Origin of the sequence: Streptomyces sp. NPDC007856, from assembly GCF_042868225.1 — a bacterium.
Taxonomy (GTDB): domain Bacteria; phylum Actinomycetota; class Actinomycetes; order Streptomycetales; family Streptomycetaceae; genus Streptomyces.
The window spans coordinates 1-56,979 of record NZ_JBIAEC010000016.1 but is presented as its reverse complement, the minus strand read 5'-3'; the positions used below and the strand labels follow the sequence as shown (position 1 = coordinate 56,979).

Annotated in this window: 45 protein-coding genes and 7 pseudogenes; 24 read left to right on the top strand and 28 right to left on the bottom strand. The window is 69.8% G+C overall.

The features are described from left to right. Positions 1–62 precede the first annotated feature (62 nt). From ACFYOH_RS32625 to dnaK, 12 genes are all read right to left on the bottom strand, one after another. The gene (locus tag ACFYOH_RS32625; protein ID WP_388633106.1) at positions 63–1,478 is read right to left on the bottom strand and encodes a DEAD/DEAH box helicase; all 1,416 of its coding nucleotides are present in this window, start codon (positions 1,476–1,478) and stop codon (positions 63–65) included. A gap of 218 nt (positions 1,479–1,696) precedes the next feature. Continuing rightward, on the bottom strand, positions 1,697–2,023 hold the full coding sequence (locus tag ACFYOH_RS32620; RefSeq protein ID WP_388633104.1) for a hypothetical protein: 327 nt from the start codon (positions 2,021–2,023) through the stop codon (positions 1,697–1,699). Positions 2,024–2,470: 447 nt separating this feature from the next. Next, positions 2,471–2,863 carry a DUF2267 domain-containing protein gene (locus ACFYOH_RS32615; protein WP_067043084.1) on the bottom strand — a complete coding sequence of 131 codons (393 nt, stop codon included), beginning with the start codon at positions 2,861–2,863 and terminating at the stop codon, positions 2,471–2,473. 587 nt (positions 2,864–3,450) lie between these two features. Beyond that, a complete protein-coding gene (locus ACFYOH_RS32610; RefSeq protein WP_388633101.1) occupies positions 3,451–3,951 on the bottom strand; it encodes an Hsp20/alpha crystallin family protein in 501 nt (166 codons plus the stop codon). Positions 3,952–3,999: 48 nt separating this feature from the next. Next, positions 4,000–5,814: an FAD-dependent oxidoreductase gene (locus ACFYOH_RS32605; protein WP_388633099.1), complete on the bottom strand. Its 1,815-nt coding sequence runs from the start codon at positions 5,812–5,814 to the stop codon at positions 4,000–4,002. Next, on the bottom strand, positions 5,814–6,077 hold the full coding sequence (locus tag ACFYOH_RS32600; RefSeq protein ID WP_112467949.1) for a UBP-type zinc finger domain-containing protein: 264 nt from the start codon (positions 6,075–6,077) through the stop codon (positions 5,814–5,816). The genes ACFYOH_RS32605 and ACFYOH_RS32600 overlap by 1 nt, the downstream gene beginning before the upstream one ends. 5 nt (positions 6,078–6,082) lie before the next feature. Beyond that, on the bottom strand, positions 6,083–6,529 hold the full coding sequence (gene trxA, locus ACFYOH_RS32595) for a thioredoxin (protein ID WP_388633096.1): 447 nt from the start codon (positions 6,527–6,529) through the stop codon (positions 6,083–6,085). Next, the gene (gene clpB / locus ACFYOH_RS32590) at positions 6,526–9,165 is read right to left on the bottom strand and encodes an ATP-dependent chaperone ClpB (RefSeq protein ID WP_388633093.1); all 2,640 of its coding nucleotides are present in this window, start codon (positions 9,163–9,165) and stop codon (positions 6,526–6,528) included. Before clpB ends, trxA begins: the two co-directional genes overlap by 4 nt. Continuing rightward, positions 9,156–9,563 (bottom strand): chaperone modulator CbpM, encoded by a 408-nt coding sequence (locus ACFYOH_RS32585; protein WP_388633091.1) that lies wholly within the window; start codon positions 9,561–9,563, stop codon positions 9,156–9,158. The genes clpB and ACFYOH_RS32585 overlap by 10 nt, the downstream gene beginning before the upstream one ends. Beyond that, positions 9,560–10,513 (bottom strand): DnaJ C-terminal domain-containing protein, encoded by a 954-nt coding sequence (locus ACFYOH_RS32580; protein ID WP_388633088.1) that lies wholly within the window; start codon positions 10,511–10,513, stop codon positions 9,560–9,562. Before ACFYOH_RS32580 ends, ACFYOH_RS32585 begins: the two co-directional genes overlap by 4 nt. 6 nt (positions 10,514–10,519) lie before the next feature. Then, positions 10,520–11,128, bottom strand: coding sequence for a nucleotide exchange factor GrpE (locus tag ACFYOH_RS32575; protein WP_388633085.1), 609 nt, complete (start codon positions 11,126–11,128; stop codon positions 10,520–10,522). A gap of 8 nt (positions 11,129–11,136) precedes the next feature. Further along, positions 11,137–13,038, bottom strand: a complete 1,902-nt coding sequence (dnaK, locus tag ACFYOH_RS32570) for a molecular chaperone DnaK (RefSeq protein WP_388633083.1) — start codon at positions 13,036–13,038, stop codon at positions 11,137–11,139. 276 nt (positions 13,039–13,314) lie between these two features. Between dnaK and ACFYOH_RS32565 the strand changes: the two genes are divergently transcribed. Continuing rightward, complete coding sequence (locus ACFYOH_RS32565; protein ID WP_388633082.1) at positions 13,315–15,093, top strand: PucR family transcriptional regulator; 1,779 nt, start codon at positions 13,315–13,317, stop codon at positions 15,091–15,093. A 335-nt stretch (positions 15,094–15,428) separates the two neighbouring features. Here the strand turns inward: ACFYOH_RS32565 and ACFYOH_RS32560 are convergent, their stop codons facing one another. Beyond that, a complete protein-coding gene (locus ACFYOH_RS32560) occupies positions 15,429–16,319 on the bottom strand; it encodes a LysR family transcriptional regulator (protein WP_388633079.1) in 891 nt (296 codons plus the stop codon). A 266-nt stretch (positions 16,320–16,585) separates the two neighbouring features. On the opposite strand from ACFYOH_RS32560, the gene ACFYOH_RS32555 reads away from it, so the two are divergent. Together ACFYOH_RS32555 and ACFYOH_RS32550 are read left to right on the top strand one after the other, a co-directional pair. Further along, entirely contained in the window at positions 16,586–17,773 is a 1,188-nt protein-coding gene (locus ACFYOH_RS32555) for an MFS transporter (protein ID WP_388633077.1), read from the top strand. A 101-nt stretch (positions 17,774–17,874) separates the two neighbouring features. Next, positions 17,875–18,720, top strand: a complete 846-nt coding sequence (locus ACFYOH_RS32550; RefSeq protein ID WP_388633074.1) for an aldo/keto reductase — start codon at positions 17,875–17,877, stop codon at positions 18,718–18,720. A 28-nt stretch (positions 18,721–18,748) separates the two neighbouring features. On the opposite strand, the pseudogene ACFYOH_RS32545 reads toward ACFYOH_RS32550, so the two are convergent. Then, positions 18,749–18,928, bottom strand: a pseudogene (locus ACFYOH_RS32545) (transposase); the annotation flags it as partial. 561 nt (positions 18,929–19,489) lie between these two features. On the opposite strand from ACFYOH_RS32545, the gene ACFYOH_RS32540 reads away from it, so the two are divergent. Continuing rightward, positions 19,490–19,939 (top strand): DUF1931 family protein, encoded by a 450-nt coding sequence (locus ACFYOH_RS32540; RefSeq protein ID WP_388633072.1) that lies wholly within the window; start codon positions 19,490–19,492, stop codon positions 19,937–19,939. 275 nt (positions 19,940–20,214) lie between these two features. Here ACFYOH_RS32540 and ACFYOH_RS32535 read toward each other — a convergent pair. Continuing rightward, positions 20,215–21,035, bottom strand: a pseudogene (locus ACFYOH_RS32535) (hypothetical protein); the annotation flags it as partial. A gap of 575 nt (positions 21,036–21,610) precedes the next feature. On the opposite strand from ACFYOH_RS32535, the gene ACFYOH_RS32530 reads away from it, so the two are divergent. From ACFYOH_RS32530 to ACFYOH_RS32500, 7 genes and pseudogenes are all read left to right on the top strand, one after another. Continuing rightward, positions 21,611–22,744 (top strand): hypothetical protein, encoded by a 1,134-nt coding sequence (locus ACFYOH_RS32530; protein WP_388633069.1) that lies wholly within the window; start codon positions 21,611–21,613, stop codon positions 22,742–22,744. A 291-nt stretch (positions 22,745–23,035) separates the two neighbouring features. Beyond that, positions 23,036–24,211, top strand: a complete 1,176-nt coding sequence (locus ACFYOH_RS32525) for a glutathione-independent formaldehyde dehydrogenase (RefSeq protein ID WP_388633066.1) — start codon at positions 23,036–23,038, stop codon at positions 24,209–24,211. Positions 24,212–24,525: 314 nt separating this feature from the next. Continuing rightward, positions 24,526–26,700: an FUSC family protein gene (locus ACFYOH_RS32520; RefSeq protein ID WP_388633064.1), complete on the top strand. Its 2,175-nt coding sequence runs from the start codon at positions 24,526–24,528 to the stop codon at positions 26,698–26,700. Positions 26,701–26,758: 58 nt separating this feature from the next. Continuing rightward, a pseudogene (locus ACFYOH_RS32515) lies at positions 26,759–26,921 on the top strand (short-chain dehydrogenase); the annotation flags it as partial. Positions 26,922–27,094: 173 nt separating this feature from the next. Continuing rightward, positions 27,095–27,481: a hypothetical protein gene (locus tag ACFYOH_RS32510; protein ID WP_388633061.1), complete on the top strand. Its 387-nt coding sequence runs from the start codon at positions 27,095–27,097 to the stop codon at positions 27,479–27,481. Between the two features lie 51 nt (positions 27,482–27,532). Next, entirely contained in the window at positions 27,533–27,886 is a 354-nt protein-coding gene (locus tag ACFYOH_RS32505) for a hypothetical protein (RefSeq protein ID WP_388633058.1), read from the top strand. A 99-nt stretch (positions 27,887–27,985) separates the two neighbouring features. Continuing rightward, the gene (locus tag ACFYOH_RS32500; RefSeq protein WP_388633056.1) at positions 27,986–28,693 is read left to right on the top strand and encodes a DUF4231 domain-containing protein; all 708 of its coding nucleotides are present in this window, start codon (positions 27,986–27,988) and stop codon (positions 28,691–28,693) included. A gap of 280 nt (positions 28,694–28,973) precedes the next feature. Here ACFYOH_RS32500 and putP read toward each other — a convergent pair whose 3' ends face one another. Both putP and ACFYOH_RS32490 read right to left on the bottom strand, forming a co-directional pair. Then, a complete protein-coding gene (putP, locus tag ACFYOH_RS32495) occupies positions 28,974–32,558 on the bottom strand; it encodes a sodium/proline symporter PutP (protein WP_388633053.1) in 3,585 nt (1,194 codons plus the stop codon). A 518-nt stretch (positions 32,559–33,076) separates the two neighbouring features. Then, a complete protein-coding gene (locus ACFYOH_RS32490; protein ID WP_388633050.1) occupies positions 33,077–33,814 on the bottom strand; it encodes a flavodoxin family protein in 738 nt (245 codons plus the stop codon). A 176-nt stretch (positions 33,815–33,990) separates the two neighbouring features. On the opposite strand from ACFYOH_RS32490, the gene ACFYOH_RS32485 reads away from it, so the two are divergent. The 3 genes and pseudogenes from ACFYOH_RS32485 to ACFYOH_RS32475 form a co-directional block, all read left to right on the top strand. Then, a complete protein-coding gene (locus ACFYOH_RS32485) occupies positions 33,991–35,682 on the top strand; it encodes an acetolactate synthase large subunit (RefSeq protein WP_388633048.1) in 1,692 nt (563 codons plus the stop codon). A gap of 115 nt (positions 35,683–35,797) precedes the next feature. After that, positions 35,798–35,908: pseudogene (locus ACFYOH_RS32480) on the top strand (IS5/IS1182 family transposase); the annotation flags it as partial. A 159-nt stretch (positions 35,909–36,067) separates the two neighbouring features. After that, positions 36,068–36,762, top strand: a pseudogene (locus ACFYOH_RS32475) (alanine dehydrogenase); the annotation flags it as partial. 384 nt (positions 36,763–37,146) lie between these two features. Here ACFYOH_RS32475 and ACFYOH_RS32470 read toward each other — a convergent pair. Both ACFYOH_RS32470 and ACFYOH_RS32465 read right to left on the bottom strand, forming a co-directional pair. Further along, positions 37,147–37,362: a hypothetical protein gene (locus ACFYOH_RS32470; protein ID WP_388633045.1), complete on the bottom strand. Its 216-nt coding sequence runs from the start codon at positions 37,360–37,362 to the stop codon at positions 37,147–37,149. 205 nt (positions 37,363–37,567) lie between these two features. Further along, entirely contained in the window at positions 37,568–37,822 is a 255-nt protein-coding gene (locus ACFYOH_RS32465; RefSeq protein ID WP_388633043.1) for a hypothetical protein, read from the bottom strand. 329 nt (positions 37,823–38,151) lie between these two features. Here ACFYOH_RS32465 and ACFYOH_RS32460 point away from each other — a divergent pair, with 329 nt between their 5' ends. Next, positions 38,152–39,837, top strand: coding sequence for a ribonuclease J (locus tag ACFYOH_RS32460; protein ID WP_388633040.1), 1,686 nt, complete (start codon positions 38,152–38,154; stop codon positions 39,835–39,837). 324 nt (positions 39,838–40,161) lie between these two features. On the opposite strand, the gene ACFYOH_RS32455 is transcribed toward ACFYOH_RS32460, so the two are convergent. Next, the gene (locus ACFYOH_RS32455) at positions 40,162–40,506 is read right to left on the bottom strand and encodes a MerR family transcriptional regulator (protein WP_200418089.1); all 345 of its coding nucleotides are present in this window, start codon (positions 40,504–40,506) and stop codon (positions 40,162–40,164) included. Positions 40,507–41,699: 1,193 nt separating this feature from the next. Here ACFYOH_RS32455 and ACFYOH_RS32450 point away from each other — a divergent pair. After that, complete coding sequence (locus ACFYOH_RS32450; RefSeq protein ID WP_388633542.1) at positions 41,700–41,963, top strand: STAS domain-containing protein; 264 nt, start codon at positions 41,700–41,702, stop codon at positions 41,961–41,963. 101 nt (positions 41,964–42,064) lie between these two features. Here the strand turns inward: ACFYOH_RS32450 and ACFYOH_RS32445 are convergent, their stop codons facing one another. Beyond that, the gene (locus ACFYOH_RS32445) at positions 42,065–42,553 is read right to left on the bottom strand and encodes a GNAT family N-acetyltransferase (RefSeq protein ID WP_388633038.1); all 489 of its coding nucleotides are present in this window, start codon (positions 42,551–42,553) and stop codon (positions 42,065–42,067) included. Here ACFYOH_RS32445 and ACFYOH_RS32440 point away from each other — a divergent pair. After that, positions 42,540–42,944, top strand: a pseudogene (locus ACFYOH_RS32440) (PP2C family protein-serine/threonine phosphatase); the annotation flags it as partial. The gene ACFYOH_RS32445 and the pseudogene ACFYOH_RS32440 sit on opposite strands and share 14 nt — an antisense overlap. Continuing rightward, a complete protein-coding gene (locus tag ACFYOH_RS32435) occupies positions 42,913–43,374 on the top strand; it encodes a SpoIIE family protein phosphatase (RefSeq protein ID WP_388633539.1) in 462 nt (153 codons plus the stop codon). The pseudogene ACFYOH_RS32440 and the gene ACFYOH_RS32435, both read left to right, overlap by 32 nt. Before the next feature lie 16 nt (positions 43,375–43,390). Here ACFYOH_RS32435 and ACFYOH_RS32430 read toward each other — a convergent pair whose 3' ends face one another. Next, positions 43,391–44,071, bottom strand: coding sequence for a hypothetical protein (locus ACFYOH_RS32430; protein WP_388633035.1), 681 nt, complete (start codon positions 44,069–44,071; stop codon positions 43,391–43,393). 340 nt (positions 44,072–44,411) lie between these two features. Here ACFYOH_RS32430 and ACFYOH_RS32425 point away from each other — a divergent pair, with 340 nt between their 5' ends. From ACFYOH_RS32425 to ACFYOH_RS32415, 3 genes and pseudogenes are all read left to right on the top strand, one after another. Then, the gene (locus ACFYOH_RS32425; protein WP_388633032.1) at positions 44,412–44,672 is read left to right on the top strand and encodes a hypothetical protein; all 261 of its coding nucleotides are present in this window, start codon (positions 44,412–44,414) and stop codon (positions 44,670–44,672) included. 73 nt (positions 44,673–44,745) lie between these two features. Continuing rightward, a complete protein-coding gene (locus ACFYOH_RS32420) occupies positions 44,746–45,069 on the top strand; it encodes a hypothetical protein (protein ID WP_388633030.1) in 324 nt (107 codons plus the stop codon). Positions 45,070–45,301: 232 nt separating this feature from the next. Then, a pseudogene (locus ACFYOH_RS32415) lies at positions 45,302–45,466 on the top strand (metallophosphoesterase); the annotation flags it as partial. Between the two features lie 18 nt (positions 45,467–45,484). Here the strand turns inward: ACFYOH_RS32415 and ACFYOH_RS32410 are convergent. Next, positions 45,485–46,576 carry an AI-2E family transporter gene (locus tag ACFYOH_RS32410; RefSeq protein ID WP_388633027.1) on the bottom strand — a complete coding sequence of 364 codons (1,092 nt, stop codon included), beginning with the start codon at positions 46,574–46,576 and terminating at the stop codon, positions 45,485–45,487. A 478-nt stretch (positions 46,577–47,054) separates the two neighbouring features. On the opposite strand from ACFYOH_RS32410, the gene ACFYOH_RS32405 reads away from it, so the two are divergent. Together ACFYOH_RS32405 and mgtA are read left to right on the top strand one after the other, a co-directional pair. After that, a complete protein-coding gene (locus tag ACFYOH_RS32405; protein ID WP_388633024.1) occupies positions 47,055–48,146 on the top strand; it encodes a diacylglycerol/lipid kinase family protein in 1,092 nt (363 codons plus the stop codon). 215 nt (positions 48,147–48,361) lie between these two features. After that, positions 48,362–51,088, top strand: coding sequence for a magnesium-translocating P-type ATPase (gene mgtA / locus ACFYOH_RS32400; protein WP_388633022.1), 2,727 nt, complete (start codon positions 48,362–48,364; stop codon positions 51,086–51,088). A 412-nt stretch (positions 51,089–51,500) separates the two neighbouring features. Here the strand turns inward: mgtA and ACFYOH_RS32395 are convergent, their stop codons facing one another. Further along, entirely contained in the window at positions 51,501–52,178 is a 678-nt protein-coding gene (locus ACFYOH_RS32395) for an HdeD family acid-resistance protein (RefSeq protein ID WP_388633019.1), read from the bottom strand. A 219-nt stretch (positions 52,179–52,397) separates the two neighbouring features. Beyond that, a complete protein-coding gene (locus ACFYOH_RS32390) occupies positions 52,398–52,652 on the bottom strand; it encodes an alcohol dehydrogenase catalytic domain-containing protein (RefSeq protein ID WP_388633017.1) in 255 nt (84 codons plus the stop codon). Here ACFYOH_RS32390 and ACFYOH_RS32385 point away from each other — a divergent pair. Then, complete coding sequence (locus ACFYOH_RS32385; RefSeq protein WP_388633014.1) at positions 52,624–53,190, top strand: universal stress protein; 567 nt, start codon at positions 52,624–52,626, stop codon at positions 53,188–53,190. The genes ACFYOH_RS32390 and ACFYOH_RS32385 overlap by 29 nt on opposite strands. A gap of 5 nt (positions 53,191–53,195) precedes the next feature. Here the strand turns inward: ACFYOH_RS32385 and ACFYOH_RS32380 are convergent, their stop codons facing one another. The 3 genes from ACFYOH_RS32380 to ACFYOH_RS32370 all read right to left on the bottom strand — a co-directional run. Then, positions 53,196–55,745, bottom strand: coding sequence for a DUF4118 domain-containing protein (locus tag ACFYOH_RS32380; protein ID WP_388633011.1), 2,550 nt, complete (start codon positions 55,743–55,745; stop codon positions 53,196–53,198). 1 nt (position 55,746) lies between these two features. Then, complete coding sequence (locus ACFYOH_RS32375) at positions 55,747–56,430, bottom strand: response regulator (RefSeq protein WP_388633009.1); 684 nt, start codon at positions 56,428–56,430, stop codon at positions 55,747–55,749. A gap of 133 nt (positions 56,431–56,563) precedes the next feature. Then, positions 56,564–56,979: potassium-transporting ATPase subunit C (locus ACFYOH_RS32370; protein WP_388633007.1), on the bottom strand; the 416-nt coding region annotated here is incomplete at its 5' end.

Below are 56,979 nucleotides of genomic sequence, written 5' to 3'. Positions count from 1 at the left end.
TCGGGCCGGGCCGAGGGGTGTCGATCCCGTGGCCAGGAGATTTGCCGGCAGGGCAACGGCTCTCAGCCGTTGCGACGCACGAGGGCGGCCTTGCGGGCCTCGGCGAGCTTGCGGGCCTCGCCGGCCTTTCGGGACTTGCCGCCGGCGCCGCGGGAAGGGTCCTTGCTGGTGCCGAGGCCGCGGAAGGGAGCGTTGGTGTTCTTGGGCCGGGGGACGGCGGGCCCGCCATCGAGCGGGGTGCCGGAGGGAGCCTTGGCGCCGGTGATCCGGCTCAGCTCCGCCTCGCCCGAGCGCACCTTGGTGACGGTCGGCTCGATGCCGGCCCCGGCTAGCATTTGGCTCGTCTCGCGCCGCTGGCCCGCCAGCACGAGCGTGACCACTCTGCCGGACTCACCGGCGCGGGCGGTGCGACCGGCCCGGTGCACATAGTCCTTGGGGTCGGTGGGCGGGTCGACGTTGACCACGAGATCGAGGTCGTCGACGTGCAGGCCGCGGGCCGCGACATTGGTCGCCACCAGAACGGTGATCTGGCCGTTCTTGAACTGCGCCAGGGTCCGTGTGCGCTGTGGCTGCGACTTGCCGCTGTGCAGGGCCCCGGCGTGCACCCCGCTGGCCCGCAGATGCCGGGTGAGCTGGTCGACGGCGTGCTTGGTGTCGAGGAACAGCAGTACGCGGCCGTCGCGGGCGGCGATCTCCGTGGTGACGGCGTAGCGGTCAGGGCCGTGGACGACCAGAACGTGGTGCTCCATCGTCGTGACCGTGCCCGCCGACGGGTCGACCGAGTGGACGACGGGGTCGTGGAGGCAGCGGCGGACCAGCTGATCGACGTCGCGGTCCAGAGTGGCCGAGAACAGCATCCGCTGACCGTCGGGGTGCACCTGGTCGAGGACGTCGACAACCTGCGGCAGGAATCCCAAGTCGCACATCTGGTCGGCCTCGTCCAGCACGGTGATCCTTACCCGTCCCAGGCGGCAGGCGTTGCGCTCGATCAGGTCGTGCAGGCGTCCGGGGGTGGCGACGACCACCTCGGCTCCCTGGCGCAGCACGGCGACCTGTCGGCCGATCGACATGCCACCGACGACCGTGGCCATCCGCAGCCGCAGTGCCTCGGCGTACGGCGCCAGCGCCTCTGTGACCTGTTGGGCCAGCTCCCGGGTGGGCACAAGGATCAGAGCGAGGGGTTGCTTCGGTTCGGCGCGCCGCCCAGCCGTACGTGTCAGCAGCGGCAGGCCGAATGCGAGTGTCTTGCCCGATCCGGTGCGCCCACGCCCCAGGACGTCGCGCCCCTTCAGGGCATCGGGCAGTGTGGCGGCCTGTATCGGAAAGGGTTCGCGCACCCCGAGTCCGCACAGTGTCCGCAGCACCTCCACCGGCAGTTCCAGACCGGCGAAGGAGACGGCCAGGGGCAGCGCCGGGGCCGTGGCCCCGGGCTGGGCGGGACCGCCGTGAGCGATGCCGGAGTCATCAGGATGCTTCATGAACAGCCTTCCGCAGGGGGACGTACCGAGGAAGGCCCGGCAGGATTGAACAGTCCACGCACAAGCGGAACCGAACAGACTGAATCGCCCACCGCGACGACCACGCAAACGCATGACATTAACACAAGGCATAACATCGCGCCGTGATACCGATCGCCCGCGGCCCGACAGGCCTTCCGACGTACCTGGTCCAGGCCCCAACTCACCGAGATCCGCGCTCAGTCTCCGGGAAGCGGCGCGGGTAGGGTGCCCCACATCTGCAGCGCCACACCCGCGCTTGCAGGGGCCGCCGGCGACGGCTGCAGCTCCTTGGCCGCAACGGCGCCCTGTTTATCGGTGGATGCTGCCGCAGGCTTGGGTTCTGTGGTGGCCGGCCGCAGATGCACCGTCTCGCAGCCGGACGCCACGGCGTCCGGCGGGAACTGATCCACGACGATCTTGCGGCGTTGCGCCGGGTTGAGATCCCCCACGGCCTCCAGTGCCTCCGGCAGTTCGTCGGGCGCCTGGCGGATCAGGCCGGTCACTCCTTCGTTCAGCCGGGGCATGGCGGTGTCCGAAGATGGCGGACATGACCTGGTCCAGGTTGGCGCCGCATTGGAGGAGCCAGCCATCGGGCCGGACTGCTGGGCCGGCTGTCCGCTGGACAACGACAGCGCCTGCGCTGCCCGCCGTCGCAGGCGTGCTCGGCGGACCGGCCGATGCCGACACTGCTCAGCGACCGGCGGTCCGGTGCCGGCAGCCGGCCCTTCGAACGCACAAGTTGGACATGGTTGCCACCTGTCCGTCGTACATTCCCAGGCGCTGCTGCCACAGAAAGGGGATCCGACGGAATGCGAGCGGTCCCCTCCATGCCACGTCATCCACGGCCGTCCTTCCGGAAGTTCCGGACAGAGCGTTCCGAACCCCTCACACTTCGGCAGCAGAACACGAAAATCCATCCCATAGAACTGTCAGACGATCATCACGCTCAGCAACCACCGCGCCTCACGGACTCAGTCCGCGAGGTCGGCCTTGCCGAACAGGACCGCGTAACTGGAGGGGAGCTGGCTGATGATCTGATTCAGCTCTCCGCCGGTGACAGCGTCGGCGACGGTGGTCAGGACTGCGCTGGCGTCCCACTGAGCCGTACGCGGCCGGGCATGGGTGCGCTCGGCGACCCGGCGGTAGAACTCTTCGATCCCGAAGCTTCGCGCCTGCTGCGGCGCGGCATGGTCCAGGACTTGTCCCAGCGGGCCGGGCAGCTGGGAGGCGAGGTCCTTGACCTCTCCCGGGCTGATCCGTTGGGCCAGCACTTCCAGCACGGCGTTGGTGACGTCCGCGGCTTCATCCTGGTCGTTGTATTCGCCTCGCTCGCGCACACGGGCGAGGAACCCGTCGTATTTCATAGCTGACTTCCTTCTGCCTTGGTCACCGCCGGTCATGAGGGTCGCCCGGTGCGCCGTCGGGCCGACCGGGTCCGTCCGCCGGCGCGCAGCTGCCGTTCGCAAGGCCCTTGGCCCGAGACTCACGCAGGGCACGGCGGAAGCGCCGGGGGCTCCAGGAACGGCCGCCCACCGCCTGTTCGAGTCGGTCGCCGCTCGTCGGGCCGGCTTCTTGGAGCGCGTGGGTTATCTGTTCGACCTCGTCGTCGAGGCGTTGTCCGGCCATGGCGGACGTACGACCTGCCGTGCCCGCGGTGTCGGCCATCCTCGGCGAGTACAGGGTGCTGCCCGGTCCGGTGCCCGGGCGGTAACGGCGGGCTCCTACTCCCGGCGGCGGGCGGTGCGGTCGGCGCTTTTCAGGACCTAGCTCACCGTCAGACAGGCCGAGTTCGCTCCCGCGTAGGCCATGAAGAAGGTCAGCGAGACCAGCAGGAAGAACCGCCAACGGTGGGGAGCCACGTAGCGCGTTTCTCCGACGCCGTGAGGGGTGTCGAGCCTCGCCGGCCCGGCCGCAGTGCCGGATGGGTGACCGGAACCGCGGCGCTCGCGTCTCAGCCGCTGCTCTCGGTGCTTCCACTCGTCTCGGTGATCTCGACGTGTCGCGGCTTTGCGACGTCGGCCTTGGGGACGGTGATGCTGAGCACTCCGTCCTGCATCTCAGCCTTGATCTTGTGGGTGTCCAGTTCTCCGGGCAGCCGCAAACGGTACTCGAAGGCTCCGACGCGGCGGGTGCTGCGGCGCAGGACGCCCTTGCGCTCACGCTCCTTGATCTCTCCGGTGACCACGAGTTCGGGACCGTTGGCCTCTACGTCAATGTCCTTGCTCTTCACACCGGGGAGTTCGATCTCTATGTGGAACGCGTCCTCGGACTCCGACACGTCCGCGAGAGGCGTCCACGCAACCGCGGGTGCCGCGCCCACCGTCGACTCCAGCAGGCCGCTCATCTGGTTGAGCAATTCGTCGAACTCGACCAGGGGATTGAGAGGGGTGGGTGCCCAGACGGGCCGTTCCTGCAGGCCGCCACCGCGGTGGCGCCGGACGGGCATGGCCATCGCAATCGCCTCCTTCTTCCTTCTCGTGATCTCATCGTCCGCCATTCGTCATGCGAGCCATGCGGACTCCTTGTGACGTATGCGTGGGGAGACGTCCGAGTGGCCCGCGACAGCTGACGTGCCCGTGGTGCCGGGTACGGCCGAGTGCCCCAGGTGCCGGTGCACGAAGTGGATGGCCATCGCGCCCTCACCGGCCGCGGAGGCCACCCGCTTCACCGAGCCGCTGCGGACGTCCCCTACCGCGAAGACCCCGGGCAGGCTGGCCTCCAGGGTCAGGCACGAGCGCCCGCGGCCGTGCCACACCTCGGGGGAGGCGCAGGCTTCCTGGGCCTCCGGCCCGGTGAGGACGAAGCCGCGGGAGTCGAGGGCGATGATGCCGGCGAGCCACTCGGTGTGAGGTTCGGCGCCGGTGAAGACGAACAGGCTCCGTACCGCGAGCCGGCGGTGCCCGCCCGTGCGGTTGTCGACCACGTCGAGCTCCTCCAGCACTTTCTGGCCGATGACCTCGGTGACCTCGGTGTGCAGCATGACCTCCACCCGCGGATGGCGCTCGACCTGGTCGACCAGGTAGCGGGACATGTTGGCCTCAAGGCTGGCTCCTCGGACCAGCAGGTGCACCTTCGGCGCGTACCCGGCGAGGAACAGCACCGCCTGGCCCGCCGAGTTGCCTCCGCCGACGACGGCCACCGGGTCGGTGCGGCACTGCTGGGCCTCGTAGACGGTCGCCGAGTAGTGCACGCTCGTTCCCTCCAGGCGTTCGATGCCGGGCACCTGGAGCCGACGGTAGCGGGCACCCATGGCCAGGACGACGGCGCGGGCGGCGATCTCGCTGCCGTCGGCGAACGCCACCACGTAGTGGTCCTCGTCCTTGGGATGGAGACCGGTCGCCTCCAGCGGAAGGCTGATCCTGGCGCCGAACTTGTCGGCCTGGAGTACGGCGCGTTCGGTGAGTTCGGCGCCGGAGATGCCGGAGGGGAAGCCGAGCAGATTCTCGATGCGGGACGACGTGCCGGCCTGGCCGCCGGTGGCCATCGCCTCCACCACCGTGGTGCTCAGGCCCTCGGAGGCGGCGTACACCGCGGCAGCGAGGCCGGCGGGTCCGGAGCCCACGATGAGGACGTCACCGTGACGGTCTCCGGCGGGTAGTGACGGCAGGCCGATGAGCCGGGCCAGTTCCGCGTTGCTGGGGTTGCGCAACAGGGTGGTGTCCCGCCAGATGACGAGTGGTGTCTCCGCCGGGCCGACGCCGAAGCGGCGCAGCAGCTCCTCGGCCTCCTCGTCGGCCTCCAGGTCGATCCAGCGGTGCGGCAGCCGGTTGCGGACGGCGAACTCGCGCAGCCGTCTGGTGTCGGGCGAGTAGCGCGAGCCGACGATGCGGAAGCCGGCGCCCTGTCCGACGAGCAGCGCGCGACGGCCCAGACAGGCGCGCAGCACGACGTCCCCGATGGTGGAGTCCTGGGACAGCACGTGGCGCAACTGGTCCAAGGAGACGACAAGGACCTCGCCCGGCTCCCTGGCGACAGCGGTGTAGAAGGCCACTTGTCCGTACAGCAGGCCGAGTTCGCCGATGAAGCGACCGGGGCCGTGCACGCGCAGCACGTGCTCCTCGGGAGTGCCGTAGTCCTCGACGACGGCGACGGTACCGCTGAGGACGACGAAGAACGTCTCGCAGCGCTCCCCCTCCCGGATCAGCACGTCGTTCGGAGCCATGTTCCGGCGTTGCCCGTGCTGCGCCAGACGTGCTATCTGGTCCTCCGTGAGGCGCGGATACGCGCCGTAGATGTCCGGGGTCTCCCAGAAGGCGGCCTCGTCCGCCTTCTCCGGCACCGGTTCTTCGCCCGGCAGCGACTGGTCGCCGGACATCAGACGAACGCCTCGTGAACGTAGCACCAGCGCCATTCCTCGCCGGGCTGGAACGACTGCACGATCGGATGAGCGTCGGCAGCTGCGTGCCTGCGCGCGTGCTTGTTCGGCGAAGAGTCGCAGCAGCCGACGTGCCCGCAGGTCAGGCAGAGCCTCAGGTGGACCCACGGGGAGCCGAGCATCAGACACTCCTGACACCCTTCTGGGGTCAGCGGCTGGACCGGCCGGACGAGCGCGAGGTGGGGGTCTGCGTGCAGGGTCATCCGGATCACCCTTTCCGGGCGGTGATCGACTGTTCCACCCACTGGCGCAGAACGGGGGCGGGCGCCGCCCCCGCCTGCCGGGCGACCGTCTCGCCCCGGTCGAGGATCAGCAGTGTCGGTACCGCCTGGACCTCGAAACGCTGCGACAGTCGCGGGTTCTTGTCGACGTCGACCTTGACGAGTTTGATTCGGCCCGCGAGATCGGTGGCGACCTTCTCCAGTGCGGGGCTGACCATGCGGCAGGGGCCGCACCAGGTGGCCCACAGGTCGACCACGACGGGGACGTCGGCCCGCTCGGCGACCTCGGTGAAGTCGTCGTCGCCCGCGTCCACCATCCACGGCAGAGGCTGCTTGCAGTGGCCGCACCTGGGGCGGCCCTCCGCGGCCACGGGCACCCGGTTGGTGCGCCCGCAGTGGGGACACCTGACGGTCGTCGCCTGCATCGTGCTCATGCCGCCCGCGCTCCCTTCACGTCCTCGGGCTGGTCGTAGGTGACTACCAGCTCTCCATGTTCGGCGTCGACGCGGACCGTCGCGCCGTCCTGGACGTCACCGCGCAGAAGGGCGCGCCCGACCATCGTCTCGACTTCGTGGGAAATGTAGCGGCGCAACGGCCGGGCCCCGTACACCGGGTCGTAGCCCTGGTGGGCGATCACTTCCCGGGCAGCATCGGTGAGTTCGACGGTGATGCGGCGTTCGGCGAGGCGGCGGCGCAGTTCGTCGAACTGCAGCTCCACGATCCGCTCGATCTGCCGCTCGCCGAGCGGCTTGAACAGCACGATGTCGTCGACGCGGTTGAGGAACTCCGGGCGGAAGTGCCCGCGCAGCTCGCCCATCACCAGGGCGCGGGCGTCGGGCTTGATCTCGCCCTCGGCGGTGGCGCCGTCGAGGAGGTGCTCGGAGCCGATGTTCGACGTCATGATGATCACGGTGTTGCGGAAGTCGACGGTTCGGCCCTGGGAGTCGGTGATGCGGCCGTCGTCGAGGACCTGCAGCAGGGTGTTGAAGACATCGGTGTGCGCCTTCTCGATCTCGTCGAACAGCACGACCGAGTACGGCTTGCGGCGTACGGCCTCGGTGAGCTGGCCGCCTTCCTCGTAGCCGACGTATCCGGGTGGTGCGCCCATGAGCCGGCTGACGGTGTGCCGCTCCTGGTACTCGCTCATGTCGAGGCGGACCATGTTCTCCTCGGAGTCGAACAGGGCCGCCGCGAGGGTCTTGGCCAGCTCGGTCTTCCCGACGCCGGTGGGGCCGAGGAAGATGAACGAGCCGATGGGGCGGCGCGGGTCGCGGATGCCGGAGCGGGCGCGGATGATGGCGTCGGCGACGAGTTTGACGGCCTCGTCCTGGCCGATGACGCGCTCGCGCAGGATCTCGTCGAGGCGCAGCAGCTTCTCGCGTTCGCCCTCCTGGAGACGGGCGACGGGGATGCCGGTCCAGGCGGCGACGATCTCGGCGATCTCCTCCTCGGTGACGACCTCGCGCAGCAGCCGGTTCTGCCCTTGTTTGGTGGCCAGTTGCTCCTCCTCGGCCTTCAGCCGGCGCTCCAGGTCCTGGAGGCGGCCGTAGCGGAGTTCGGCGGCGCGGTTGAGGTCGTAGGCACGTTCGGCCTCCTCCGCCTCGTGGCGGACCTGCTCCAGTTCCTGGCGCAGCTCCTGCACGCGGCGGATGGCCTGCCGTTCGGCCTCCCACTGGGCGTGTTTGGCGTCGGCCTCGCCGCGCAGGTCGGCCAGTTCCCTGCGCAGTTCCTCCAGGCGGGCTTTGCTGGCGGGGTCGGTCTCCTTGGACAGCGCCGCCTCCTCGATCTCCAGGCGGGTGACGCGGCGGGTGATCTCGTCGAGTTCGGCGGGCATCGAGTCGATCTCGGTGCGCAGCCGGGCGCACGCCTCGTCGACGAGGTCGATGGCCTTGTCGGGCAGGAACCGGTCGGTGATGTAGCGGTGGCTGAGGGTGGCCGCGGAGACCAGTGCGGTGTCCTGGATCTTCACGCCGTGGAAGACCTCGAGGCGTTCGCGCAGTCCGCGCAGGATGGAGATGGTGTCCTCCACGCTCGGCTCGTCGACCAGGACCTGCTGGAAGCGGCGTTCGAGGGCGGCGTCCTTCTCGATGTGCTTGCGGTACTCGTCGAGGGTGGTGGCGCCGATCATGTGGAGTTCGCCGCGGGCGAGCATCGGCTTGAGCATGTTGCCCGCGTCCATGGCGCCCTCGGCGGCGCCGGCACCTACGACGGTGTGCAGTTCGTCGACGAAGAGCAGGATGCGCCCTTGGGCGGCCTTGACCTCGCTGAGCACGGCCTTGAGGCGTTCCTCGAACTCGCCGCGGTACTTGGCGCCGGCGACCAGGGAGCCCATGTCGAGGGCGAACACCGTCTTGTCGCGCAGGCCCTCGGGAACGTCGCCGCGGACGATGCGCTGGGCGAGGCCCTCGACGATGGCGGTCTTGCCGACGCCGGGGTCGCCGATGAGGACGGGGTTGTTCTTGGTCTTGCGGCTGAGGATCTGGGTGACGCGGCGGATCTCGGCGTCACGGCCGATGACCGGGTCGAGCCTGCCGGCCCTGGCCTCAGCGACGAGATCGCGGCCGTACTTCTCGAGAGCCTCGTAGGCCACTTCGGGGTTGGCGGAGGTGACGCGCTGGTTGCCGCGGACCTGGGTGAGCGCGCTCAGGAACGAGTCCCTGGTGATGCCGGCCTGCTTGAGCAGTCGCCCGGCGGCGGTTGAAGAGCCCTCCTCGGCCAGGGCGAGCAGGAGGTGCTCCACGGACACGTACTCGTCCTTGAGGCGTTTGGCCTCCCGTTCGGCGGCATCGAGCAGGCGGGCGAGGCGCTGAGTGACGAAGACCTGGCCGGGTGCTGCGCCGGGGCCGGTGACCTTCGGACGGCGGGAGAGTTCCTCGCGCACGGCCGCGCGCAGCTCCTTCGGCTCGGTGCCGGCCTGTTGCAGCAACCGTGGGATCAGACCGTCCTGCTGATCGAGAAGCGCGAGCAGCAGGTGTTCGCCGTCGACCTCGGTCTGCCCCATGCCGACGGCCGCGCTCTGGGCCTCCTGGAGTGCTTCCTGGGACTTCTGCGTGAGACGGTTCATGTCCATGGGGGTGTTTCACTCCTCGTGCCGGCGCGGCGCAGGGCGGCTTCGAGCATGCTGATGCGGTCCAGCAGGTCGAGCACCAGGCCGATGGATGCGTAGTTGAGGCAGAGTCCGGAGCGCAGCCGCTGGATACGGGCGAGAACCGCCGGGGCCGTGGGGTCGAACACCAGTCGCCCCGCGGAGTCGCGTTCGGCGTCGACCAGGCCGAGGGCGACGAACCGGCGGATCAGATCGGGGTGGAGGCCCGAGCGACGGGCCACGGCGGCCAGGGAGAGCCTGGGGACGGGCACGAGCGCGTACCGGACAGCCGTCGAGGCGGTGATGTCGGCGCCCGTTCGTACCGGACGGGCGCCCACGCCGGCCCGGCCGATGCCTCCCGCTCCCGCGGGTCGTTCGTTCATCGCGTCCTCCTGGGGTCGAACGAGGAGGTGGCGGCGAGCTCCTCGAACAGTTCGCGCTCCCGGTCGCCGAGGGCGGGCGGCACCATGACACGGAGTTCGGCGTACAGGTCGCCGTTCACGCCTCGCGGGTTCGGCATGCCCTCGCCGCGCAGCCGCAGCCGCCGGCCGCTGGACGAGCCCGCCGGCACCGTGACCTTGGCCGTGCCGCCGCCGGGGGTGGGCACCGGCACGGTCGCACCCAGGGCCGCCTCCCACGGGGCGACCGGGACCTGGACGTGTACGTCACGGCCGTCCAGCCGGAACCGGGGGTGGGGCTGGATACGCACCCGCAGGTACAGGTCGCCCGCGGCGGCGTCACCACTGCCCCGACCGCCCTCACCCGCCAGCCGGATGCGCTGCCCGTCGGTGACGCCCGGTGGCACGTCGACCTCGTAGCGCCGCGGCTGCCCCGTGGGGCCGGTGAGCGTGACGGTGCGACGGCCGCCTCGGTACGCCTCCTCGACGGTGAGCGGCAGTTCGGCCTCCTGGTCCGCACCAGGCACGCCGCCTCGGGCGGCGCCGGCTCCGAACATGGAGCCGAGCAGGTCCTCGATGTCGATGCCCTCCGCGCCGAAGTCGTCGCCGAAGCCGGTGGCGTACCGGACGCGAGGACCGCCACCGCCTGCGGTCCTCCGAGCGCGGAAGCCGCCGCCCGCTCCAGCCGCGACCCGTTCGTCGAAGTCCTCGGGGATCTTGCGGAAGTCCTCGCCGAAGCGGTCGTAACGGGCCCGGGTCTTCGGGTCCGACAGGACGCTGTATGCCTCGTTGAGGTCCTTGAAACGCTCCTCCGCCCCGGGGTCCTTGTTGACGTCGGGGTGGTACTTGCGGGCGAGCTTGCGATATGCCTGCTGGATCTCGTCCTGGCTCGCGGTCCGCGACACGCCCAGCACCTCGTAGAAGTCCCGTGCCATGACCGGTCACTCCCGCTTCGCGACCGTCACGGCGGCGGGCCTGAGCTGCCGTTCGCCGTCCCCGTAGCCGGGGCGCAGCACCTCGACGACGGTTCCCGGTGGGGCGTCGGGGTCCTGGACGACGCCGACCACCTCGTGCTGGGCCGGGTCGAAGGCGACGCCGGTCTCCGCGTGCCGCGGGTAGCCGAGCAGTTCGAGGACGTTCACCGCCTGGTCGCGTACGGCCCGGACGCCCTCCACGATCGCACCCGGATCGGCGCCGGCATGGGTCAGGGCGAGCTCGAGGTTGTCCAGGACGGGCAGGAAGGCGGCCGCCGTGCGGGACCGCTCGACCGACCGTTCGCGCTCCAGTTCCCTGGCGTGACGCTTGCGAAGGTTGTCGAGGTCGGCGAGCGCGCGCCGCCAGCGGTCCTCCAGTTCCTGGATCACGGTCGTGTACTCGTCCTCGGCAGGCGCGGGGCCGGCGGCATCGGGTCCCGGTTCGCCGTTCGCCGCTTCGGGCCGGGGCGGGCCCGGTTGGGGCAAATCCCCGCGAGGAGGGCGTCCGGCGCCTTCCGGGACCCGTACGCCCGGATCCGACGCGGCCCGGTCGGGTTCCTGGGGGCGGCTGGACATGGCGCGCCTCAGCCCTTGTCGAACTCGGCATCGATGACATCATCGTCACCGCCACCGCCACCCGTGGGACCGCCGGTGGCGGCGTCCTGGCCGGGACCGCCGTCCGTGGCGGCGGCGCCCTGATGGGCCGCCAGCCCGGCGAGCACCTGCTGGAGTTCGGAGGTCAGAGGTCGCACGCGCTCCACACCCGCCTCTTCCTTGACCGCCGCCCGGGCGTCGGACACGAGCATCTCGGCGCGTGCCTTCTCGTGCGCGGGCGCTGCGTCGCCCAGTTCGGCGAGGCGCTTCTCGACCTGGTAGGCGACGGCGTCGAGCTCGTTGCGGGCGTCGACGGCCTCGCGGAGTGCCTGGTCCTGGCCCCGGTTGCGCTCGGCCTCCTGGACCATGCGTTCGACCTCACTGCGGTCCAGGTTGGAGCTCTCGCTGATGGTGATGCCCTGTTCTTTGCCGGTGTCCCGGTCACGTGCCTTGACGTTGAGGATGCCGTTGGCGTCGATGTCGAAGGTGACCTCGATCTGCGGTTCGCCCCGCGGCGCCGGGCGGATGTCGGTGAGCTGGAACCGGCCGAGCACCCGGTTGTCGGCGGCCCGTTCGCGCTCGCCCTGGAGGACCACCACATCGACGGCCGGCTGGTTGTCCTCGGCGGTGGAGAAAGTCTCGCTGCGGCGCACCGGGATGGTGGTGTTCCGCTCGATGATCTTCGTCATCACTCCGCCGCGCGTCTCCACGCCCAGCGACAAGGGTGTGACGTCGAGCAGCAGGACGTCCTTGACCTCGCCCTTGAGCACCCCGGCCTGGATCGCGGCGCCCAGGGCCACGACCTCGTCGGGGTTGACGCTCATGTTGGGTTCCTTGCCGCCGGTCAGCCGGCGGACCAGAGTCTGGACAGCGGGGATGCGGGTGGAACCGCCGACGAGGATGACCTCGTCGATGTCGCTCTCGCCGACCTTCGCGTCGGCCATCGCCTGCTGCACCGGTCCCAGGCAACGCTCCACCAGGTCGCCGGTGATCTGCTCGAAAGTGGACCGCATGATCGAGTCGGTGAGGTGCTTGGGGCCCAAGGCGTCGGCGGTGATGAACGGCAGGCTCACCTGCGTCTGCGTCACCGAACTGAGCTCGGTCTTGGCCTTCTCCGCCGCCTCGAACAGGCGTTGCAGCGCCTGCGGGTCCTTGCGCAGGTCGATGCCGTTCTCCTTCTGGAAGTCGTCCGCGAGGTAGTCCACCAGACGCCGGTCGAAGTCGTCGCCGCCCAAGTGGCTGTCACCAGCGGTGGAGCGCACCTCCACCACGCCGTCGCCGACGTCGAGGATGCTCACGTCGAAGGTGCCGCCGCCCAGGTCGAAGACGAGGACGGTCTCGTGCTCCTTCTTGTCCATGCCGTACGCGAGGGCAGCCGCCGTCGGCTCGTTGATGATCCGCAGCACCTCCAGTCCCGCGATCCGTCCGGCGTCCTTGGTGGCGGTGCGCTGAGCGTCGTTGAAGTAGGCGGGCACCGTGATGACCGCCTCCGTGACCCGCTCCCCCAGCTGCTTGGACGCGTCGTCGGCGAGTTTGCGCAGCACCTGTGCGCTGATCTCCTCAGGCGCGTACAGCTTGTCGCGCACCTTGAAGCGGGCCGCCCCGCCGTCGCCCTCGACGACGTCGTACGCCACCGCCCTGGCCTCGTCGGAGATCTCGTCGAAGTGCCGGCCGATGAACCGCTTGGCCGAGTAGATGGTGCCCTTCGGGTTGAGGATCGCCTGGCGCCGGGCCAGCTGACCCACCAGACGTTCCCCGGTGTCGGTGAAGGCCACTACGGACGGTGTCGTGCGGTTGCCCTCGCTGTTGGGCACGACGGACGGCTCGCCGCCCTCCCACACGGCGATCACCGAGTTGGTGGTGCCCAGGTCGATGCCCACTGCCTTCGCCATGAGGAACTCCTCCCGGTCCGGCGCCTGCGCCGACTCTCCGGATCACGTTCGTTCAGGTAGAGGTGGGATCTCCGCCGTTCCCACGGGTGCGCACGGAGGGTCTCGAGCACTCCCCAGGGTGTCGAACCGGGTGGCTCCACGCCTGCGCCTGGCGAGTCAGGAATGCACGGGTCCGGTCGCCCCACGAGTACGAGAGAAAGTACCCACACGTCTCGGGTAGCCGGCCCGGGACCGGGTACGCGAAAGCCGCTCACCTCCGAAGGACGGAGTGATCCCATGGTCGGCAGTCGGGCGTACAGCCTGTACCACCGCTACTCCGACCGGAAGGGCAACCTTCCGCGGGGCAGCGCCGGGCGGCGCCCCACGGCCGCGCCCAGGGCCCGCCTGCCCGCTCGCACCCCAGCCGCCCATGCCCTCCACGAACTGGTCGCGCTCTCCCGCGCCCAGTTCGACGCTCCGGACGAAGGCGAGATCCTGCGCCTGGCCATGGATCACATAGTCGCCGCGGGGCCGTACAGGGCCGAGGCCGGATACCTCAAGGTGGACGACGACCTGGTCCCCAGCCCGAGGAACGGGCAGACGCATGCCTTGGCGGTGGGCCGGAAGGTCCGGGAGCTGGCCGGGCAGGACGGCAACGTGACCGTAGCCGGCAAGCCCTGGGGCCGCGCCCTGGGTCTACGCGGACCTGGGGGACTCCACGGCTACCTCGTGGTCACGTCCCGCTCCCGGCCCACCAGGGCCGAGCGATCCCTGCTCGCCATGCTCGTCCGGCACACCGCTGCTGCACTGTCAGTCGCCTTCGCACACCGCCGCCAACGCGAGGACGCGCTGGAGCTGCGTCGGCTGAGGGAGGAACGCACAGCCCTCCAGCGGCAGCTGATCTCTGTGGTGGCTGAGCTGGGCTACGAGCGAGCCGTTCACGCTCTCATGGCCGGCGTCGCTGCCTCGGGTGGCGGCGAGGAAGCTGTCACCCGCGCACTGCACGGGCTCACTGGGCTTCCCGCGCTGCTCGAGGACCGCTTCGGTCGGCTGAGGTCCTGGACCGGTCCCGACCGCCCCGTCCCCTATCCCGAACCGGACCCCGTGCGCCAGGACGAAATGCTGCACGCCGTCGCCAAAGAGGCCGGGCCGGTGCGGATAAGGGACCGGCTGATCACCCTGATCCGCCCGCACGGCGAGATCCTGGGTGTGCTGGCGCTGGTCGATGCCCGGGACGAGGCCGACGAGCACACCGTACTCGCGCTTGGACACGCCGCCGCGTCGCTCGCCCTGGAGCTGACGCACCTGCGCAATCTGGCCGAAGTGGAGCTGAGGCTGCACCGCGAGCTGGCCGACGACCTACTGGCAGGGACGGACGAGCCGAGCGCCTACGCCAGGTCCGAGGCAGTCGGACACGACCTGCACTGCAGCCACTACGTCGTCGTGGTGCAGTGGTCGAACCGGACCGCCGACGATTCCTTCGCGCAGACCGTGAGTCGGGCGGCCGTTGCGGTGGGCATGCGCTCGCTGCTGACCCGCCGCTCCGACCACGTCGTCCTCATCACCGGCGACAGGCCGCACGCCCGCGCGTTGTACGAGGCGCTCGCCCGGGAGACCGGGACACGGTCCGGGACGATCGGGGTGAGCGCCCCTTCCGACTCCCTGAACGACATCCCCCACCACTACCTGGAGGCGCAGCGCGCCCTGGAGGTGCGCCGCCAGTCCCGCGAGCGCTACGGCACGACGTTCTTCGACGAGCTCGGCCTCTACCGCATCCTGGGACCCGGCAGCGATTACCGGGAACTGGAAACGTTCGTCCACGAGTGGCTCGGGCAGCTCATCGACTACGACTCCCGGCACCACGCGGCCATGGTGGAGACCCTGTCCCGGTACTTCGACTGCGGCGGCAATTACGACGAGACCGCCGACTCCCTCGCGATCCACCGCAGCACGCTGCGCTATCGGCTCCAGCGCATCCGCGACATCAGCGGCCACGACCTCGCGAACGTCGAAGACCGGCTGAACCTCCAGGTGGCGACCCGAGTGTGGAAGATCGTGCTGGGCGGACCCGGCTGATGCCTCACTGAACTTCTGCGCGAGCGGTGTCAGTAGCAGTTGGGCGGGCCGCCCTGCTACAGCGCTGCAGTGGGTGGGTGGCCCTTACTCAGATTGATCCAGCGAGGTCGCATCGCGCCAGAAGACGGGGCCTTGGTTCATCACCGCCATCACCATGATCGGCGGGGCCTTCGGCACCAGCCCTCGAAGGGGCCGAGAAGGTGTCCGACGCCGCCTGTGGACGACGGCAGCGGGAGCGTCAGCGAATGCTGCGGCAGATGTCGCGGCCGGAGCAAGGCGAACGCAGGGGCCCCGGACACCACCGACCGGCGACGTTCCGGGCCGTGGCCCGGGCGTCACAGGGCGAGGACGTGGAGGTCGACCAGGTCGAGCAGCGCCCGCAGAGCCGAGCTGGGCCGCCGGGTCGACGACGTGCCGAGATGCATGCTCCAGCGGAGCATGGTGTCGTGGATGTCCAGGACGTGCAGGCCGGGGGTGCGGGCAACGGCGAACGCGGGCAGAAAGGCGATGCCCAGACCGTGCCGGACCAGTGCCGCCCCCATGTCGATGTCGGGCACTTCCAGTGCCACCCGGCGTACGACGCCCGCCGCCGCGAACGCCCGGTCGACCACCTCGCGGTTGCCGTAGCCCGGCGGGAAGTCCACGAAGGGCTCCCCCGCGAGATCCGCAAGTGCCACCTTTCCCCGCTGCGCGAGGGGATGGGCGGCGCTCACCACCAGGACGAGCGGCACGGTGGCCAGCTCCCGTGCGCCGATCCCGGCGGGCTTGCGTTCGGGCAGCGACAGGAAGGCCACGTCAAGGTCCCCGCTGAGCAGCGCCTGCGCCAGTCCCGCCGAGCCGGCCGTCGCCAGCCGCAGCCGGACGTCGATCGCCGGGTGCCGCGCGTGCAGCTGCCCGAGGAGCGCAGGCAGGTCCACCACTTCGACCGAGGCCATGGCGCCCACGTTCACCGTGCCGCGCAGCGTGTCCTGTGCGGCGCGCACGGCGTCCTGGGCAGCCTGGGCGGCGTTCAGGGTGGTCCGAGCCTCCGGCAGCAGCGCGGCGCCCGCCCCGGTGAGCCGGACCTGCTGCGACGTGCGCTCGAACAGCGCGCAGCCGAGCTCGCGCTCCAATGAGCGGATCGCGGCGGACACCCCTGACTGCACCACGTGCAGCCGACGGGCGGCACGCGTGAAACTCAGCTCCTCGGCGACCGCGATGAAGTGCTCCAGCTGACGTAGCTCCACACGAGAAGTATCACTCGCATTGCTGGAGCCCAGCAAAAACATTCGTTGGCACTGATTCTGGCTGGTGAGGAGGATGGAAATCGCCATCCGCTTCCGCCCGAGGAGGGGTACCCCTGCCTGCCGTTCCGACGCCGCTGGGCCGTCCCACAGCCGACGCTCCAGACGACCCGACCCACCGGATCCCAGCACCCGCTCCCGCCGACCTGCCGCCCCGCGCCCCCGCCCGGCGCCGTGCCTCGCACACGACCGGCTTCTGGTTCGTGGCGGTGGCCTTCACCGTGCTGATGGCCTTCGGCACCGCGCCGACCCCGCTGTGGCCGCTGTACGAGGCCCGGGACCACTTCGGCGCGATCACGGTCACGGTGGCGTACGCCTCGATGGTCGTGGGCGCAGCGGCCGCCTTCCTAGGGCTGGGACACCTGTCGGACCGGCTCGGCCGGCGGCGCATCATCGTCCCGGCCCTGCTGGTCGGCATCGTCGCGTCGGTCGTACTGATCGTGTGGCGGGACCTGCCGGGGCTGATCGCGGGCAGGATCCTGAACGGTGTCGGACTGGGGCTGATGGCCTCGACCGCGACGACGTACCTGCACGACCTCCACCACGAGGTCCGTCCGGAACGGACGGGTTCGGTGCTGCCCGGCATCGTGGCCACCGCCGCCAACCTCGGCGGCCTGGCCTCAGGGCCCCTGGTCGCCGGAGCCGCCGCCGAGTGGCTTCCCACGCCCCTGATCACCGCCCAGGCGATCTTCACGCTCGCCATGGCAGTGTGTCTGGCGCTGGTGCTGTGCACCCCGGAGACCGTGGACCTGGAGTTGCCCGCGGCCCAACCGCCCAGCAGGTTCGTCCTGCGCCCCGGCGGCCGGCGGGCGTTCGGCGCGGCCGGCGCGCTGGGCGCCTTCGCCTTCGCGATCCTCGGCCTGATCTCCTCCCTCGGGGCGAGCGTGCTCCACGGCACCCTGCACACCGACTCGCACCTCGTGGTCGGCCTGGCGGCCTTCCTCATGTTCGGTTCCGCGGCGGCCGCCCAGCTGATGCTGGGCCGCCTCCCACTGCCCTGGCTCCTGACCGTGGGGGCAGTGGCCTTCCCGGTCGGACTGGTCCTGTGCGCCGTCGCCCTCTACCACCCGGCGCTCTGGCTCTACCTGGTCGCCGTGTCCCTGTCGGGAGCCGGCTCCGGGCTGCTGTTCAAGGGAGGAGTGGAACGTGCCGGTTCAGTGGCCGAGCCCGCCTCACGCGCGGGGGTCCTCGCCGTGTTCTTCGTCGTCGCGTACCTGGGGATGGGCCTGCCCTCCGTCCTGTTCAGCATCGCCCTGCGGCACTTCGCCGTGCAGACCGCGATGATCGGTTTCGCGACGGTCCTCTCCTGCGGCGCCGTTGTGTCGGTGGTCGTCGCGTTGCGGGATCGCGCACCCGGTCCCGGCGAGCTCTCGGCGCAGTCCGCTCGCCCCTCCTGACCTCCCTGCGGCGCATGCGACACGGCTGTCTGGGAGGCGCCGACCTGGACACCCGGTACGGGTGCGCGTGACAGGGATCCGCGGCGGACGGGAGGCCCGAGATGTCTGCGGAATCGGCCGGAACGATCGCGCTCCCCGCCGGTGAGGAGATCGCGGCGCTCGGGCAGGGCACCTGGTACCTGGGTGAGGACCCGGCCCGGCGTGAACAGGAGGTCGCCGCGCTGCGGCTGGGCGTGGACCTGGGCATGACCGTCGTCGACACTGCGGAGATGTACGGCGACGGCGCAGCCGAGGAACTCGTCGGGGAGGCCCTCCGGGGACGCCGGGAAGAGGTCTTCCTCGTCAGCAAGGTGCTGCCCGGCCACGCCGACCGGAAGGACACCGTCGACGCCTGCGAGGGCAGCCTGCGGCGGCTCCGTACGGAACGGCTGGACCTGTACCTGCTGCACTGGCGGGGACGGTGGCCCCTCGAGGAGACCCTTGCGGGATTCACCGACCTGATGGAGGCGGAGAAGATCCGTTACTGGGGCGTGAGCAATCTGGGCGTCGCCGACATGGCCGAGCTGACCACCCTCCCCGGTGGCGACGCCGCGGCCGTCGACCAGGTGCTGTACAACCTCTCCCGGCGCGGCATCGAGTGGGATCTTCTCCCCTGGTGCCGTGAGGCCGGGGTGACGGTCATGGCCTACTCCCCGATCGAGCAGGGGCGGTTCCTGAACGCCGAGGCACTGGATGCCGTGGCCCGGGCCCTCGGAGCAACGCCGGCCCAGGTGGCACTCGCCTGGGTGCTGGAACGGGGGGTGGCCGCGATCCCGCGTTCCGGATCACCCGACCACGTTCGGGAGAACCGCGGCGCGCTGGACCTCCACCTTCCCACCGAGGCGCTCGACGCTCTCGACGAGGCGTTTCCGCCGCCTAACGGGCCCACGCCCCTGGAGATGCTCTGAAGGGGTTGCCAGAGTGGCGCGCCCCCCCGCGACGCCTCTCCAGCAGCCAGTGCGGGAAGTAACTGCCCTGGCGCAGCTTGGGGATGGCCAGCTCGATCGTCCCGGCCCTCGTGTCCACTCGGGGGGCGATAGCCGTTGCGGTGGTTGACGCGTTCGTCGCTGACCTGCCCGTTTTCGGCATTGCGGGGGTATCGGCCTCCGCGGACATGAGCGCGTGACGCCCTGCGCGCCCGGGTCACGGGCGCACCAGGTCCGCACGCTCACGTCCGCAGGGCACCGCCAGTCGTCCTCGAGCTTCGGACCCCAAGAGGCCGGCGCCGTACCTTGCCTGCTCATGCGGGGAGGGGTTCACCCGGCTTCGCGCAGATCGTTTCGCCGGAAACACGTCAATGGCTTGGCGACAAGAGGGGCAGCTCAGTCGCCGGTATCTCATGAGACACCTCGCACTCTGGAGAAGAACGGCTGCCGCTGCCCATTCTTCAGCCCTCCAGTCCCGCTCCCCCGAGCTGGTCGTGTCGTCCGGTCAGCAATTCTCGTTCGAGGCGTTGCAACGTCGTACGGCCTCCTGCGGACGGACGGCCGTACAGCTGGCCGAGGGATGCCTGCGCACTTCATGCTGCTCTGCTGGGGGAAGAGGGGGCGCCCTTTTTCGGCCTGGAGTGCGGAGGCACTCGGCAGGGGGCTCTGCGAGTCTCGACCGGGTAACAGCCGATGGCGGCGCGGGCGGGAGCGAACGGCGCCGTCCGTTCCCGGTGAGGAGGCGAGAGGCATGACCGTGATGGGTGTGTCGAAGTTCGAGAGGTTCTTCCGCGCCGCCGCAAGCCTCGACGTGGACAGGAACGACCTGAAGCGATACGGCGATTTCGTCGACGCCAAGCTCTACGACCTCCTGGTCGTCGGCCAGGCGTCGGCCAAGGCCAACGGCAGGGATACCGTCGAACCGTGGGATCTACCGATCACCAGGGGCCTCCAGGAGAGCATCCACCGGTTCCGGCGGCTCAACGAGGAGGTCGAGCTGAAGCCGATCCTGGAACAGCTCGCCGCGCACCCTCCCCTCGACAGGACACCCACCCAGGAGGCCGAAGAGCGCTACCCCGAGATCATCGGCGGTCTCAGCGTCGCCCTCGCCGAGACGTTCAAAATCATGTATCCGGATGTCAAAAACCCGCAGACCAGTCACTGGGAGGGCGTCACCGCGGTGTTCGACCGGCTGCTGTAGCAGTCGCGCCCCGGTGCATGTCGCCGGACTCGTCTCAGGCCGGGAAGGCCGAGCCGCCCCGGATCGTCCCAAGGCAGCCGACGGATACACGGACACCAGTATTTCGGCGCCCGCGACGACGGCTGGACGAAGGTCGTCCTCACTCGGACGGCAGCTTTTACTGACCGCGCGCAGACATGCGCTCGGGGCACCGGTACCCAGCCCCCCGCGCTGTCGTCAGGAGCGCGCGAGCCGGGCCGCGAGGTAGGGTGCGGTGGCGCTGCAGGGCGCGCGGCTACCGCCGTCAGCACGCAGAGCGGTACGTCGACGGACACGTCGTGCAGATTGTGGCGGGAGACGCCGCTCAGGTGCAGCCAGCCGTGCGGTGTGCGCGGGCGGTGATCGAGCGGCTGGGCGCGCCCGAACAGGTACTGGCTCCTGGCCGACTCCCCGACCCGCGCAAGACCGGCGACCGGGCCGCTGTACAGCACGTGTCCGCCGCTCTCGCCCGCACCGGGGCCGATGTCGGTCGGTCGATGTCGATCCCCAGGCCGCTCACGACACTGCGCAGGTTGGCGCCCGGCCAGGCGGCGATCGCCCCCTCGCGGATGCTCAGCGAGGGATCCGGGACGAGCAGGTCCTCGGCGACGTCGTGCACGACGCCCAGTCCGTGGCACTCCGGGCAGGCGCCGACCGCGGTGTTGGGTGAGAACGACTCGGCTTCCAGCCGTGCGGCCCGGGGCGGATAGGTGCCGGCGCGGGAGTACAGCATGCGCAGCAGATTGGACAGCGTGGTGAGGGTGCCGACCGTCGAGCGCGAGCTGGGCGACCCGCGTCGCTGCTGCAGGGCCACGGCCGGTGGCAGTCCGGTGATTTCCTGCACGTGCGGTGCGCCGACCTGTTGCAACAGCCTTCGGGCGTACGGTGCTACGGACTCGAAGTAGCGCCGCTGAGCCTCCGCGTAGAGCGTGCCGAACGCGAGCGAGGACTTGCCCGAACCGGAGACGCCGGTGAAGGCGACCATCGCGTCCCGCGGAACGTCGACATCGATGTTCCGCAGGTTGTTCTCACCGGCGCCCCGGACATGCACGAAGGGGTCGGTCGCGTCCTTGTTCACCGTTCCTGATTACCTGATCGCGCCGCGAACCGCGCGACAGGCGCCGTCACCGGGCCCCACTCACACGAGCGCCCGGAGAAATCCCGGTATGAGACGCTCCAGGGAACATTCGAGAGAGAGTCACCGTTGATCCGTATGTGGGCGTGAAGGGAACTGTGTCCCCGAGCCTCACCCTTTGCCCATGAGGACGATCGTTCGGCTGAAGCCTTGTGGAGCCCCCGCCGCGAGGCGACCGCCCTTCGCGCCCACTCTCGATCGGCCCCGGCTGGGGATCCCCCGAACCAGTCGGGGCCTTCGCCTGCCCCCTGCCGGCGCACTCCCGGGCCGGACATCGAAGCGGGGTGGCCGGTGGCGCGGCGTGGGGTGCCGACCGGGGTGGCGCGGAGCGGGTGTTCGCGGTGGCGCACGCAACAGTGGCCCCGCGATGGAGCGGGCCCCGCACGGGGAGGACGAGGAGATCCGACCGTGCCGCCTGCACCTGCTGGTGGGGGCCAGCGTGTCACGCGGTGTCGGCGTTACCTCGAGGGCATCCTGTGGGCACTCGCGATCACGGGGGCAGCCGACGAGAGGGAGTCATGCGGGTGTCGTCTCAGGACGTTACGGTCGTGGCTCTTCTGGCGGATCCGGACGCGCCGACGGAGATCGCGCAGCGCATGGCCCGGATACTTCCTGCTCGGCTCGCCGACAAGTGGGGCCAGGGGCGACGGTTCGACGTCGAGGTGGTCAGTGAGCCCTTCACCACAGGGACCGAGGACCCGACCACCTTGATGCGCCGGATCCTGGACCGCGGAAGTGCGGAGAGTTGGGACATCGTCGTGGCCCTCACCGACCTTCCGCTGCATTCACACGGGCGCAAGCTCGTGGTGGATCTGAGTCACGAACACGGCTTGGCGCTGCTGTCTCTTCCTCCGCTGGGGGGCTTGCGTCTGCAGACAAGGGCCCGGCTGGCCGTGGAAGAAGTCGTGCTCAGCTTGGCGGGCCCGCAGGCCACGGGGGCTGAGGGGCCTCCGGGAAGTCAGCCGCTGCGGGGGCCCTTCATCGGTCTTCTCGCGCCTATCCATCCGGGCCAGGTCGGTGAGGAGGAGATCGCCGATCTGCGGTACGTCGTCAGTGGGCCGCGCGGTTACCTGAGGGTGCTCGGCGGTATGGTCCGCGCCAACCGGCCGTGGCGCTTGGTGCCGGGCTTGTCGAAAGCCCTGGCGGCCGCACTCGCCACGGGAGCAGTCGCCACCGTGAACTCCACCATCTGGAACCTGGCCGAGTCCCTGAGCACGCCGCGCCTCGTGATCGCCACTGTCGGGTCCGTCGCGCTCATGATCGGCTGGCTGATCGTGGACGCGCAGCTGTGGCATCGATCAGCGGAGGTCTCGCGGGAGGCGAGGCGGAGGGCGAGGCTCTACAACGCCTCGACGGTCATGACCGTGGGTATCGGGGTGCTCGTCTGCTACGCGGGTTTGATCGTCATCAACTTGCTGTGGGCCCTGTTCATCCTCAACGAGCAGGCATTCGCCTCCGCGACACGAACCCCGCTGCACGCCCCGGAATACTTGACGTTGTCATGGTTCGTCGCTTCGGTGGCCACCGTGGGCGGCGCGCTGGGATCCGGTTTGGAGAGCGACGAGGCGATCCGGGCAGCCGCCTACTCCAAGCGCGAACAGGAACGCCGCCGCATGCTCCAGGACGAGGGCGGTGACCAGCTGATGACCTGAGTCGGAGCTTCGCTGGTGATTGGTGGTTGGTGGTCGTCCGCGTACGAAGATTCCGCTGATGGATCGGTGCGTGGTCGTTTCGCGTCGGGGGCCGACGGGAACCCGCACCGCACGCCGCCGGAGCCCGAAGCTCTCTCTCGCGGGCCGACGGCAAATGACCGTTCCATCTCATCCAGGTGAACGGCCCCCAGAGGCGTGCCGGAGCCCCGGACCCCGTCGCAGCACTTCCGAAAGTCAGGCTCTTTGCGCCCTGTCCATCACCGCCATGCCGCGACATCAAGGGAAGTCATCATGAAGGCAGCGGTATACGAAGGACCGCGAACGGTCGCCGTGAAGGACGTACCGGACGCGAAGATCGAACACCCCTGCGACATCATCGTCAAGATCACTACCACCAACATCTGCGGCTCGGACCTGCACATGTACGAGGGCCGGACCTCGTTCGAGTCCGGCCGCACCCTGGGACACGAGAACATGGGCCAGGTGGTGGAGGTCGGCTCGGCCGTCCGCAAGGTCCAGGTGGGCGAGTACGTGGTCCTGCCCTTCAACATCGCCTGCGGCTTCTGCAAACAGTGCGAGCAGGGCCTGACCAACTACTGCCTGACCATGCAGCCGGAACCGGCCCTCGCGGGAGCCGCCTACGGATTCGCCGACATGGGCCCCTACCAGGGCGGCCAGGCGGAGCTGCTGCGCGTGCCCTACGGCGACTTCAACGCGCTGCGTCTGGGCGAGGACGCCGCCGAGCGGCAGACCGACTACGTGATGCTCGCCGACATCTTCCCCACCGGCTATCACGCCACCGAGATGGCCCACGTCAAACCGGGCGACCAGACCATCGTCTTCGGGGCCGGTCCGGTTGGGCTGATGGCGACCTACTCCGCCCTCCTCAAGGGCGCCGGCCGCGTCTGGACGGCCGACCACCAGCCCGACCGGCTGCGCAAGGCGGAGGAGATCGGGGCCATCCCGATCAACACCGCCGAGCAGAACCCGGCGGAGGTCGTCAAGGATGCCACCCTCGGTCTGGGCGCCGACAACGGCTGCGAATGCGTCGGCTACCAGGCACACGACCCCCAGGGACACGAGGACGCCAGCCTCACGCTCAACGGCCTGATCGACTCGGTCAGGTTCACGGGCGACATCGGCGTGGTGGGCGTGTTCCTGCCCCAGGACCCCGGCGGCGCGGAGGCCCAGGGCGAGCTGGAGGCGCAGGGCAAGGTCCCGATCGACTTCGGCATGATGTGGTTCAAGGGCCAGCGCATGGGGACCGGGCAGGCGCCGGTGAAGAAGTACAACCGGGCGCTGCGGGATCTGATCGTCGGCGGGAAGGCGAAGCCGAGTTTCGTCGTCTCCCACGAGCTGAGCCTGGACGAGGCCCCCACCGCCTACGAGCACTTCGACGCCCGTGACGAGGGCTGGACCAAGGTGGTCCTGCATCCGAACGGACACGGGAACGGCCACAAGCGGTAAGAGACTCGGGGCCGCCGTGCCCCCTGTTTCCCCCGGACCGGTCCGGGGGACGAGGGCGATCTGCCCGCCCCCCGGACGGGGCTGGGGGCAATCGCCGCGCTCCGGCCGGACCTGAACCAACAACGATTGCCCGCGCTTCGGCCTGGAGGACGGACGGCGGACGCTCAGCAGTGTCCGCAGTGGCAGCACCCCGTCCAGCGGCTGCGGCCGCCAGCCGGCCAGCGGGCCGTGTGGGAGGCTTCCTTGCCCGACGGTTGCCGCACCTCAACCAGGCCGACGCGACCCGGCAGGGCGTTCCGGCTAGGCTCACACCCGTGACGTGGCTGCGGGCCTTCGGGGAGGTCGTGCGATCCGGGCTCACGATCGAGGAGACGCGGCTGGAGCCCCTGCTCGCGCTGCGCACGGCCGCTGGGGTGGCGATCGTCATCGGGCCGGCGCTGTGGCTGATCTCCCCTGCGTATGCCGCGTCCGCCGCCCTCGGCGCCTACTCCGCGGGTGGGGCCACCTTCCAGCGCAGCTGGCGTCCACGCAAGGTGGTCGCGCTCGGCGCGGGCGCGGGTCTGGCGCTCAGCACCTTCGTGGGCTACCTGGCGGCGGGGCGACTCGTGACGTTCCTCCCACTGCTGGCCGTATGGGCCTTTGCCGCGGGAATGGCGTGGGCCGTCGGATCGACCGCTGGGATCGTCGCAGCGACGACGGTCGGCAGCATGCTGGTGACCGTCACCCTGCCCACGAGCGTCGGGCGAGCCCTGGAGCACGCCGGGGTCATCGCGCTCGGGGGCGTGACGCAGGCCTTGCTGATCCTGCTGTTCCCGATCCGCCGTTGGGGAGCGCATCGTGACGCGCTCGCCGACGCCCTGGCCGCCGTGGCGGACTACGCCCGCCGGCTGCGGCACGACCCGACCGCCCCGTTCGACCCGGAGCCGTTGATGACGGCCCGGGACGCGGCCGCCGTGACGCCGTCACAGGCCCGCACCCGTCCCCCCGTCCTGCACGGCCCCCGGGGACTCGCCGAGCGCATTCGGCCGGTGGTCGCGGCGCTCGCCGACCCGGACGTCGGCGCCCCGGCGGAGGGACCCGGGCGGGACCGCGCGCGGGAGTTGCTCGACGCGGCCGCCGACGTTCTGGATGCGGTCGCCCGTTCGGTCCGCCGCGGCACTCCCGCCGAGGTGCGGCCCGGGAGCATGGACGTCCTGCGCGTCGACGAGGAGCACGAGGTACTGGAGGGCCCCGCGCGGCAGGCCGCCGAGCGGCTCGTGGAACTGCTCGGCGAGGCGTTGGAGATCGCCGGGAGCGGCTGCGCGCGCGGGAGGACGCCCACGCCGCCCGGCCTCGCCGGCGCCCAGTTCCTGGTGCGCCCGACAATGCTCCGGCTGGTCCCGGTCGTCCTCCGGGCGGTCCGCCGTGAGCTCCGCCGGGACTCGCCCGTGTTCCGGCACGCCGTCCGCCTGGCGGCGGTGGCCACGCTCGGCTATCTGATCGCCGCCCGGCTCCCACTGGGCCACGGCTACTGGGCGCCCATCACCTCGGTGATGGTGATGCGGCCGGACTTCCACCGGACGTACGCGCGTGCAGTGGCCCGTCTCGCCGGGACCCTGGCGGGGGTCGCGCTCGCCACCGGGATGGTGCGGGCCCTGGGCCCGGACGCCCATGTGTCCGGCGCGCTGGCGGTGGTCTCGGCGGGCCTGTCGTACACGCTGAACCGTACCGGCTACGCCTACTCCCAGTGCTTCACCGCCGCGTACGTCGTCTTCCTGCTCGGCATGGGCGGCCAGGCATGGGAGCAGACAGTCCCGGAGCGGGTGGTGCTCACCCTGCTCGGCGGGGCCCTGGCGATGCTGGCGTACGTGGTGTTCCCCGCATGGGAGACACCCCGGCTGCCGGGCCGGCTTGCGGACTGGCTCGCCGCCAACGGCCGCTACGCGGCCGCGGTGCTCCGCGACTACGCCGATCCGACCCGGGAGCATCACGCCGACATGCGCAGGGCACTGCTGGAGAGCAGGGAGGCACGTGCCGCCTGGCAGGAGGCATACGACCGGGCAAGGCAGGAACCGGTCCGCCCCAGGGGTCTGACGTCGCGCGAGGCGCAGGAGGCGCAGGAGGCGCTCAAGGGGTTCGGCCGCGCGGCGATGCTCATGGAGAGCCATGTCCCGCGGACCGACAACCGTTTCGTCCCCGAGGCGGAGCGATTCGCCGAGGCCCTGGAGACGGACACCGCGAAGGCAGCAATGGCCGTGCGCGAGCACAGGAATCCGGACTGGGGAGGCGTGGAGCAGGCGCTCCACGCGTGGGAGGACGCCGCCGGCAATGGGAGCCCGGTCGTGCGGCGCGAGGCGGAACTGCAAAAACGGGCCTTGGAAGACCTCGCGACAGCCGTGAGCCGCACACCCCTGGAACGGGACGTCGGCTCTGCTCGCGAGGAGCAGCGGGTGCGGGCGACCCTGGCTGCGGAAGGTAACGGAGCAGGGCCCGCGCACCGGGGTGGGTGACGGCGACGGAGAGCGCTGCGCCTGCTGGAACGGGAAATAGTCTCCCGGCCGCGTCCAGACCGCGGCGTCGGCGGGCCGCACAGTGACAGTGGGCAGCTTCGCGGCGCGGTCCGAGCGACTGGACCTCGGCGATCTGCAGTTGCTTCGGCTTCGAACTCGATCGCCGACTGCGCACCTTCGCCAGCACGGTGCTCAGTGTGGTGGCCCACCCCGGCGGCGCACCCGGTCCTGGGAACACGAGGAAGCCCCGGTTGTCGCCGATCCAGCCATCGCGGAATCGTACGACCTGGTACGAGGCCACCTCCTCCAAGCCGTTCCCCATACGTACCGCGGCGCCTACAAGAGAGAGGCAGACCGTCTGCTGCTGGCGCTACTGGCTTTCGCGGCGGACTTCATGGACGGGAACACGCAGGCCGATAGCCAGGCGACACTGGCCGACGCCGTCCAGGACTTCCTCGAACGCCGGGGGCTCTCCACGGAACGGGAGGCCCGCCACGAGGAACGAGTCGTGGATGTCCTGTGGCGTTCGCATGCCGGTGTTTTGGCGGTCAGCATCTCCGACCGATACTCTCCCCTCTGGAATTCCGTCTCTTCGGTGAACTTCGAGCTGCGGCTGGAGCGGGAGGCGCGGGCAGAGACACCCAGCCTCCTCGACTGTGTCTCCACGGCCGTCGGAGATGCCGAGAGCGGCGCGTCCTGTCTCGTGACGATCCGTCTGCCTCTCCCCCGGCCCCCCACGCAGGACCCGCTGTCAGCCAAGGTGAAGTCGGCCTGCCAGTAACTCTTCGGCTCGTCCGTCGCGACCACCGACGCCGACCCGTCGGGAGGCTGGATGCTGAACGGCGTGGAGCTGCCCCACGGACTCACGGATCTGACCATCCAGGGGGTCACCCCCGTCCCGAACTCGATCGTCTGGGACACCGTGGAGGAGTACGAACACGGCCTGGTGCTGGGGCAGGTGACAGTGGACGCCGAACTTGCGCTCGAAGGCGTTATGCACAAGGACGACCATTACCTCGCCGGGCCCGGCGTACGGCTGTCGGAAGACCTCAACGACCACATGGTCGAGGTGAGCCTGTACCGGAGCGCTCAGCTGGTCTTTGACGCCCGGCGTGAATCCGAGCAGATCGAGCTCGAATTCCGTGGCACGAACGCCCCTGAGTCTCACCCGCCCGAAGGAGGTTGACCGCGGGGACGGGTCTCCTGCATCGGTCCAACCGTGCATGCTGCGGCATTGACTGAGCGACCCGATGCCGAATCCCCCCACCGCATGAATGATCGGCCCATGCAGCCCACTCGTATATCGCCCCTGGTGTCCGAGTCCTGGAGCCAGCAGTCCAGTTGGTCGAAGGCCGCGGACCGTCAGAAGCGGCTGATCGGCAGAGTACGGGCCGCGACCCTCCTGTGCGGTGTCCTGACGGCGATACTGGGAACGGCGGCTGCGCAGGCCGGCGCCGCGCACCCCGACGCGGCTCAGTGGCTGGCTTTCGGCGCGGCGGTCGCCGCAGGGGCCGTGCCGGTGCTGAACGGCCAGATGGGACAGCGGCAGATCCGTGACTGGACTCGCCTGCGTTCGGTGAGTGAGGCGTGCAAGGCTGAGATGTACGCGTTCCTTGCCGGCGTGGGCCGTTACCGGGCTGCGGACGCGGCGGCCCAGCTGCACAGGGCTACGAGCGACATCCGGCAGGATGCGGCGGACTTGCTGCACTACCTGGCCGACGTACCGGTCGTCTCCTCCCGCCTCTTGCCGGACGTCCACGATGTCGACACCTATCTGCAGGTGCGGGTGCGCGGTCAAATCGACGGCTACTACCGGGCCCGAGCCGCCGTCATGCGGACCCGGCTGCGGACGGTTCGGTGGGTTCAGCTGGCGCTGGGGGCTCTCGCGGTGCTGTTGGGTGCGGGAAGCGGCGCCTTCCATGCCGAACAGGCCGCTGCCTGGGTCGCCGTCGTCTCCACCATCTCGGCCGCCGTCGCTAGATCTTGGACTTGAACATGGTACGAAGCACGAAGAAACTCCCGATTCGTCTGCTCCCTGCCTGCTTTCTGCAGGTCAAGGGCGATGTTCGGAGGCTACAACGTTTCGCATGTGGGGTCAGCTGTCGCCGGGTGTTTGAGGACTCACACTGACCTGTTGCTGACTTTCCTGACGGCGCGCCTGTCCATGGGGAGACGTGTGAAGCTCGTCGTCAGCGACAGTCAGCGCCCCGCTGCCCCGTCTGCGGGAGCCATCAGTTCCACGTTGTGCGGCGATGGCGGATCCGCCCGCCGGGCTAGTCGATCGCGTCGGCCGCAATGACCTGCTCCGTCCAGATGATCTTGCCGCTCTTCGTGTACCGGGTGCCCCACCGGCGGGCCATCTGGGCAACGATCAGCAGCCCCCGTCCCCCCTCGTCGGTGGTCCGCGCGTGACGCAGCCGTGGCGCGGTGCTGCTGGCGTCGGAAACTTCGCAGATCAGGCCGCGGTCCCGGATAAGGCGCAGGCAGACCGGTCCGGCCGCATGGCGGATCGCGTTGGTCACCAGCTCACTGACGATGAGTTCCGTGGTGAACGTCAGCTCGGGGATGCCCCACTCAGTCAGCTTCTGAGCCGCGAGGTCGCGGGCGTGCGCGACGGCAGCCGGATCGATTGGCAGGTCCCAGGAGGCGACGCGGTCCGGAGCCAGGACACGGGTGCGGGCGAGGAGCAGGGCCGCGTCGTCGGCAGGCGGACCCGTCAGCAGGCTGTCGATGACTCGTTGGCCGGTCTCCGCCAGGGTCGGCAGGGGCGCCGCGAGGGCATCGCCCAGCCGGGAGAGCCCGACGTCGATGTCCCGGTCGACGGACTCGATGAGGCCGTCGGTGTAGAGGGCGATGAGGCTGCCGTCTTCCAGCTCGGTCTCGATGGACTCGAACGGGAGGTAGCCGAGGCCGAGTGGCGGTCCGGCGGGCAGGTCCAGAATGTCGGCGGCGCCGTCGGGAGCGACGATCATCGGGGGGAGGTGACCGGCCCGGGCCATGGTGCACAGCCTGCTGACCGGGTCGTAGACGGCGTACAGGCAGGTGGCGCCCAGGAACGCGGTGCCCGTCGCCTCGCCCTCGGCCGCCAGGGGAGCATCGATGTCGTGCGCCCCCATGAGTCCGATGACCAGGTCGTCCAGACGGGCCAGCAGTTCGTCCGGAGACAGGTCGAGGTTGGCGAGCGTGCGTACCGCGACGCGCAGGCGCCCCATGGTCGCCGCCGCGTTGATGCCGTGCCCTGCCACGTCCCCGACGACCAGGGCGACCCGTGCTCCGGAGAGCGGGATCACGTCGAACCAGTCGCCGCCCACACCGCTGGGGGCATCCGCCGGCAGGTACCACGAGGCCACTGCGAGGGCGGACCCTCCCGTCAGGTCCTGCGGCAACAGGTAGCGCTGCATGGAACGGGCCGCCGTGCGCTCACGGGTGAAACGGCGTGCGTTGTCGATGCACACCGCCGCACGGGAGACGAGTTCCTCGGCGAGGCGGACGTCGTCGTCCTCGAAGGGGCCCAGCCGCCGGGACCGGGCGAACGTCGCCACCCCCAGGGTGACGCCGCGCGCCCGCACGGGGACCACCATCACCGAGCGGAAGTCGTAGTCCAGGAACGAGGCGCCCAGCGTCTCGTCCACGGTCACCCACGGACTGTTGGTGCGGTCAAGGACCCGTTCGACCAGGGTCCTGCTCTCCAGCAGACAGCGGGTCACGGGCGACGCGGGCGCACGTCGGACTGTTTCCCCCACGGCAAGGGAGGCCTCGGGGCATCCCTCACGGACCGACCGCTGGGCCGCACGGCGGATGACGGGTGACATACCGACCGGCCCGGGAGCCGGCTCCTCGCCCCTCGTGACCGAGTCCAGCAGGTCGACGGCGACGAAGTCCGCGACGGCCGGCACCGCGTCGTCGGCCAGTTCCTGCGCAGTCCGCGTCACGTCCAGAGTGCTCCCGATGCGCGCAGCGGCGTCATTGAGCAGGGCCAGGCGCTCCTGCGCCCGCCACCGCTCAGTGACATCAATGATCATGTACCAGACACCGACATTCCGGTCGTGACGGTCCTTCATCGCGAAGAAGGAGGCAGAGATCGCGCGGCCTCGGTCGTGCACCGTGTAGCCGGCGCCGCGGTACTCGAAGTCCATCACCGGCGCACCGGTCCGAAGAACCTCGCGCATCTTCTCCTCGAAGGCGTCGGCCTCGGCCTGCGGCAACACCTCCGCCATCCGCCGCCCCAGCCGCTGCTTCAGCGAGATCTGGCGGTCCAGCGGCTCGTTCACCCAGACGTACCGCAGATCCGTGTCGAGAACGGCGATGCCGACCGGCGCGTGGCTGAGGAAGGGGGTGAGCATCAGCTGGCTCACCCCGCCGCCTGGCATCCGCCAGAAGGCCCGTTTCGGAGGCCGGCCGACGAACCTGCCGAAGATCAGGGCCGCGACCGTGGCGACCATGACGCCGGGAATGATCTCGTAGACGCCCGACCAGAAGGGGCCGTGCAGCGGCTTGACCACACGCCACAGGAGCACCGTGACTGCGCCGGACACGATCCCGGCCATGGCCCCCGCCCAGGTCATGCGCGGCCAGTACAGCGAGAGCAGGACCACCGGGCCGAAAGCGGCCCCGAAGCCCGCCCAGGCGTAGCCCACGATCCCCAGCAGCTCGCCGCCTCTCAGCGCGATCACGGAGGCCACGAGGGTCACGGCGACGACGGCGGAGCGACCCACCCACACCAGTGCCTCGTCCGAGACGCGCCGCTTGAGGAACGCGTGGTAGAAGTCCTCCGTGAGTGCGACGGACGACACGAGGAGCTGGCTGTCCGCGGTCGAGATGATCGCGGCGAGCACCGCGATCAGCATCACACCGGCGCCCCACGGACTGAACAGGGTCCGGCTCAGAGCGATGTACACCGTCTGCGGGTCATGGAGCGGTGTGCCGAACTGCGCGATGCCCAGCAGGCCGACCACTGTGGCACCGGCCAGCACCACGACCACCCACCCGGTCTCGATACGACGGGCCGCGGGTACGGCACTGGTGCTGCGGATGCCCATGAAGCGGGCCAGGATGTGCGGCTGCCCGAAGTAGCCGAGGCCCCACGAGAGCAACGAGATGATCGAGACGGCGCCGAGCGACCCGCCGCCTCCCGACCACCGGCCGTCCGTGAAGCCGACTTTGGCACCCATGTCCAGCAGGCTGGGCGTCTTGCTGTCGAGGGAGTCACGAAGCGCACCGAAGCCGCCGAGCGTCGCGATACCTACGACGGGGAGGACGAGCAGGGCGAGGAACATCAGCGTGGCCTGCATGACGTGGGTCAGGCTCACGGCCAGGAAGCCGCCCAGGCATGAGTAGACGACGATCACAAGGGCGGTCAGGGCCACCCCGAGCCGGAAGCCGGCGCCGAAGATGTGCCCGAATAGCAGCCCGCCGGCCACCAGTCCACTGGCCACGTACACAGTGAAGAACACAAGGGTCACCGCCGCCGAGACCATCCGGAGCATCCGTGTGCGGTCCTCGAACCGCTCCTCCAGGTAGGCCGAAAGGCTCACCGCGTTCCCTGCGCGCTCGGTGTAGGTGCGCAGCCTCGGCGCGACGAACAACCAGTTGAGGTACGTACCGAGCACCAGGCCGACCGCGATCCAGCTGGCGCCGACACCGGCCGCGTACACTGCTCCGGGGAAGGCGAGGAACAGCCAGCCGGACATGTCGCTGGCCCCTGCGGACAGGGCGGCGACGAACGCGGGGAGCCTGCGGCCGCCCAGGGCGAAGTCGGCGAAGGTGTGCGTACGGCGGTAGGCCCAGACACCTGTTCCGATCATGACGGCCACGTACACGAGGAACGTGGCCACGATCGGCGCACTCAAGTCGGACATACTGCCTCGCCTGCGAGGTTCATGCACGGGCCTACAACCGCACGACTGACAGTCGTGATCCCTACTGCACAAATGTACAGATTCCGGTCGCCGTCGGCGGCCGGTGCCGCCCGCGCCGGTGTCAGCACGGGCACTCCGTCACGCCGAGGTCGACGAGGACCGCCATCACAGCGATCAGGCACGATAGTCTTGTCCCTCCGGCATGGGCAGCCCGATCAGGAGCAGTGTCACGTCATCGTCATGTGTGGCCGTGTCTGGCAGGAGGGTCTTGATCAGCAGGTCGGCGGTCTTGTCGAGGCTCTCCTGATCTGCGGGTACTCCTTTCAGCGCCAAGTCGAGCGTGCGGGCGAGGGTATCGATCTGCGGTGCAGCAGGCTACGAGGATCCCCCTCACCGCCCGGAACGGCCCGGGACAGGGGCAGCAGTCCGAGGCGGTGCACAGCCCTCGGCTATGAACGGTCGCCCACGCCGCCGCAGCCGTCCCCGACGGCCGCCCGCCAGTTTCCCTCGGCATCACGTTACCGGTGCTCGGGGTTCTCGTAGTCGCGGCGGCAGCCGGCGTCCCAGGCGGTGCGCTGGTTGCCGTAGGCGGGGATGCCGCCGAGGTCCTTCAGCGCACGGGCCAGGTGGAGCAGGTTCCAGGTCATGAAGGTGGTGTTGCGGTTGGTGAAGTCGTTCTCCGGTCCGCCCGAGCCCGGATCGAGGTACGAGGGGCCCGGGCCCGCTTCGCCGATCCATCCGGCGTCCGCCTGGGGCGGGATGGTGTAGCCCAGGTGCTGGAGGCTGTAGAGGACGTTCATGGCGCAGTGCTTGACACCGTCCTCGTTGCCGGTGATCAGGCAGCCGCCGACGCGGCCGTAGTAGGCGTACTGGCCTGCTTCGTTGAGCAGGCTGGAGCAGGCGTATAGGCGTTCGATCACCTGCTTCGTCACCGAGCTGTTGTCGCCGAGCCAGATGGGTCCGGCCAGGACGAGGATGTCGGCCGCCAGGACCTGCTGGTAGATATCCGGCCAGGCGTCCGTCTTCCAGCCGTGCTCCCGCATGTCGGGCCACACCCCGGTGGCGATGTCGTGGTCCACTGCCCGCACGACATCGACGCGCACTCCCTGCGCGTCCATGATGGCGGTGCTGCGGTCGATCAGTCCCTGGGTGTTGCTCGTCTCCGGTGAGCGTTTGAGGGTGCAGTTGATCACCAGCGCACGCAGGTCGTCGTACCGGGCCGGCGGTGCGTCGGTGTCGGGCGACGAAGGGGTCACACGGTCCTCCCGGAGTTCCACCGCCGCTCTGTGCACGGCGGTTCGTTCTCACTTCGCCAGCGTGCGGTCCGACCGCGGCAGCCGCCACCACAACGCCTCCAAATAGCCACAGTGGTCCACGCCCGGTCGGCGGCGGACGAGTGGCCCGGGCAGCCAGGTGTACCTACGTTCGCCTCATGAGCACCGAAGGCGCGACCAAGGCGCGGACCACGGCAGCAGCGGACGACGTCGCACACCTGCTGGTGCGCTGTCTGCGAGCCGAAGGCGTCGAGTACGTCTTCGGGATCCCCGGCGAGGAGAACATCCGCTTCGTCGACGCCCTGAGTGGCTCCGGGATCCGGTACATCCTGGTGCGCCACGAGCAGGCCGCCTCGTTCATGGCCGAGATCTACGGACGGCTGACCGGTCGGGCCGGGGTGTGTTCGGCCACTCTGGGCCCCGGCGCGATCAACCTGCTGCTCGGCACCGCCGATGCCGTGACCAACAGCGCACCGATGGTGGCCCTTGCCGCCCAGGGCTCGCTGCGCCGCACCCACAAGGAGTCGCATCAAGTCATCGATCTGGTATCGATGTTCGCCCCCGTCACTCAGTGGGCAGCCCGCGTGGAGTGCCCTGACGCGGTGCCGGAGATGACACGCAAGGCTTTCAAGATCGCGCAGAGCGAGCGCCCCGGTGCCGTGTTCCTGGCCGTGCCCGAGGACATCGAAGCGGAGCGGCCCGCTGAGCATGTGGCGCCCCTGCAGATCGACACAGTGCACGCCGCCGCGCCGTCACTCACGCAGATCGCGCGGGCGGTCGAGGTGCTCACCACGGCACGGCGTCCTGTCGTGCTGGCAGGCCATGGCGCCGCGAGAGCTCGGGCCTCGGACGCTCTCGTGCGGTTCGCCGAACGACTGAACATCCCGGTCGCGACTACCTTCCACGGCAAAGGCGTCTTCCCCGACGACCATCCGAACGCCCTCGGCGCGGTCGGCTTCATGCGCCACGACTACAGCAACTTCGGCTTCGACACCGCCGACGTGGTGATCTGCGTCGGCTACGAGATCCAGGAATTCGACCCCACCAAGATCAACCCCAACGGCGACAAGCGCATCGTGCACGTACACCGCTTCCCCTCCGAGGTGGACGCACATTACCCGGTCGCAGTGGGCATCGAGGGCGACCTGTCGCAGGCGCTGGACGCACTCGCTTCGGCACTGCCCGAAGGGTTCACCTACGGCGCGGAAAGCAGCGTGAAGATCCGTACGCTGCTCGACGACGAACTCGCGTACGGTCGTGACAACGACGCGTTCCCGCTGGTGCCCCAGCGTGTGGTGAGCGATGTCCGGACCGCACTGGACCGCCACGACATCGTGCTCGCCGACACCGGCGCCGGGAAGATGTGGATGTCCCGCCTCTACCCCACCTACGAACCGGACACCTGCCTGGTCTCCAACGGCTTGTCCACCATGGGCTTCGCACTGCCGGGCGCCATCGCCGCCAAACTGGCCCGACCCGACCGGCGCGTCCTGGCCATGATGGGCGACGGCTCCTTCCTGATGAACTCCCAGGAACTCGAGACCGCCGTCCGCGAACACATCCCCCTGATCGTCCTCGTCCTGGTGGACGAGGAATACGGGCTCATCACCTGGAAGATGGAACTCGAACTCGGCCGCCACAGCCACACCCGCTTCACCAACCCGGACCTGGTCGCCTACGCCGAAAGCTTCGGCGCCCACGGCTACCAGGTCGGGTCCGCCGACCAGCTGCTGCCCGCACTGCGCCGCGCCCTCGACGACGAAGGCGTCTCCGTGATCGCCTGCCCCGTCGACTACACCGAGAACCTGCGCCTGACCGACCGACTCGGCAGCCTCAGCGGACCGTTCTGACCCGCGACCCAGGTCCTCGACACTCGAGCCGTCCACCTGCTGGGAGCACGAGAGACCACAGCAGGTCGGTGACAACGGCTAGCGCAATGAGGCGGATGAACGCTGATCGCCGTGTCTGAGGCGGGAGTTGAGCGTCCGGTTCGATGCGTCGTCGCCGTGGATGTGTCATGAGCCGTGGGACAGCCTCGAGCCGCTGCTGCCGCAGCGTGAGCGGCGCTTTCGCTACTCGAACACGACCTTCGTAACAGGGCGCCGGGCGGGGCAGCAGGTCCCTGCCACGGGTGCAGGTCAGCGAGCCGGACACCGTCCGACCCGGTGCTGACCTTTTGCTGACCCGTAGGCGGCGATCAGAACCCTGACCTGCGGAAACACCCAACCGCTAGAAAACGAGCTCGCGGGCTACTGCTCGGTACTGCACGCTCTGCAGCTCGGCGGGCTGACCGGCAGCTACGGGCGGCGTCTGCGTGCTGTGGTCATCAGCTTCGGCGCCACGGCGCGCGGCGCGGCCACCGGCCGGGGCGCCATGGGGGTCTCCGACGCCACGGTGCTCACCCAGCGCGCAGCGGCAGCGGTGGCCTCGCCGATGCCCTCGGTCGTGATGGGCCACTTCGCACAGCAGGAGGGCGATTCGTCGCGCCTGCACGCATTCACCGCGGCCGGTTCCCTGCCGCTGGCGGAGTACCTGGCCGGGTTCGACATCATCGTCAACTTGCAGGACACCGACGCGCCGCTCATGTTCGTCACCGAAGAGGAACTCACCCTGTTCCGGCCGGGGACCTTCTTCATCGACGTCGCCTGCGACGAAGGCATGGGCTTCGCGTGGGCCCGTCCCACCTGTGGAACTCGGCCACGTGGGAAATCAGCGAGGCACTCCTGCCGTACCTGCGCAAGGTCATGAGCGGCCCCGCGGTCTGGGAGGCCGACCCCACGGTCAGAAAGGCCATCGAGATCCGCGACGGCGTCGTCCTGAACCCAAAGATTCTCTCCTTCCAGCACCGAACAGCCGCCTACCGCCACACCCCCAAGGCCGCGGCCCCCGCCCTCACCCCGGTGCTGCACTCTCCCGCGCAGCAGGCCTGACACACCCCGGACCGAGCGTGGAGCCCTGTTCGAAAGGGTGACGGCGGCCTGGATGCCCGGGACGTCTGCCAGGCACGCGGCTTCGGGGACCGAGTTCCACCACACCGAGAACACCCGTGCAGAGCCGAACGCCTGGGGTCGGCCGACGTTCCACAACGGACGCTGCGTGCAGCAGGGGCCCGTGCGCCGTGCGGCAGCATCGCGGCTGCCGCACGGCCGGGGCCGGCCCGCTACCCGTGCAGGACCTGTGTGCCGGCTGCCCCATGCAAATGCAGCGCTGTACACACCCCGAGCGTTGCAGTACTGACTGGGGTCATCGGCGGTGAGGCAGAGGACCAGGACCGACCAGCATGCTCCTCCACCACACGACCGAGCGCTTCCGCGTCATTTCACCTCTGCGCCATGCCCGAGGCGCATGACGAAGTCTCGGATGACGACGGTGGCGGGTACCCGTTCGACCAGGACTTCCTGCAGATCGGGGCGGATCACGACAGCACAACCGGTCATCCGCGGCCAGGCGAGGTGGTAGGAGCTCCTCGCGTACTCGGTGCGCCAACAGATTAGCCGGAAGGCCAGCCCGCGGTCGTCTTCGAGGGTCAAGGGAGCCCCGGGCCGCAGGTGCAGCGCGGCACGGAGCCACCAGCCCGCTGTGAGCGTGAGGTCGGGCAGCCTCAGACCGGGTTCCGGGTCCCCATCGTGATCAGCAAAATGACAGCCGTGTCCGGGCCGATGCCCACCACGGTGAGCAGCTGCGGGGCGTGGCCTTCCGCAAGTCGGGCCAGTCGGCCTTCCAAGTCCGTGAGCTTCACGATTCACCGGGCCAGCAGACACAGGGTGGCGCGGGTGGCCTGCAGCCCCGCCTCTTCATCGTCCTGTCGTTCTTGCTGTCCTCGGCGAGCCGTGCGCAGGAACGGAAAAGTTCTGCGTTGTTCAGCCCGGCCAGTTCTTCCCGCAGGTTCGGGTCGGCACTGACGAGGACAGCCTCGAGCTGCTTGATCGCCTTCGTGCGGGCCTTGGCTGCCGAGCCCTTGGCGCGTCTGTACATCCGGGCGATCTGCACCGGTCCATCGGCTGAGTTGGCCTGGGCACGCGCCCGCCCGCTCAGCACCGCCCGGGCCGCGTTCTGAGCGTCGAGCGGGTCCGACTTGCCGCGTCGGCGACGGTCGGTCCGGTCCGGACGGTTCACACGCCCTGGGCCAGCAGGTAGCGGGACAGGGCCGCCCCGAAGGAGCCGGTCCCCTCCACTGCGGGCCGCCGAACCGTGCCCAGCCCCCCTGGCCCACTCCAGCAATTCGCTGTATCCGGCTGCGGCGGCCGGGCGTAGCGAGCGCTCGTTGGATCACACAGGCAGTGGATCACCCTGTCCCGCTCACCGGGTACCGTCAGGGTATGAGTCATCCGCACCCCGAGCTGAAAGCCGCACCGCCCCTTCCCCAAGGAGGGCTGCGGGTCATCGCCCTGGGCGGCCTGGGGGAGATCGGCCGCAACATGACCGTCTTCGAGCACGCCGGCAAGCTGCTCATCGTCGACTGCGGTGTGCTGTTCCCCGAGGAGACCCAGCCCGGCGTGGACGTGATCCTGCCGGACTTCACCTCGATCCGGGACCGGCTGGACGACATCGTGGCCGTGGTCCTCACCCACGGCCACGAGGACCACATCGGCGGCGTGCCGTACCTGCTGCGCGAGCGGTCCGACATTCCCGTCGTCGGCTCCAAGCTGACGCTGGCGTTCCTGGAGGCCAAGCTCAAGGAACACGGCATCCGGCCGCGCTCGGTGCGGGTGCGGGAGGGCGACCGGCGCAGTTTCGGGCCCTTCGACTGCGAGTTCGTGGCGGTCAACCACTCCATCCCCGACAGCCTCGCGGTCGCGATCCGCACCCGGGCCGGGATGGTGCTGCACACCGGCGACTTCAAGATGGACCAGTTCCCTCTCGACGACCGCATCACGGATCTGCGCGCCTTCGCCCGCCTCGGCGAGGAGGGCGTGGACCTGTTCCTCACCGACTCCACCAACGCCGAAGTACCCGGCTTCACCACCTCCGAGCGGGAGCTGAACCCGGCGATCGAGCAGGTGATGCGCACCGCGCCGCGCCGGGTCATCGTCTCCAGCTTCGCCAGCCACGTGCACCGCATCCAGCAGGTCCTGGACGCAGCCCACCAGCACGGCCGCAAGGTCGCCTTCGTCGGCCGGTCGATGGTCCGCAACATGGGCATCGCCCGTGACCTGGGCTATCTGAAGGTCCCCTCCGGTCTGGTCGTGAGCACGAAGGAGCTGGAGAAGCTCCCCGACCACAAGATCACGCTGGTGTGCACCGGCTCCCAGGGCGAACCGATGGCCGCGCTGTCACGGATGGCCAACCGCGACCACATGATCCGCATCGGCAAGGACGACACCGTCCTGCTCGCCAGCTCCCTCATCCCCGGCAACGAGAACGCCATCTACCGGGTGATCAACGGACTCACCCGGTGGGGCGCCCACGTGGTCCACAAGGGCAACGCCAAGGTGCACGTCTCCGGGCACGCCAGCGCCGGCGAACTCGTCTACTGCTACAACGTCGTCAAGCCCCGCAACGTCATGCCCGTGCACGGCGAATGGCGCCACCTGCGGGCCAACGCCGACCTCGCCATCCGCACCGGTGTCGACCCCGACCGGGTCGTCATCGCCGAGGACGGCGTCGTCGTCGACCTGGTCGACGGACGCGCGTCCATCACCGGCAAGGTCCCCGCCGGCAACGTCTACGTGGATGGCATGGAAGTCGGCGGCGCCACCGAAGCGTCCCTGAAGGACCGCCTCACCCTCGCCGCCGAAGGCGTGGTCACGGTGGTGGCGATCGTCGACGCGGACACCGGCGCCCTCGCCGAGGCCCCCGACTTCCTGGCCCGCGGCTTCGTCCACGACGACGCCACCTTCGAGCCGGTCATCCCCGTCATCGAGAAGACCCTGGCCACCGCAGCCGAGGAAGGCGTCGGGGACGCGCGCCAACTCGAACAACTCCTCGCCCGCGCCGTCGCGAACTGGGCGTTCCGCACCTATCGCCGCAAGCCCCTGATCATCCCCGTCATCATCGACGCCTGAGCCACAGCCCGGCAGCACGGTCCCCCTTCCGGCCGTGGCTTCGCCCGCGACGGACTCCCCGGGCGGTGCCGCCTCAGCGGCGGCCAGAAGCTGCCCAGTTCCAGATCTCCGCCACCCATGGCAACCTCCTATCGGTTGCCGCTGCTTCTTCCCCGGGTTCGCCCCTCGTCACCCACTACATGCATCACGCCCGCTCGCGGTTCTCTCTTCCGGTGGAGTCCGGTTGACGCGGTGAGCCCGCCTGAGCTGCGGAACGGCGGTGCGGTCCCTCGGCGGCCTCATCCGCCGGCAGTGCATCGGTTGCCTCGGGTTCGGGCGCTCTGATCAGGTTGATGTCTGCGGCTGAGGTTTGCCGCCCTCGGCGCGCAGTTGCTCGTTGATGCGCTGCGCCTCTTCGAGCTGGTCTTCGAGGATGACAATGCGGCAGGCGGCCTCTATGGCGGTGCCCTGGTCGACGAGTTCGCGGGCGCGGGCTGCGATGCGCAGCTGGTACCGGGAGTAGCGGCGATGGCCGCCGTCGGAGCGCAGCGGGGTGATCAGGCGGTGTTCACCGAGGGCACGGAGGAAGGCAGGGGTGGTGCCGAGCATCTCGGCGGCCCGGCCCATGGTGTAGGCGGGGTAGTCGTCATCGTCGAGAGGGCCAACAGGACGGGAACCGGCAGGCGGCATAGACCTCTTCTTTCAGGGACGCGTCGGGGGGCCCGGGTGCCAGTACGGCACCCGGGCCCCGAGCTTTCAACACCATCTACCGGCGCGCTGCGCCGGCCTTCGTTTTCCGCAGGTGCCGCCTGGGAGGGCGGGAGTGCGGGGATCGCGAATGCGTGACCGGGGACCACCTTCCAATCCGGGGCCTTGCGGTACCCGGGCGGGCTGCTTCCTCGCCCGGGCGATCCTGATGGCGTTCTGCTCCTTACCTTTCGATTACGCGGATACCGCGGGTGCTGCTCACAGCCCCGCTGGGGCCGTGTCCTTCTGGTCTACCTGCACAGCAGTTCGTGCCTGCTGTGCCCACTTCGACTTCTGGGTACGGAGACAACGCTAACCCTGCAGCGGCGGAATGTCTAGCGTCACCACGACAGTTTTTCTCCATGGCAGGTGCGGCTGCTTCTACCGCAGGTACATCAGGAAGAGTGCTCACTCGAATGGCGGTCCCCGCTTCCCGTACAGCAGTCCTCGGTGAGACCGGCCCGGTGCTCGCCCACGCTGAACGGCGTCCCAAGCCGCGTACGCCCACCGCCACAACCCGGCGCCGAGGTCCAGATCAGGACCGCTCTCCGACTGGAGATCCTGCGAGACGTGGCCGCGCCCGAGCCACGTTCAGAGTGTCCTTCGGCTGGCACCGGGGACGGGCTCAGACATCCAGGAGGATGCGGGCCGTGATGCGTTTGCCGACCGCTTCCCGATCGACGGTGAGTTCCTGTGCGATGGCCTCACGATCTCCAGACAGTGCCGACCCACCCGTTGCGGGTCTGCTCGCCAGGCTGCCAGCAGCATGGGATCAGCGTCCCAGGCCGTACCTCCCCGCCGACCGAGCACAGCTGCACAAGGACGGGGCCGGGCACGTATTTGATTGGTGACCAGCTCGCTGATCACCAGCTGGGTCAGGCCCACGATCCGCTCAGGGACCCCGGCCGGGGGGCCGCGGGTGGGGAAAGCTGCGGCTCGGTGGCGGGCTTCGGCGATGCTGGCTCCGTCATCAGCCAAGGCGATCGTCATCTCCATCGCGGTGCATCACCAGCACCACGCGCAGGCGGCTTTCCGTCCGGAAGCGCAAGGATGCCGACGTCGGTGACGGTTGTTGAGGAGAACGTGGAAGGCATCGACGGGCCGCCAGAAGGCAACCGCTTGTCGATCACGCGCGCCTGCTTCGAGGGCCTCGGCGTAGCGAGGTCTGCGGCGAAATCGACCGGGACCATGCCCCTCAGCTTCTCGATGCCGCAGCTGCTCACGGCGCCGCCTCGTACCGGACGGTGCTGGACCTCGACGGCGTCACGATCATGGACTCCAGCGGCGTCAACACTCTCCTCACCACCCACCGAACCGCGCGAAGCGCCGGGGGCCGGCTACGACTGGCAGCACCCAGTGCCTCCGTCGCACGCCTCTTCCAGATCGTCGGCCTCGGGTGAGGGAGGCCGCCGGCGCGGGCGATCCCCTCGTCAGGGCAGAGACGACGGCACACGGAGCGCCCCATGCAGGCGAAGCCGGTGCCCTGCGAACCGGCACCGCGTCATTCCGAAGGAATGCGAAACTCGAATTCGGGACGGTCCCACAGGACGGCGGGCGGCTTCGCGAGGGCGGTCCCGGTCCGTACTGCACCGACGCGGTGGTAGAAGTCCTCGGCGGGAAGGTGCGACACGACCATGACACGGTCGAGCCCGGCGGCACGGGCCTCGGACTGCATGTGCGCGACGAGCAGTCGTCCAATGCCCCGACCTTGCGCTTCGTCGGCGACGAACAGCAGGTCGAGCTCCGGTGGAGCGAGGACGAGCGAGTAGAACCCGAGGATCCGGCCTCCGTGCTCGTCGGAGCCGACGGCCACGAAGGCGCGGTGGGCCTCGATGTAATCAGGACCGACCCGGTAGCCCGCGACTGCGGCTGCGTACTTACCCTCGTAGGCGCCTGAGCCACGCACGAGCCGCGTGAGCCTTTTGGCATCCCGCGCGACGGCCCTCCGTATCGTGATCGGCTGACTGATCGGGGAAGTGCGTGAACCCATCGGGAGAGTATTTCGCACCGGGGGGTGCCTTCGTGCGGAGGGGTCGGCTGCTCGGGCAGGCGCTCCTGCAGCGCTCCCGGGAACCGCTCGTCCAGACCCCGCCCTGCTCCTGTCCGATACCGTCGGCAGCGCGCTCAGTTTGCCCGAGCACGGCCGGGTCCAGCTGGCCACCCGGTACCAGCCCGCTCCGTCCGGCTCGCAGGTCGGTGGCGACTGGTACGACGCGTTCACGCTGAGGGACGGCACGCTCGCCCTCGTCATCGGCGACGTCGTGGGCCACGATCTGACCGCCGCGGCCGGCATGGCTCAGCTGCAGGACATCCTGCGCTCCCTCGCCTGGGACCACACCGGGCCGACCGGTGCCGTCATGGACCGCCTCGACGACGCCATGCACGCCATCACGACCGTGCGATGGCCAACCCTGTCCTCGCCCGGCTGGAAGGCCGGGACACGGGGCCCTGGACGCTTCGCTGGACCAGTGCCGGGCACCCGCCGCCCCTGCTGCCGGCCCCGGCGGGAACACGCAGTACCTCGAAGCCGGGCAGGGACTGATTCTCGGAACCCACCTGGGCGTCGGCAGTCATCGTCCGAGTGCCGCTCGCGCCCTGCCGCCGGGGCCAACGCTCCTGCTGTACACCGACGGCCTGATCGAGCCTACGGGCAGCGATCTGGACAGCGGGCTCGGCCGACTGCGCCGCCATGCCCTCGCCTCGCGCACGAACCGCTGCACACCCTGTGCGACCAGCTGTCCGCCCGGATTCCGCCCGGCAGCACCGACGACATCGCCCTCCTCGCCCTGCGCTGACCGGGGCGGGCCGTGATCGATGACGGCGCTGCTCACGCCCCCGCAGTCAGCACCAGCACGCGGCACGAGCCGGGCGGTCCGGCCGTGCGGGTTTCGTCTCCGGCGCTCCGCCACCCCCACGACCTCAACGTCTCAGCCATCCCGGCGTCCCGGGCTTCCACCAACGTGACTCCGAGCGCGGCGCCGTGGTCGGCGAGCAGTCGCCGCTGCAGGCGCCGGGCGAGGTTCCAGGCACGGCCCTGGTTCTCCCGGCGCACGCGGGACGGGACGACGATCCCGGAGACGACGAAGAGCCGCCCGGGGGCGACGCGGCGGAGCAGGCTCTCCCGGACGTCTCCGTCGAAGCCCGCCCACCACGGACCGGCGCCGCCCACGGGAAAGCCGTAGGCGCATCCGGTCAGGACCGTGGTCTCCGCGATCAGCAGCGAGAACCCCGGTCGTCGTGCGTCGGCCGCGAGGTGTCGCAGGAAGGCGGCACGCGCCTCGTTCCACGCCCAAGGGCCGCCGCCGGAGACCTCCGCGTACAGGTCACCCAGCTCCTGCAGGCGGTCCTCGACCTGGCCGCACGTCAGCGGGCGGAGGCGTTCTCCTTCGTGGGGCGAGGATCCCCGCTCCCGCATCGGTCGGCCCGGCCTGCGCGTGTGCGACCTGCCCGGTGCCGGCTGGGGCGCGGGGAGGTTCGAGGTCGTCGGGAGGAGCATGTGCGCGCTCATAGGTCGAACCCTGCCCCGGGCGCGGACCAGGGCCCACCCGGCGTCGCCGATCACCGAGAGCGGCACCGGTGCCGGAGCCGGTGCGCGGCATGCCCTCGGTGTCTCCACCGTACTCCCGGCCGGGCCCGCCACGGTGGCGCGGCGGCGGCCGACGACTGCGACAGCCCGTTCCGGGAGAGCACCGGTCTTCCGCGAGGGGTCGGTCGTGGCACGCACGCTCCCTTGCCCGGCATACCCTTCAAGAAGGGGGTGGCCGTGGTGACGCGCCGCAGTCCGCACCGGCGACGGGTCGGGCAGCGACCTCAGTCGGGGTTGCACCCTCACCTGCCAGGAGGTCCGTATGAAGCACGAGCCCTTTCCCTCCGAAGGCCACGCCGAGGTCCGCATCGTGGCCGCGACGCCTGAGGTCGCCCGGCGCGTCGCCGAAGTGCTCCGGCACTGCTTCGCCTCGACCGAGCAGCGCAGCTACCCCTCGGACCGCGCAGGCGGGACCCGGCTCCACAACACCCTCGACACCGCTCAAGTGGCGGAACCCGCACAGTCCTGGCTCACGACCAGCACCTCGACAGAGCAGACACAGACACACGCCGACGAGGTGTGACCCGGATCCGAGCGGCCCGAGGATCCGCCGTCGCCTCGTCCCCGCGCGGCCGTCAAACCGGAGAACGACAACCATGACGAAACTCCGCGAACGCAAGAACAACCGGAAGGCGGTCCTGCGATCCCTGTACGGGGCCGTCGAGCGCAACCGCCCCGAGGTCAATGGATCGGCGCTGCGCGCCGAGCTGGCCCTGCCCGACGAGGACCTCTCCGCCGCCTGCGCCTATCTGACCGACGAGGGTCTGATCAGCGTGGACTGGACATCACACCACACCCCCGCCACCGTCTCGCTGACGCACGAGGGCATCCGTCTGATGGAGGAACTGGAGGAGGAAGAGGAGGTAGAGGAGGAACAGGAGGACCGGGTGAAGCGAGAGGAGGCACAGCCGGACGACTGACCCGCCCTCCCGTCGGAGCCGATGATTGTCAGGAACATCGCTTCACTCTGGTGAACAGGCTCCCTGCCTGGGCTTTCGCGCGAACCAGGTTGTTGTGACGTCGCCGACCATGCACCTGCTCGGACACTCTTCGCGGAATGTGCCAGGACCGATGCCGACGAAACGCTGACTTGCCTGACGGAACATCAGGTACCCGGAGACGTAGCAGTGTTACCGCCCAGGAGCACCTGACGAGTTCGTCGGCCAGGCGGCGTCCGGCGGCATCGACCTCCGGCTCTCCGGGCACACCCACGGCGGCCAGATATGGCCCTTCCACCACCTGGTCCGCATCGACCAGCCGGCCCTCGCCGGCCTCAGCCACCACGGCACCCGCACCCTCCTCTACACCAGCCGCGGCAGGGATTCCATACGGCGGTCATTCGGCGGCGTCGGACCGGTCGGCGTTCTCGGGGCTGCTGTCTACCCGCATCGGCAGCCCCAGCCGCCGACCGCCGCGGTGAGCCCAGATGTCACCGAGGACGACTTGGATGATGCCGGTGACGGGAATCGCCAGCAGGGCACCGAGTATCCCGGCGACTTCGGCGGCGATCAGGATGGCCAGCAGCACGGTGAGGGGGTTGAGTTTGACCGTTCGAGACAGGATGACCGGTTGCAGGAGGTGGTTCTCGGCCTGCTGATAGACGATGGCTCCGATGCCGGCCGGCAAGGAATGAACGAACGCCACTGAGGAGGCGACGACAGCCCCTATGGTGGCCCCCACCAAGGGAATGAGGTCGGTCACGGCGACGAAGAGGGCCAGCAGGCCGGCGAACGGCACTCCGGAAACCAGCAGCACTACGTAGGTCAGGAGCCCGCAGATGACGCTGATCAGCAAGTTTCCGGTCAGGTAGCCGTTGACAGTACGGGCGCACGCGGCTCCGACGCGGCGTATGCGGGCCGCGGGTGCCTCGTCCACGAGCGCCAGGGACCGATCTATCGCCTTGGGGCCCTCCAGCACCATCAGATAGGCCAGGACAAAAATGGTGAGAGCGCCTGTCACGGTGGTCGTAGCACTGCGGATGAACCTCAAGGCAGGCCTGCTCAGCCCGGTGGCGAACGCGCGAATCTGCGCTTGATGCCGCTGGACATACCGCAGAGCGTGGATCCGCTCCAGCAGGTTTCCGACTGGCCCGCGGCCGGCCCGGGCGTCCCTGATCATCACGGGCAGATGACCGGCGAACCGGCTTCCCTCCTGAGCCAGGGGGATGACGAACAGGGCGACCACCGCGCCAACGGCCGCGGCCGCAGCCAGAAAGACCAGCAAGGTGGCCACCGACCGTCGGCACCGCGGCACCCGTCGCTGCAGCGCCTCGACCGCGGGGTGAAGGGAGACGGCCAGGAACGATGCGATGACCGCCCAGATCAAGACCCGGCGAGCCTGCACCACCAACTCGAGTACGACGTAGGTGGCGAGCACCAGACCGATTGTGGCGAGGATGGTTCGCACCGGAACCGGACGCGTCGCCATGGGCACTGGGTGCCCAGCCGCAGTCTCGGGAAACGAGGAGGCTCCTCACCCGGAGAGACGTGATCTCCCCGCGTTGTCATACGTGCCGGCCTCTGACACGGGCTGCGTCAAGTCGCCGCCAGCCGACATGGGAGCAGGCGGACACAACCAGCGGATGCCTCGGCCGTCCCCCATGGATCGCCGCCGAGGCGGCCGTGACCGGCTACGGCGGCCGGCACAAATCGCCACATCCTGATCCGTGCGCCTTCCGACCCCGGGGCACGCAGGATGGGGAGAGGCGTGGGCCGGCGGCGGCGATGGACGCGTTGCGGGGACCGGTCCATGCAACGGTGGATCTCAACGGCGGTGGCGGGTCGACCAGGTACGTCCCAGGTGCGGATGCTCAGGCCGCGCTGCAAGCTGGTGCCGTAGGCCGCAACTGTCGAAGGAGTGTCATGGTGGCGGTGGCCACACGTGCGATCGCCGGAGCGTCGGCCCGGTGGGGGACGGCGCCGCCGGCTGCGGGTGTGATCGCGGCAGTCCTGTTGTCGCTCTTGATGTGCGCCGGGCCGATGCATGCGGCTTGTGGGTACGTGCCGTGACCGAGAGCGCGTCGCGACCTGCGACCGGCGCGCGACGGCCCTATCTGATCGTGAATCCGCGTTCGGGCGGGGGGAAAGCAAGCCGGTTCCGGATCGCGGAACGAGCCCGTGCGTTCGGAGCTCAGGTTTTCCTCATCGATCATTCCCTGCCCCAGGACCTGGCGACTGTCGCGCGACGCGCCGTGGATGACGGTGCGGATCTGCTCGGGGTGGCCGGCGGAGACGGCACACAGGCACTTGTGGCCGAGGTGGCCGCAGCGAGCGGCCTGCCTTTCGTGGTCATTCCGGTGGGTAGCCGCAACCACTTCGCGATGGATCTCGGCCTGGACCGCGACGACCCTTCGGCCGCGCTGGAGGCCCTCAGGGACGGCGTCGAGCTGCGCGTGGATCTCGGGTACGCAGGCGAGCGGGCATTCGTCAACAACGTGTCGTTCGGCGCGTATGCCGCCCTGGTGCAGGACCCGGCCTACCGGGAGGACAAGATCGGCACGATGGTACGGATCCTCCCGGAATTCCTGGCCCGCCACGAGGGTCCGGAGCTGCTGGTACGCGCAGGGCTGCTCACTGTGGACCGGCCGGATGCCGTGCTGGTGAGCAACAATCCCTACCAACTCGACGACCCGGCCGGGCTCGACAGGCGGGCACAGCTCGACTCCGGGCTCCTGGGAGTACTGACCGCCAGGGCGGAGACGCCCGCCGAAACGGCCGCCAGGCTGCGAAGCGGGCAGACGCACGGGCTGACCCGGCTGGCGACACCCGATGACGTCGTCATCCACGCCGACGCCCCGGTCGTCCCCGTCGGGCTCGACGGCGAAGCCGTCACCCTGCGGACTCCCGTGCGGTGCCGGATCAGTCCCCGGACGCTACGGGTATGGGTTCCCCGCCATCGACCGGGCGTCGCGCCCACCGGATGGCGACCGCCGGGATGGGCCGTCGTCCAGCGGGCTGCCTCACTCGTCGGGCGGTCTCATCGCCGTCACACCGACTGACCGGAGCACGCCGCACGGTGGGCAGCAGGTCCCGGAGACAGGGCCAGAAGGCCCATGAGGGTGGGCCGGCGAAGGGTGGAGGGTGGGATGGTGAGGTTACTGCCAGATGATCCGTGCGCGCGCCCGTCCTCCCGTCGGCTCAGCACTGCCGGACGCTCATCCGGCTGTGTGCGTTTCCCTGTACGGGAGGGCACACGCCCAGGCGGTGGGCGCTGATGGTGACCACTGTCGGGGCGAGGCCGATGGCCGGGGGGCGTGCCGTCTCGGCGGCCGCCCTGCCCACCGCGCAGGTGCTCCGTGATCTCCAGGTGCCGGAAGGCGGCCTGTCGTCGGAGGAAGCGGCACGACGGCTGAAGCGCTGGGGCCCGAACGCCGTCCACTCCCACCGAGCTCGGGCGTGGCTGGTGCTGTGGCATCAGCTGCGGTCCCCCCTGCTCGGCCTGCTGCTGGCCGCGGCCGTCGTGTCGTACTTCGTGGGGGAGCGCAGCGACGCCGTGATCATCGCGGTGATCGTCGCGCTCTCCGTCGGCCTTGGTTTCGTCAACGAGTTCCGGGCGGAGAAGACCGCCCAGTGGCTGCACGCGAAGATCCGGCACCGCGTGGTCGTGCTGCGGGACGGGCGACCACAGGAGGTGGAGGTCAGCACCCTGGTCCCCGGTGATGTGGTCGAGCTGCGGCTCGGCGACATCGTGCCCGCGGATCTGCGGCTGCTTCAGACAGCCGGGCTCGAGTGCAGCGAGTCGGTGCTGACCGGCGAGTCGTTGCCGGTCGCGAAGGACACCGCCCCGGTCCCGGCCGGCACGCCGCTGGCGGAGCTGTCCGGCTGCGCCCTGATGGGCACTGTGATCCACGCGGGAAGCGGCCGCGGTGTCGTGGTCGCCACCGGCGCCGAGGCCGAGTTCGGGAAGATCGCCGCCGGCCTGGGCGGACACCAGTTGGAGACTGAGTTCCAGGTGGGGCTGCGCCGCTTCTCCATGCTCCTGGTCTACGTCGCCGGGGCACTGACCACGTCGATCTTCATCATCAACGTCGTACTGCACAAGCCGCTGATCGACGCCCTGCTGTTCTCACTGGCCATCGCGGTCGGCATCACCCCGCAACTGCTGCCCGCGGTCGTCTCCACCAGTCTGGCCGCGGGCTCCCGGCGGATGAGCCGGCGCAAGGTGCTGGTCAAGCGGCTGGTGTGCATCGAGGACCTCGGTGACGTCGATGTGCTGTTCACCGACAAGACCGGAACGCTCACCCAGGGCCGCATCGACTTCATCCGGGCCGTACCCGTCACCGGCACCTCGGCGGAGGAAGTGCTGCACCGGGCACTGCTGTGCACCGAATCGGACGTGGACGGCCAAGGCCGGCCGGTAGGCGGAAGCCCGCTCGACGACGCGCTGTGGGACTCCCCGGCCGCGGCCGCCCAGCGCCCGGTGCTCAGCGGCTGGAAGCGGGCCGACGTCCTGCCCTTCGACCACGAGCGGCGCATGGTCACCGTCACCGTCACCGATCCCGCCGGTGACACCCTGCTCATCACCAAGGGCGCGCCGGAGACGGTACTGGAACGTTGCGCGGAGGTCCCCGAGCCGGCCCGCGAGGCGCTGGACGCGGAGTTCGCCGCCGGGAACCGAGTCGTCGCGGTGGCGACCCGGCCCGCCCAGCCCGCCACCGCCCTCAGTGCCGCCGACGAGCGGGACCTCCGTCTGGCCGGTCTGCTGGTCTTCCTCGACCCGCCCAAACCCGACGCGTCCGAGGCGCTGAGGCAACTGGACGCGCTCGGTATCACGGTGAAGATCCTGACCGGGGACAACCCCACGGTGGCCGCCAAGGTCTGCCACGACCTGGGGCTGACCGACGCCGCCGTGCTGACCGGGACCGACCTGGACGCCATGGACGACGAGCGGCTCACCGCCGCCATACGCGACACCACCGTCTTCGCCCGGGTCAGCCCCGAGCACAAGGCTCGTATCGTGCGGATCCAGCGGAAGACCGGTGGCGACGTCGCCTTCCTCGGCGACGGCGTCAACGACGCCCTCGCGCTGCACGCCGCCGACGTGGGCATCTCGGTGGACTCGGCCACCGACGTGGCCAAGGACGCAGCCGACGTCATCCTGCTGGAGAAGGACCTCGGCGTCCTGGCGGACGGGGTCGCCGAGGGGCGGCGGATCTTCGCCAACACCATCAAGTACGTACTGATGGGCACGTCCAGCAACTTCGGGAACATGTTCAGCGCGGCCGGCGCCTCGCTGTTCCTGCCCTTCCTGCCGATGCTGCCGTCCCAGATCCTGCTCAACAACCTGTTGTACGACACCAGTCAGCTGGCCATCCCCACCGACGAGGTCGACGAGGAGCAGGTGCGGCGGCCCGCGCACTGGGACATTGCCTTCATCCGGCGGTTCATGATCTGTTTCGGGCCGATCAGTTCGCTGTTCGACTTCGTCACCTTCGCCGTGATGCTGGGCGTCTTCCACGCCGACGCTGCCCAGTTCCACACCGGCTGGTTCGTGGAGTCCCTCGCCACGCAGACCCTGGTGATCTTCGCCATCCGCACCCGGCGCATCCCGTTCTGGCGCAGTCGCCCCAGCCTGCCTCTGACACTGACCGCGCTGGGAGTCGTCGCCCTCGGCGCCGTCCTGCCGGCCACTCCCCTGGCCGACGTCCTGGGCTTCCAACAACTGCCGACCGCCTTCTTCGCCGCCGTGGCCGCCATGGTCGTCGTCTATCTGCTCCTCGTCGAGCTCGGCAAGCGGATCTTCTACCGGACCGCGGGGCCACGGGCTCGCCCCGCACCCGCTCCCGGTCACCGGCATTTGCGCCGCCGCGCAGCACGGTTCAGCACCGTCACCCGCCTGCCGCACCGGCAAGCCCTGCGCCGTCCGCCGGTGAAGGGTCCGCACCCGACAGGCACGACCGTCTCTCGCCACTCGCCCGTTCCTCGGACCCCATCTGCCTGATCCGCCGGAATCCCGCATCCGTCCGCCGTGCGACTCGGCATTTTCCGGCCGGTCAGGCTTCTGCGGCCGACGCAGTCGGTGATTCGCCCTCGCAAGGCAGACGCAACGGACGCATGCGCGCCGAGCCTGCCCGTGTCACTCGAGCCGTTCAATACGCTGTTCGCGCTTTTCGTGGCCGGGACGGGGAGGAGTTGCGCGGTACTCGTACCCCAAGGCCTCAGCAGTCTTTGAGTGGTTCCTTGAGCCGGCAGCCCGACCAGGGAGGCCCAGGGCGCTCGGTCCCTGATCCGCGCAGCTCCGATGCCGCCGCCGTGGCGGTCACATCGTGGACGACTTCTTCACTCCTCTGACTCGGACGGTAGGTGAGTACGGCCCTGATGAGCCGATACCCGAGAACGCCTCCGGCGGCCGATCAGTGCTGGGGGTGCGCACGTGCGTGGAACAGAGGGCGCCGCTGGGTGGCCGTGCCGGGAGCGAGATGGCCGATCTCGACGCGTGTCCGGATGGCGCGGACCACCTCGGTCAGGCCCAGAACTATGGCCATGACGCCCACCACCAGTGTGAGTGTCGCGATGGATGCGAACGGCATGATGATCATCACGATGCCGGCCATAGTGCCGATGATGCCGAAGGCCACGTGCCAGCCGCGCCCCGGCATGGTCTGATCGGAGGCCGCGGCAACCGTCTCCAGGGTGCCCCGCATGAGCCAGCTGAAGCCGATCCACAGGGCGAGCAGAAAGATCGACTCGAGGGTGCCCTTGAAGCAGATCAGTCCCAGCAGGATGGAGGCCGCGCCCGTGATGAAGTGCAGTACGCGAAGATGCCGGGGGACGTGGGTGCCGAAGGCGGCGGCGAGTTGGAAGACACCGGTGGCAAGCAGGTAGACGCCGAAGAGCACACCGACGACGCGAAGCGTCGCACCGGGCCAGACCAGCGCGACGACCCCCAGGGCGATGGTCGCGAGGCCCATGGTGAGCAGGAACTGCCAGCCCAGGTTCGCCAGTGCGGCCATGCCTTCGGTCAGGGGACCCTCTTGCGACTCCGTGCCGTGTGGGGAAACGGGGCCGGAGGAATGTGAGGGAGCTGTCATGGCACCTGCCTCCTTCTCGGAGCACCGTCTTCTCGGAGCACCGTCGTCACATCCGTCTATGTCCATCGTCACCCGATCAGCCTCATGTTGCTCGGTGGAGAGAGCGGGGCTTTGTGGCGCATGAGGTGTTCACGAACACCTCATGCGGCTCTACCTTCTTCCTGGGTCTGCCCCAGCCGTTCGTAGGGTTGTGGCACCCAGGGGAGCTGGGTGTGGCTTTCATACGGCTGCCGGCTGTGGCTCGGGAGGCTTGGCCGCCCGGCTCCCCACGACGTTTCTCCCGGCCATGTCGGCAGTGGCGCACACCCCACAGCCCCAGGAGCCGTAAACGATCACAGGGTCTCCGGGCGCGAACCCGATGACACCCGCCCCCAGCCGTTGCACCCATCCCGCGTTCTCATGGCCGAGCGGACACGCCCAGCCCGCGTGCAGAACGGTGAAAGCGATGTCCGAGTCCCGTCCGTCCTCAGCCACTCGTTTCGTGGTGGGAGTGAGCGGTTCGCCTGGCAGTCTCACCGCCTTGAGCCGGGCGGCCGAGGAGGCCCGGCGCCGAGGGGCGGAGCTCTGGCCGGGGCTGGCCTGGGAGCCGCCCGGCGGGGATCCTGCCGCCCGGAGGTTCCCGGCTGCGGCCGTCATGGTCGAGGAGTGGGACCGGCTGGCGCGGGAGCGGTTGCTCCAGGCGCTGTGCGACGTGTTCGGCAGCACGGACACCGGGGTGCCCGGGCAGGCGCTCGTCGTACGAGGCGCCCTCGGGCCGGCTCTGGTGCGGACAGCCGGCCGGGAGGACGACATCCTCGTGGTCGGCGCAGGCGGGCGTGGCCGACTGCACCGTGCGCTGTGGCCGTCGGTCAGCCGCTACTGTCTCGCCCGCGCCACGTGCTCCGTTCTCGCGGTTCCGGCGTCACCGCTGCAGGCAGCGCTGGCAGCTGTGCACCGGCGGAACGCCTTGCGGCTGCCGCTGGACACGGGGCGCCTGCAGCGGGAGTTCGAGACCGTGCCACCCGCCGCCTGATCTCCTCAGCGGGCAGCGGTCGCCGGCAGGTCCGGCTGCTCCGGACGCCGTGCCGGGTCCGTCGGTACGGAGAGCACCATGGTGAGGCCGCCGCCGGGCGTGTCCTCGGCGCGCAGGGTGCCGCCCACGGCCTCGGCGAAGCCGCGGGCGACCGCGAGTCCGAGGCCGACGCCGACACCGACACCGCGCGGCGAGTCGCCGTACCGCTGGAAGGGCTCGAAGATACTGTCCTTGGCCTCGTCCGGAACACCGGGCCCGCGGTCCACGACCCGCAGTTCGACCCGGTCGGCCAGGGCGCTCGCGGACACCAGCGCCCTCTCCCCCGGCGGACTGTATTTGACGGCGTTCTCGACGACGTTGGCGACGGCCCGCTCCAGCAGGCCCCGGTCGACCCACACCATGGGCAGGGTCTCGGGGATGTCCAGGTCCACGCTGTCCTCGGGCACCCCGCCGAGCGCCATGGGCACGACCTCGTCGAGGTCGCTCTCGCGGATGATGGGGGTGACGGTGCCGGTCTGCAGGCGGGACATGTCCAGGAGGTTGCCGACCAGGTGGTCGAGCCGGTCGGCACCCTCCTCGATGGCCTGCAGGAGCTCCGCCCGGTCCTGTTCGGACCACTCGACGTCGTCCGACCTGAGCGAGGTCACCGCGGCCTTGATGCCTGCGAGCGGGGTGCGCAGGTCGTGGCTGACGGCGGCCAGCAGAGCGGTGCGGATACGGTTGCCCTCGGCCAGTTCCTTGGCCCGGTCGGCTTCGCGCTGCAGGCGCTGGCGGTCCAGGACGACGGCGGCCTGCGCGGCGAACGCGGCCAGCACGCGGCGGTCGGCGGCGGGCAGGACGCGGCCGCGCAGGGAGAGGACCATGTGGTCGCCGACCGGTACGTCGACGTCCGCGTCCTCCGGCACCGCGGCGGGCTGCGGTCCCACACTGCCGGCGCAGGTCCAGGGTTCCGTCTCACCGGTCCGCTCCAGCAAGGCCACCGACTCCATGCCGAAGGTTTCCCGGACCCGTTCCAGCAGCGCCTCCAGGGTGGTCTCACCGCGCAGGACGTTGCCCGCGAGGAAGGAGAGGATCTCCGACTCTGCGCGCAACCGGGCGGCTTGATGGGTACGGCGGGCGGCGAGGTCCACCACCGAGGCCACGGACACGGCGACGCCTACGAAGATCGCGATGGCGACGATGTTCTTCGGGTCGGCGATCGTCAGGGTGTGGACGGGCGGGGTGAAGTACCAGTTGAGCAGCAGGGAGCCCACGACCGCCGAGGCCAGCGCCGGGAAGAGTCCGCCCAGCAGGGCCGCCGCCACCGTCAGGGTGAGGAACAGCAGCATGTCGTTGGCGAGGCCGACGTCGGGAGTGGCGCTGGTGAGCAGCCACGTGAGCAGGGCTGGGCCGAGCACGCCCACGGCCCAGCCCCAGAGGACCCGGGAGCGTCCGAGGCGGGCGCCGCGCGTCACCGGCAGTCCACGGCCCTTGCCCGCCTCGTCGTGCGTGATGAGGTGCACGTCGAGGTCCGGACCGGACTCCACGGCCACCGTGCCGCCGACCCCGGGCCCGAAGACGTACTGCCAGCTGCGGCGGCGCGAGACGCCCAGCACGATCTGGGTGGCGTTGACGCCGCGGGCGAAGTCGAGCAGGGCGGCCGCTATGTCGTCGCCGACCACGTGGTGGAAGGTGCCACCGAGGTCCTCGACCAACGTGCGTTGTACGGCCAGTTCCTTCGGGGAGGCCGCAGTGAGGCCGTCGCTGCGGGATATGTAGACGGCCAGCACCTCGCCGCCGGCGCCCTTCTCCGCGAGGCGCGCGGCGCGCCGGATCAGGGTGCGCCCCTCGGGACCGCCGGTCAGCCCGACCACGATCCGCTCACGGGAGCCCCAGATCTTGGAGACACGATGCTCGCTGCGGTACTCGTTCAGATACTCGTCGACCCGGTCCGCCACCCACAGCAGCGCCAGCTCGCGCAGGGCGGTCAGGTTGCCGGGCCGGAAGTAGTTGGACAGGGCCGCATCGACCTTGTCCGGTTTGTAGACGTTCCCGTGCGCCATACGTCGGCGCAGGGCCTCGGGGGACATGTCGACCAGCTCGATCTGGTCGGCCCGTCGTACGACCTCGTCGGGGACGGACTCGCGCTGCCGCACCCCCGTGATCGACTCGACCACGTCGCCCAGCGACTCCAGGTGCTGGATGTTGACGGTCGAGATCACGTCGATTCCCGCAACGAGCAGTTCCTCGACGTCCTGCCAGCGCTTGGCGTTGCGCGAGCCGGGGACGTTCGAGTGGGCCAGTTCGTCCACCAGGGCGACGGCCGGAGCACGCCGCAGGACGGCGTCGACGTCCATCTCGCCGAACGTGGCGCCTCGGTACTCCAGCTGTCTGCGCGGCACCTGCTCCAGGCCGTGCAGCATCACCTCGGTACGCGGCCTGTGATGGTGTTCGACGAAGGCGACCACGCAGTCGGTGCCCCGCTCGATACGTCGGTGTGCCTCCGACAGCATCGCGTAGGTCTTGCCGACGCCGGGTGCCGCGCCGAGGTAGATCCGGAGCTTGCCGCGTGCCATGTCATCCTTCGAAGCGGTAGCCCATGCCGGGCTCGGTGATCAGATAGCGGGGGTGGGAGGGGTCCGTCTCCAGCTTCCTGCGCAACTGCGCCATGTAGACCCGCAGGTAGTTGGACTTGTTGCTCTGCGAGACGCCCCACACCTCCTGGAGCAGCTGCCTCTGTGTGATCAGCCGACCGGGATTGGTCACCAGTATCTCCAGCAGATGCCACTCGGTCGGGGTCAGCCGTACGTCCCGCCCGTCCCGTACGGCCTTCTTGGCCAGCAGATCCAGGGTGAAGTGCTCCGTCTCGACCAGCGCCGCCGAGGGGACCAGCGGTGTGTCCTCGGTGCGGCGGACAGCGGCCCGCAGCCGGGCGAGCAGCTCGTCCATGCTGAACGGCTTGGTGACGTAGTCGTCTGCGCCGGCGTCGAGCGCGGCCACCTTCTCGTCGGACGCCTGGCGGGCGGACAGGACCAGGATCGGCACGCGGCTCCAGCCCCGCAGGCCCTTGATGATGTCGACACCGTCCATGTCGGGCAGGCCGAGGTCCAGCAGCACCGCATCGGGCTGACGCGCGGCGGCGAGCCGCAGGGCCGTGGCGCCGTCGGAGGCAGCGTCCACGCCGTAGTGCCGTGCCTGCAGGTTGATGACGAGGGCCCGTACGAGCTGCGGGTCGTCCTCCACCACGAGCACCCGGGTCATGGGTGTGTGCCTTTCCTCTCGTGCGTCGGGCCGAAGGGCGCCGGACGCGAGGCAACCGACGTCATGGCCAAGGGAGTTGGCGGAACCAGGATGCCTCCCGGCCGCCAACTCCCGCGTGTGTCGCGTAATCCCATCAGTGCTTCGCCACAAGCTCCTTGAGCGCGATGTTGAGCTCCAGGACGTTCACCCGGGACTCGCCCATGAAGCCCAGGGTGCGGCCCTCGGTGTGCTCCTTGACCAGCTTCTCCACCTGTGCGAGCGGCAGGTTGTTCTTCGCGGCTACGCGGTGGACCTGGAGTTCGGCGTAGGCCGGGGAGATGTCCGGGTCCAGGCCGGAGCCGGAGGAGGTCACCGCGTCCGCGGGTACCTCCGACGGCTTGACCGTGTAGCCGGGAACGGAGTTGTCCTTCACGACGGCGGCCTTGGCGTCCTGCACCTGCTTGATCAGCACCTTGCTGTCGGCGGACAGGTTGGTGGCACCGGACAGGATCAGCTTGTACTGCGTGTTGACGCTGTTCGTGCCGAGGCCGTTCGCCGGGCGGGGCTGGA

What these genes read in the sequence shown, in the direction of transcription:
- ACFYOH_RS32625 (WP_388633106.1), bottom strand. Translation starts at nt 1,478, where the DNA reads ATGAAGCATCCTGATGACTCCGGCATCGCTCACGGCGGTCCCGCCCAG.
- ACFYOH_RS32620 (WP_388633104.1), bottom strand. Translation starts at nt 2,023, where the DNA reads ATGCCCCGGCTGAACGAAGGAGTGACCGGCCTGATCCGCCAGGCGCCC.
- ACFYOH_RS32615 (WP_067043084.1), bottom strand. Translation starts at nt 2,863, where the DNA reads ATGAAATACGACGGGTTCCTCGCCCGTGTGCGCGAGCGAGGCGAATAC.
- ACFYOH_RS32610 (WP_388633101.1), bottom strand. Translation starts at nt 3,951, where the DNA reads ATGGCCATGCCCGTCCGGCGCCACCGCGGTGGCGGCCTGCAGGAACGG.
- ACFYOH_RS32605 (WP_388633099.1), bottom strand. Translation starts at nt 5,814, where the DNA reads ATGTCCGGCGACCAGTCGCTGCCGGGCGAAGAACCGGTGCCGGAGAAG.
- ACFYOH_RS32600 (WP_112467949.1), bottom strand. Translation starts at nt 6,077, where the DNA reads ATGACCCTGCACGCAGACCCCCACCTCGCGCTCGTCCGGCCGGTCCAG.
- trxA (WP_388633096.1), bottom strand. Translation starts at nt 6,529, where the DNA reads ATGAGCACGATGCAGGCGACGACCGTCAGGTGTCCCCACTGCGGGCGC.
- clpB (WP_388633093.1), bottom strand. Translation starts at nt 9,165, where the DNA reads ATGGACATGAACCGTCTCACGCAGAAGTCCCAGGAAGCACTCCAGGAG.
- ACFYOH_RS32585 (WP_388633091.1), bottom strand. Translation starts at nt 9,563, where the DNA reads ATGAACGAACGACCCGCGGGAGCGGGAGGCATCGGCCGGGCCGGCGTG.
- ACFYOH_RS32580 (WP_388633088.1), bottom strand. Translation starts at nt 10,513, where the DNA reads ATGGCACGGGACTTCTACGAGGTGCTGGGCGTGTCGCGGACCGCGAGC.
- ACFYOH_RS32575 (WP_388633085.1), bottom strand. Translation starts at nt 11,128, where the DNA reads ATGTCCAGCCGCCCCCAGGAACCCGACCGGGCCGCGTCGGATCCGGGC.
- dnaK (WP_388633083.1), bottom strand. Translation starts at nt 13,038, where the DNA reads ATGGCGAAGGCAGTGGGCATCGACCTGGGCACCACCAACTCGGTGATC.
- ACFYOH_RS32565 (WP_388633082.1), top strand. Translation starts at nt 13,315, where the DNA reads ATGGTCGGCAGTCGGGCGTACAGCCTGTACCACCGCTACTCCGACCGG.
- ACFYOH_RS32550 (WP_388633074.1), top strand. Translation starts at nt 17,875, where the DNA reads ATGTCTGCGGAATCGGCCGGAACGATCGCGCTCCCCGCCGGTGAGGAG.
- ACFYOH_RS32540 (WP_388633072.1), top strand. Translation starts at nt 19,490, where the DNA reads ATGACCGTGATGGGTGTGTCGAAGTTCGAGAGGTTCTTCCGCGCCGCC.
- ACFYOH_RS32530 (WP_388633069.1), top strand. Translation starts at nt 21,611, where the DNA reads ATGCGGGTGTCGTCTCAGGACGTTACGGTCGTGGCTCTTCTGGCGGAT.
- ACFYOH_RS32525 (WP_388633066.1), top strand. Translation starts at nt 23,036, where the DNA reads ATGAAGGCAGCGGTATACGAAGGACCGCGAACGGTCGCCGTGAAGGAC.
- ACFYOH_RS32510 (WP_388633061.1), top strand. Translation starts at nt 27,095, where the DNA reads ATGGACGGGAACACGCAGGCCGATAGCCAGGCGACACTGGCCGACGCC.
- ACFYOH_RS32505 (WP_388633058.1), top strand. Translation starts at nt 27,533, where the DNA reads ATGCTGAACGGCGTGGAGCTGCCCCACGGACTCACGGATCTGACCATC.
- ACFYOH_RS32500 (WP_388633056.1), top strand. Translation starts at nt 27,986, where the DNA reads ATGCAGCCCACTCGTATATCGCCCCTGGTGTCCGAGTCCTGGAGCCAG.
- putP (WP_388633053.1), bottom strand. Translation starts at nt 32,558, where the DNA reads ATGTCCGACTTGAGTGCGCCGATCGTGGCCACGTTCCTCGTGTACGTG.
- ACFYOH_RS32485 (WP_388633048.1), top strand. Translation starts at nt 33,991, where the DNA reads ATGAGCACCGAAGGCGCGACCAAGGCGCGGACCACGGCAGCAGCGGAC.
- ACFYOH_RS32460 (WP_388633040.1), top strand. Translation starts at nt 38,152, where the DNA reads ATGAGTCATCCGCACCCCGAGCTGAAAGCCGCACCGCCCCTTCCCCAA.
- ACFYOH_RS32455 (WP_200418089.1), bottom strand. Translation starts at nt 40,506, where the DNA reads ATGCCGCCTGCCGGTTCCCGTCCTGTTGGCCCTCTCGACGATGACGAC.
- ACFYOH_RS32445 (WP_388633038.1), bottom strand. Translation starts at nt 42,553, where the DNA reads ATGGGTTCACGCACTTCCCCGATCAGTCAGCCGATCACGATACGGAGG.
- ACFYOH_RS32430 (WP_388633035.1), bottom strand. Translation starts at nt 44,071, where the DNA reads ATGAGCGCGCACATGCTCCTCCCGACGACCTCGAACCTCCCCGCGCCC.
- ACFYOH_RS32425 (WP_388633032.1), top strand. Translation starts at nt 44,412, where the DNA reads ATGAAGCACGAGCCCTTTCCCTCCGAAGGCCACGCCGAGGTCCGCATC.
- ACFYOH_RS32420 (WP_388633030.1), top strand. Translation starts at nt 44,746, where the DNA reads ATGACGAAACTCCGCGAACGCAAGAACAACCGGAAGGCGGTCCTGCGA.
- ACFYOH_RS32410 (WP_388633027.1), bottom strand. Translation starts at nt 46,576, where the DNA reads ATGGCGACGCGTCCGGTTCCGGTGCGAACCATCCTCGCCACAATCGGT.
- mgtA (WP_388633022.1), top strand. Translation starts at nt 48,362, where the DNA reads ATGGTGACCACTGTCGGGGCGAGGCCGATGGCCGGGGGGCGTGCCGTC.
- ACFYOH_RS32395 (WP_388633019.1), bottom strand. Translation starts at nt 52,178, where the DNA reads ATGACAGCTCCCTCACATTCCTCCGGCCCCGTTTCCCCACACGGCACG.
- ACFYOH_RS32385 (WP_388633014.1), top strand. Translation starts at nt 52,624, where the DNA reads ATGTCCGAGTCCCGTCCGTCCTCAGCCACTCGTTTCGTGGTGGGAGTG.
- ACFYOH_RS32380 (WP_388633011.1), bottom strand. Translation starts at nt 55,745, where the DNA reads ATGGCACGCGGCAAGCTCCGGATCTACCTCGGCGCGGCACCCGGCGTC.
- ACFYOH_RS32375 (WP_388633009.1), bottom strand. Translation starts at nt 56,430, where the DNA reads ATGACCCGGGTGCTCGTGGTGGAGGACGACCCGCAGCTCGTACGGGCC.